This window comes from Escherichia sp. F1, from assembly GCF_046764225.1.
GTDB classification, from domain to species: Bacteria; Pseudomonadota; Gammaproteobacteria; order Enterobacterales; family Enterobacteriaceae; genus Escherichia; species Escherichia coli.
On the sequence record NZ_CP177202.1, the window covers coordinates 4,889,479 to 4,947,149 of the forward strand.

The window sequence follows — 57,671 nt, forward strand, 5'->3', positions numbered from 1 at the left end:
ACTGGCCCTTCCGCTGACGCTGGCGGGTCGTGACGTAGCCGGGCAGGCGCAAACCGGTACCGGGAAAACGATGGCGTTTCTTACGTCAACGTTTCATTATCTTCTCTCTCATCCCGCGATTGCCGATCGCAAGGTGAATCAACCGCGTGCCTTAATTATGGCACCGACGCGTGAACTTGCCGTGCAGATCCACGCCGACGCGGAACCGCTGGCGGAAGCTACCGGCCTGAAGCTGGGTCTGGCTTACGGTGGTGATGGCTACGACAAACAGCTGAAAGTGCTGGAAAGCGGCGTTGACATTCTGATTGGCACCACGGGGCGTTTAATTGACTACGCCAAGCAGAACCACATTAACCTCGGTGCCATTCAGGTAGTGGTACTGGACGAAGCCGATCGTATGTACGATCTGGGCTTTATTAAAGATATCCGCTGGCTGTTCCGCCGTATGCCGCCTGCAAACCAGCGCCTCAACATGCTGTTCTCCGCCACGCTTTCGTACCGGGTACGTGAACTGGCGTTCGAGCAGATGAACAATGCCGAATATATTGAAGTGGAACCGGAACAGAAAACGGGCCACCGTATTAAAGAAGAGCTTTTCTACCCTTCTAACGAAGAAAAAATGCGTTTGCTGCAAACGCTGATCGAAGAAGAGTGGCCAGACAGAGCGATTATTTTCGCCAACACCAAACACCGTTGTGAAGAGATCTGGGGCCACCTGGCGGCAGATGGTCATCGTGTCGGTTTGTTGACAGGCGATGTCGCGCAGAAAAAACGTCTGCGTATTCTTGATGAATTTACCCGTGGGGATCTGGATATTCTGGTTGCCACCGACGTTGCCGCGCGTGGTTTGCATATCCCGGCTGTGACACACGTCTTTAACTACGATTTACCCGATGACTGTGAAGATTACGTTCACCGTATTGGTCGTACAGGTCGCGCAGGCGCAAGCGGTCACTCTATTAGCCTGGCGTGTGAAGAGTATGCATTGAATTTGCCTGCTATTGAGACCTATATTGGTCACTCAATTCCGGTAAGCAAATACAATCCGGACGCATTGATGACCGATCTGCCAAAACCGCTGCGCCTCACGCGCCCGCGCACAGGCAATGGTCCGCGTCGTACTGGCGCTCCGCGTAATCGTCGTCGTTCAGGTTAAATAAAAAATGTCATACTCAAAATCATTCAAACTGTATCAAGATGGCCAGAGAATGAACCCCGATGAGCTTACTGTAGTAAGTGATTCAGGTGAAAGAATGCAGCCAACACAGAGACAGATTGAAGGATGAAGAGTATGGGTTCCACCTCGTCGCTGTATGCAGCCATTGATCTCGGTTCGAATAGTTTTCATATGCTGGTTGTGCGCGAGGTGGCTGGAAGCATCCAGACGCTGACGCGAATTAAACGCAAAGTGCGTCTGGCTGCTGGCCTGAATAGCGAAAATGCCCTCTCTAATGAAGCAATGGAGCGCGGTTGGCAATGTCTGCGCCTGTTTGCTGAACGTCTGCAAGATATCCCTCCCTCGCAAATTCGCGTTGTCGCTACGGCGACATTACGACTTGCCGTCAATGCGGGTGATTTTATTGCCAAAGCACAGGAAATCCTCGGCTGCCCGGTACAAGTCATCAGCGGTGAAGAGGAAGCACGTCTGATTTATCAGGGCGTTGCTCACACAACTGGCGGTGCCGATCAGCGCCTGGTGGTGGATATAGGCGGTGCCAGTACTGAACTGGTAACCGGCACGGGTGCACAAACCACCTCGTTGTTCAGCCTGTCGATGGGCTGCGTCACCTGGCTGGAACGCTATTTTGCCGATCGTAATCTGGCGCAGGAAAATTTTGATGCTGCAGAAAAAGCGGCACGCGAAGTGTTACGTCCGGTTGCCGATGAATTACGGTATCACGGCTGGAAAGTGTGCGTTGGCGCTTCCGGCACCGTGCAGGCGTTACAGGAAATCATGATGGCACAGGGGATGGATGAACGCATTACCCTGGAAAAGTTGCAGCAACTGAAACAGCGAGCCATTCATTGCGGTCGGCTGGAGGAACTGGAGATTGACGGGCTGACGCTGGAACGTGCGTTAGTGTTCCCGAGTGGTCTGGCAATCCTGATAGCCATTTTTACCGAACTGAATATTCAGTGTATGACCCTGGCAGGTGGTGCGCTGCGTGAAGGCCTGGTCTACGGCATGTTGCATCTGACCGTCGAGCAGGATATTCGCAGCCGTACGCTGCGTAATATTCAGCGCCGCTTTATGATCGATATTGATCAGGCACAGCGCGTAGCCAAAGTTGCGGCTAACTTCTTCGATCAGGTGAAAAACGAATGGCATCTTGAAGCAATAAGCCGCGATTTGCTCATCAGCGCCTGCCAGCTTCATGAAATCGGCCTGAGCGTTGACTTCAAACAAGCGCCGCAACACGCTGCTTATCTGGTACGTAATCTGGATCTTCCCGGTTTTACCCCCGCACAGAAAAAACTGCTGGCGACGCTACTGCTCAACCAGACGAATCCGGTCGATCTCTCATCGCTGCATCAGCAAAATGCCGTACCGCCGCGCGTCGCAGAACAACTCTGCCGTTTACTCCGCCTGGCCATCATTTTTGCCAGCCGTCGTCGTGACGATCTCGTGCCAGAGATGACATTACAGGCTAACCATGAACTGTTGACCTTGACGCTTCCGCAAGGTTGGCTAACCCAACATCCGCTGGGTAAAGAGATTATTGATCAGGAAAGCCAGTGGCAGAGCTATGTCCACTGGCCACTGGAAGTGCATTAATGAGTAAGTGCCGGATGCGATGCTGACGCATTTTTTCCGGCCTTGATTATTTCCCTCGTTTTGCCGCCATCATCGCTTTCAGATTCGCCAGATGGCTTTGCCCTTTCTGCATCCGTTCTTCGGCGCTGACCACTTTGCGCTCCTGTTCCCAAATCAGATCATCCTGCGGCAGCTCCAGCAGGAAGCGGCTCGGCTCCGGGCGCACCAGTTCGCCGTACTGACGGCGTTCTTTACACAGCGTAAAGGTCAATTCCTTCTGGGCGCGAGTAATGCCGACATAGGCCAGCCGCCGCTCCTCATCGATATTATCTTCATCGATGCTACTCTGGTGCGGCAAAAACCCCTCTTCCATACCGACCATGTAGACATAAGGAAACTCCAGCCCTTTCGACGCGTGCAGAGTCATCAGTTGTACCTGATCCAGCTCTTCCTCGCTCTCGCCGCGCTCCATCATGTCGCGCAAAGTAAAGCGCGTCACCACCTGGGTGAGCGTCATCGGCTCATCCAGTTCGCTGCCTTCCAGCATCTCCGTCATCCAGCTAAACAGTTGGTTGACGTTCTTCATGCGCATTTCGGCAGCTTTCGGGCTGGGCGATGTTTCGTACAGCCAGGATTCATAATCCATGCCGTGGATCAGATCGCGCACCGCGGCAATCGGCTCCCGCTCCGCCAGACGCTGGATTTCTGCCAACCAGTGAGTGAAGCGGGTCAATGCTTCATAACCACGTCCGCTCAGGGTCTGACTCAGGCCCATATCAAAGCTGGCGGTAAACATGCTTTTATTGCGCGTCATCGCCCACTCACCCAGCTTTTTCAGCGTAGCCGGGCCAATCTCTCGCTTCGGCGTGTTAACGATACGCAGGAATGCGCTGTCATCGTCCGGGTTAGTCAGCACGCGCAGATAAGCCAGCAAATCCTTGATTTCAGGACGAGAGAAAAACGACGTACCACCAGAAATTTTGTACGGGATGCGGTTTTGCATCAGGAATTTTTCAAACACCCGCGACTGATGGTTGCCGCGATAAAGAATGGCGTAATCTTTGTACTGCGTTTTATTGACGAAGTGATGGGCGATCAGCTCGCCGGTGACTCTCTCGGCTTCATGTTCTTCGTTATTCGCGCTTAAAACTTTTAGCTCCGCGCCATAGCCCAGTTCGGAGAACAGACGCTTTTCAAAGACGTGCGGGTTATTGGCGATCAGGATGTTCGCCGCTTTCAGAATACGTCCGGAAGAGCGGTAGTTCTGCTCAAGCTTAATCACCTTCAGTGCCGGGAAATCCTGACTCAACAGCACCAGGTTTTGAGGACGTGCACCGCGCCAGGAGTAGATCGACTGATCGTCATCGCCAACTACGGTAAAGCGCGCGCGGCTGCCCACCAGCAGTTTCACCAGCTCATACTGGCTGGTGTTGGTGTCCTGATATTCGTCCACCAGCAGGTAGCGAATTTTGTTCTGCCAGCGTTCACGAACTTCTTCATTGCGTTGCAACAGTAACGTCGGCAATAAAATCAGGTCATCGAAGTCGAGAACGTTACAGGCTTTCAGGTGTGCATCATACAGCCCATAACAATGGGCAAAAATACGATCCCGCTCGCCCTTTGCCTCTGCCGCCGCCTGCGCCGGAGTTTTGAGATCGTTCTTCCAGTTGGAGATGGTCGAAATCAGCTGTTGCAGGAGAACTTTGTCATCTTCAATCAGCCCCTCGGTCAGCTCTTTAAGCAACGCCAGCTGATCGGTGTCATCAAACAGCGAAAAGTTCGCTTTCATCCCCAACGCCGCGTACTCACGCTTAATGATATCCAGCCCCAGCGTGTGAAAGGTGGAGATCATCAGCCCACGCGCCTCTTTACGCCCCAGCGTCTGCCCGACACGCTCTTTCATCTCGCGCGCCGCCTTATTGGTAAAGGTCACCGCCGCGATATGTCGCGCCTGATAACCGCAACCGCGGATCAGATGGGCGATTTTATTGGTGATAACACGAGTTTTACCGGAACCCGCGCCCGCCAGCACCAGGCAGGGGCCGGTAACGAATTCGACAGCTTGTTGTTGGCCGGGGTTTAGACGCATAGGTGTATTGCTCAATCTTCGAACGGGGGGGAGGATTGTAGCAGAATCGCATTTGAATGTGACCGAGTGAAAACCGCTAACCGGATGGCTGCGGATGTTTAAATCAGAGAGGGAAGGCCGAAACCGGAGTTCATCATGAATCCATTAGACTTAGAAAATATCGGGTCGTAACGTTGTGTTATTACTTTTTCAGAGTTTACTAAGGAGAGGTTTACTCGTGGCGATTAATTTCAGCCCCAAGGTTGGTGAAATACTGGAATGCAACTTTGGTAACTATCCTGTTAGCCAGAATGGACAGATCAGTACGGCGTATTACGATGGCCGCATTCCACCTGAGATGATAAAAAATAGGTTGGTTGTCGTGCTCAACGGAAAAATTAATGGCAACGCATGTATCGTCGTTCCATTATCAACCACTCGCGACCATGACAAGTTAAATCGTGGAATGCATGTTGAAATAGCCAGTAATGTTATCAATGACCTGCAATTCTTTGATCAGCAGATACGTTGGGCTAAAGCCGACCTGGTACAACAAGTCAGTCGAAACCGATTAAACAGAGCAAGGACTTATCGGGGGTATCTTAATCAATGTTTGCCACATGAGTTGGTTGCAGACATACAGAGGGCAGTCATCAAGTCAATCAATGCCATATCGCTCATAAATTGACAATAAAATCACCATCCCCGATAATGACTCTGTAGCCCATAGAGGCCCTAAGTTTTCTCCCCTTGAGGGACCTGCGAAGCCCGGATTTTCCGGGCTTTTGCCATATATGTCCCCCCCTCCCTGACTGACAATATTTAATTCAAGGCACGATCATGGCAAAAACAGCAGCAGCACTGCATATCCTTGTAAAAGAAGAGAAACTGGCTCTGGAACTTCTCGAGCAGATTAAGAACGGTGCCGATTTCGGCAAGCTGGCGAAGAAACACTCCATTTGCCCGTCAGGTAAACGCGGTGGTGATTTAGGTGAATTCCGCCAGGGCCAGATGGTTCCGGCGTTCGATAAAGTGGTTTTCTCTTGTCCGGTACTGGAGCCAACCGGTCCGCTGCATACCCAGTTCGGGTATCACATCATTAAGGTGCTTTACCGTAACTAATAGCAAGGCCTTCTCCGGGAGAAGGCCTTGAACTCTGAATCGCACTTAACCCGCAACAGCAATGCGTTTCATATCTGTCATATAGCCGCGCAGTTTCTTACCTACCTGCTCAATCGCATGACTGCGAATCGCTTCGTTCACATCACGCAACTGCGCGTTATCTACCGCACCTTCCGGAATAGCTTTACCCAGGTCGCCCGGTTGCAGCTCTGCCATAAACGGTTTCAGCAGCGGCACACAAGCGTAAGAGAACAGATAGTTACCGTATTCAGCGGTATCAGAAATAACCACGTTCATTTCGTACAGACGCTTACGGGCGATGGTGTTGGCAATCAGCGGCAGTTCGTGCAGTGATTCATAGTAAGCAGACTCTTCGATGATGCCGGAATCAACCATGGTTTCAAACGCCAGCTCAACGCCCGCTTTTACCATCGCGATCATCAGTACGCCTTTATCGAAGTACTCCTGCTCGCCGATTTTGCCTTCATACTGCGGCGCGGTTTCGAACGCGGTTTTGCCGGTCTCTTCACGCCAGGTCAGCAGTTTCTTATCGTCGTTGGCCCAGTCTGCCATCATGCCGGAGGAGAATTCGCCGGAGATGATATCGTCCATATGTTTCTGGAACAGCGGTGCCATGATCTCTTTCAATTGCTCAGAGAGCGCGTAAGCACGCAGTTTCGCCGGGTTAGAGAGACGGTCCATCATCAGCGTGATGCCGCCCTGTTTCAGTGCTTCGGTGATGGTTTCCCAGCCGAACTGAATCAGTTTTTCTGCGTATGCCGGATCGGTGCCTTCTTCCACCAGTTTGTCGAAGCACAGCAGAGAGCCAGCCTGCAACATACCGCACAGGATGGTTTGCTCGCCCATCAGGTCAGATTTCACTTCCGCAACGAAGGACGATTCCAGCACGCCTGCACGGTGACCGCCGGTCGCTGCCGCCCAGGCTTTCGCGATCGCCATGCCTTCGCCTTTTGGATCGTTTTCCGGGTGAACGGCGATAAGCGTCGGTACGCCAAATCCACGTTTGTACTCTTCACGCACTTCGGTGCCCGGGCATTTCGGCGCAACCATTACTACAGTGATGTCTTTGCGGATCTGCTCGCCTACTTCCACGATGTTGAAACCGTGCGAGTAACCCAGCGCCGCGCCGTCTTTCATCAGTGGCTGTACGGTGCGCACTACATCAGAGTGCTGCTTGTCCGGCGTCAGGTTAACCACCAGATCCGCCTGCGGGATCAGTTCTTCGTAAGTACCCACTTTAAAACCGTTTTCGGTCGCTTTACGCCAGGATGCGCGCTTTTCGGCAATCGCTTCTTTGCGCAGAGCGTAGGAGATATCGAGACCTGAATCACGCATGTTCAGGCCCTGGTTCAGACCCTGTGCGCCACAGCCGACGATGACTACTTTTTTACCCTGAAGGTAGCTCGCGCCATCGGCGAATTCATCGCGCCCCATAAAGCGACATTTGCCCAGCTGTGCCAGCTGCTGGCGCAGATTCAGTGTATTGAAGTAGTTAGCCATGGTGATTCCTCGTGATGTTGTGCTTCTTATTGTTCGGTTCGCGTTTGCGAGATTGAATTCACTATATGACAGGAAATTTATTGCGGAAATTGATATATTCACAACGTCACATTGCAATTTTTGCAACGTCAACATTGAGGGCTGCGCCATTGGATTTACGCGATCTGAAAACCTTCCTGCATCTGGCGGAAAGCCGCCATTTTGGCCGTAGCGCGCGGGCAATGCACGTTAGCCCGTCTACGCTTTCGCGACAAATACAGCGCCTGGAAGAAGATCTCGGCCAGCCGCTGTTTGTGCGTGATAACCGCACGGTAACGCTGACGGAAGCGGGCGAAGAGCTGCGCGTTTTCGCCCAGCAAACGCTGTTGCAATATCAGCAATTGCGCCACACCATCGACCAGCAAGGACCGTCGCTCTCTGGCGAATTACATATCTTCTGCTCGGTGACCGCTGCCTACAGCCATCTGCCACCGATTCTGGATCGCTTCCGCGCGGAACACCCGTCGGTGGAGATTAAACTCACTACTGGTGATGCGGCAGATGCAATGGAAAAAGTGGTCACTGGCGAAGCGGACCTGGCGATTGCCGGGAAGCCGGAGACGCTACCCGGCGCAGTGGCGTTTTCGATGCTGGAGAATCTGGCAGTGGTGCTGATTGCCCCCGCGCTGCCCTGCCCGGTGCGTAATCAGGTGTCGGTAGAGAAGCCAGACTGGTCAACGGTGCCGTTTATCATGGCCGATCAGGGGCCGGTACGCCGCCGCATTGAACTGTGGTTTCGACGCAATAAAATCAGCAACCCGATGATTTACGCCACGGTTGGCGGGCATGAAGCGATGGTATCGATGGTGGCGCTCGGCTGTGGCGTGGCGCTGTTGCCGGAAGTGGTGCTGGATAACAGCCCGGAACCGGTGCGTAACCGCGTGATGATTTTAGAGCGCAGTGATGAAAAAACGCCGTTTGAGCTGGGCGTGTGTGCGCAAAAAAAGCGGCTTCATGAGCCGCTGATTGAGGCGTTCTGGAAGATTTTGCCGAACCACTAACCCGCCAAAAAGAACCTGAACGCCGGGTTATTGGTTTCGTCGTGGCAATCGTAGCCCAGTTCATTCAGCCGGGTTTCAAAATCCGGTTCATGATCGCCAAGCTCGAACGCCGCCAGTACGCGCCCGTAGTCGGTACCGTGGCTGCGATAATGGAACAGCGAGATGTTCCAGTGCGTACCCAGCGTGTTGAGGAAGCGCAGCAGCGCGCCCGGTGATTCCGGGAATTCGAAGCTGTAGAGGCGTTCCTGCAACGGATGCGATGGACGCCCGCCAACCATATAGCGCACATGTAGCTTCGCCATTTCGTCGTCGGAGAGATCAACCACGCTGTAGCCGCCGTCGTTGAGCATCTGCAAAATTTCTTTGCGCTCTTCGAGGCCACGGCTTAAGCGCACGCCGACAAAGATGCAGGCGTTTTTGGCATCGGCAAAACGGTAGTTGAACTCGGTGACCGAACGCCCGCCAAGCAGTTGGCAGAATTTGAGGAAGCTGCCTTTTTCTTCCGGAATGGTCACCGCCAACAACGCTTCACGCTGTTCGCCCAGTTCGCAGCGTTCCGAGACGTAGCGCAGACCGTGAAAGTTCACGTTAGCACCGGAAAGAATATGCGCCAGCCGTTCACCGCGAATGTTGTGCTGGGCGATGTATTTTTTCATCCCCGCCAGCGCCAGCGCGCCGGAGGGTTCCGCCACCGCGCGCACATCTTCGAACAGATCTTTCATCGCCGCACAGATGGCATCGCTATCGACGGTGATGATGTCGTCAAGATACTCCTGGCACAAACGGAAGGTTTCATCGCCGATGCGTTTTACCGCGACGCCTTCAGCAAACAGCCCCACGCGGGGCAGATCAACGGGATGACCCGCATCCAGCGCCGCTTTCAGGCAGGCGGAATCTTCCGCTTCCACGGCGATTACTTTGATTTGCGGCATCAGTTGTTTGATCAGCACCGCCACACCCGCTGCCAGACCGCCGCCGCCGACCGGTACAAATACGCGGTCGAGATGGGCGTCCTGCTGGAGCAGTTCCAGCGCCAGCGTGCCTTGCCCGGCGATCACCATCGGATGATCGAACGGCGGTACCCAGGTGAAACCCTGCTGCTGTGACAGTTCGATCGCTTTCGCTTTCGCTTCATCGAAATTTGCGCCGTGAAGCAGCACTTCGCCGCCAAAGCCGCGCACCGCATCAACTTTGATATCGGCGGTGGCGGTTGGCATGACGATCAGCGCCTTCACGCCTAACCGTGCGGAAGAAAACGCGACGCCCTGCGCGTGGTTACCTGCAGAAGCGGTAATCACGCCGTGCGCTTTTTGTTCTTCCGTCAGGCCCGCCATCATGGCGTATGCGCCACGAAGCTTAAAGCTGTGCACTGGCTGGCGATCTTCGCGCTTCACCAGAATCACGTTATCGAGACGCGACGACAGTTTTTCCATTTTCTGTAGCGGCGTGACCTGCGCCGCTTCGTAGACCGGCGCGCGCAGCACCGCTCTTAAATATTCAGCACCTTCCGGGGTACCGGACAGGGGTTGCGAGTCAGCCATTATTAACCCCCCAGTTTCGATTTATCGCGCACCGCACCTTTGTCGGCGCTGGTTGCCAGGCTGGCGTAGGCGCGCAACGCAAAGGAGACCTGACGTTCGCGATTTTTCGGCGTCCAGGCTTTGTCGCCACGAGCTTCCTGCGCTTCACGACGCGCCGCCAGTTCGGCATCGCTTACCTGTAACTGAATGCCACGGTTGGGAATGTCGATAGCGATAAGATCGCCGTCTTCAATCAGACCAATGCTGCCGCCGCTTGCCGCTTCCGGCGAGACGTGGCCGATGGAAAGACCAGAGGTGCCGCCGGAGAAGCGTCCGTCGGTGATCAGCGCGCAGGCTTTACCGAGCCCCATTGATTTCAGGAAGCTGGTTGGGTAGAGCATTTCCTGCATGCCGGGGCCGCCTTTCGGGCCTTCGTAACGGATCACCACCACATCGCCAGCGACAACTTTGCCGCCGAGAATCGCTTCTACCGCGTCGTCCTGGCTTTCGTACACTTTCGCCGGACCGGTGAATTTGAGGATGCTGTCATCGACGCCCGCGGTTTTAACGATGCAGCCGTTTTCTGCGAAATTACCGTACAGCACCGCAAGGCCGCCGTCTTTGCTATAGGCGTGTTCCAGCGAACGGATGCAGCCATTTGCGCGATCGTCATCGAGAGAATCCCAACGGCAATCCTGCGAGAATGCCTGGGTGGTACGAATGCCCGCCGGGCCAGCGCGGAACATATTTTTTACCGCGTCATCCTGGGTCAGCATAACGTCGTATTGTTCCAGCGTTTGCGGCAACGTCAGGCCAAGCACGTTTTTCACATCACGGTTCAGTAACCCCGCGCGATCCAGTTCGCCAAGAATACCGATAACACCACCAGCACGATGAACATCTTCCATATGGTATTTTTGGGTGCTCGGCGCAACTTTGCATAACTGCGGGACTTTACGCGAAAGTTTGTCGATATCACTCATGGTGAAGTCGATTTCCGCTTCCTGCGCCGCCGCCAGCAGGTGAAGTACCGTGTTGGTAGAGCCGCCCATCGCGATATCCAGCGTCATGGCATTTTCAAACGCCGCTTTGCTAGCAATATTGCGCGGCAGTGCACTTTCGTCGTTTTGCTCGTAGTAACGTTTGGTCAATTCAACAATGCGCTTACCGGCATTGAGGAACAGCTGCTTACGGTCCGCGTGGGTTGCCAGCAACGAGCCGTTGCCCGGCTGCGACAGGCCCAGTGCTTCGGTCAGGCAATTCATAGAGTTAGCGGTAAACATCCCGGAGCAAGATCCGCAGGTTGGACAGGCGGAACGTTCAACCTGATCGCTCTGGGAGTCAGAAACTTTCGGGTCTGCGCCCTGGATCATCGCATCAACCAGATCGAGCTTAATGATCTGATCGGACAGTTTGGTTTTCCCGGCTTCCATCGGGCCGCCGGAAACAAAGATCACCGGAATATTCAGGCGCAGGGAAGCCATCAGCATCCCCGGGGTGATTTTGTCGCAGTTAGAGATGCAGACCATGGCGTCGGCGCAGTGAGCGTTGACCATATACTCAACGGAATCAGCGATCAGTTCGCGAGATGGCAGTGAATAAAGCATCCCCCCGTGGCCCATGGCAATCCCATCATCCACCGCAATGGTGTTGAACTCTTTGGCAACGCCGCCAGCCGCTTCAATTTGCTCGGCGACCAATTTACCAAGATCGCGCAGATGGACGTGACCCGGTACAAATTGGGTGAACGAGTTCACAACCGCGATAATCGGCTTACCGAAATCGGCGTCGGTCATTCCGGTGGCGCGCCACAGCGCACGAGCACCCGCCATATTACGACCATGAGTGGTGGTGGCGGAACGGTACTTAGGCATACTTTATTTACTCCCAGTGTCTGTCTCGTAAATGGGACGGTGCGTGCCGTCCCATTTTTTGTATTTATTGATTAACTTGATCTAACCAGCCCCATTTATCTTCGGTTTCGCCAGTGAAGAGGCCGAAGAAGGCTTGCTGAATGCGTTTGGTAACCGGGCCGCAACGGCCTTCACCAACCTGAATACCATCTACGCTGCGCACTGGCGTGATTTCTGCCGCAGTACCGGACATAAACACTTCATCCGCCAGGTACAGGGATTCGCGCGACAGCACCTGCTCACGTACTTCAATTCCCAGCTCTTTTGCCAGTTTGATGATGGCATCACGGGTAATACCCGGCAGCGCGGAGGAGGTGAACGGTGGGGTGAACAGCACGCCGTCTTTCACTTCAAACAGGTTTTCGCCTGCGCCTTCAGAGATATAACCGTTCACATCCAGCGCGATACCTTCCTGATAACCGTGGCGGCGCGCTTCGCTACCCACCAGCAGGGAAGAGAGGTAGTTACCACCGGCTTTTGCCGCCGTCGGGATAGTGTTTGGTGCTGCGCGGTTCCAGGAGGAAACCATCGCATCGATCCCCTGCTCCAGCGCTTCTGCGCCCAGATACGCTCCCCACGGGAAAGCGGCGATAATTACATCGGTTGAGTATCCCGCTGGCGGGTTAACGCCCATACCAACATCACCAACGAAGATCAGCGGACGGATATAGGCGCTGGTGAGATTGTTTTTGCGGATCACGTCACGACAAGCTTCCATTAGCTCATCGATGCTCTGCGAAACCGGGAAGCGATAGATTTTGGCGGAGTCATGCAGACGCTGCATATGCTCACGATGGCGGAATACAACCGGTCCTTTGTGCGAGTCGTAGCAACGGATGCCTTCAAAAACCGAGGTGCCATAGTGCAGCGCGTGCGACATCACATGCACCTTCGCGTCTTCCCAGCGAACCATCTCCCCATTGAACCAAATGTAATCAGCTTTCTTCGTGGTCATTTTTATATTCCTTTTGCGCTCAGGCGCGGATTTGTTGTGATGTGGTTGTGCTCTGGCAGATGGCAACGTGTGCGACGTCCACCAGTTTATTTAACTGACTAAACAGTAAGTCGACCGACCGTGGGCTGGCAACGGTCAATTCGATATTTATATTTTGTGCATCGCTGGCGGCGGCCATATTCATTGAGCAGACGTGGAAACCACGATGACGCACCACGCGTAAAACACGTTCTAAGGTTTCCGGATTGAAGCGAGCCGATACATTGACCTGATGTTGCATCATGATAATTTCTCCAACATTTCTGAATTACTGGCACCTGGCGGCACCAGCGGCCAGACGTTCTCAAGTTCGTCGATTGAGACATGAAGCAGGTATGGCCCATCACTGTTCAGCATGGTGTCGAGTGCCGCTTCAACCTGGTCTTTACGGGTGATGTGTTGGCCAGGGATGCCGAAGGCGCTGGCTAACATGAGGAAATCGGGGTTATCGGTAAGGGTGGTTTCGCTGTATCGTTCCTGGAAAAACAGTTGCTGCCATTGTCGAACCATCCCTAACCGTTGGTTATCGAGTAAGACGATTTTCAACGGTAACTGCTTGCGTTTTACGGTGCCCAGCTCTTGCACATTCATCATGAAAGAGCCGTCACCGGAGATACAGACGACGGTATCGTTCGGTCGCGCTACTTGCGCGCCAACCGCCGCAGGTAAACCAAAACCCATGGTGCCTAAGCCGCTGGAGGTGATGAAATTTTCCGGGCGAGTGTGGGTGATGTGCTGGGCAGCCCACATCTGGTGCTGCCCCACATCTGTGGTCACGACGCAATCCGCAGGTTTACGATCCGACAGTTGTTTTAACAACAACGGCGCGTAGATAGCGTCACCGGGATGGTCGTAGCGCCAGGCATGTTCATCACGCAGCTGCGCGCAGTATTGCTGCCAGTCATCGATATTTAACGGCTGCTGTAATGCTGGTAACAGAGCATTTAAATCACCCTGTAATGCCACATGTGCCTGACGCAGCTTGTTCATTTCTGCCGGATCGATATCCATATGGATAACGCTGGCGTGTGGTGCGAAGGTGTTCAGTTTGCCGGTCACCCGGTCATCAAAACGTGCGCCCACGGCGATCAGTAGATCGCACTCCTGCACTGCGAAGTTCGCCGCTTTGGTGCCGTGCATTCCCAGCATGCCCAGATAGTACGGATAATCCGCTTCAACTGCGCCCAGCCCTTTCAGCGTGCAGGTGACAGGCATTTTTGTAGCAGCGAGAAATTCACGCAGAGCGGGAACTGCCTGCGCCATGCCCACGCCACCGCCAACGTACAGCATCGGTTTTTGCGCCTTTGCCAGCATCTGGCGCGCTTGCTCGACTTCGGCATGTGGGAAATTCACTTCGTTTTCAACGGTGGTGAACCATGGTTCCAGATCGCCGCTGGCTAACTGGATATCTTTTGGGATATCGACCAGAACCGGACCAGGACGACCTGAGCTGGCAACGTCGAATGCTTCAGCCATGATGCGCGGCAACTCTTCCAGCGACTGCACCAGAAAGCTGTGCTTGGTACAGGCTAATGACAATCCCAGTACATCCACTTCCTGAAATGCGTCAGTGCCGATAAACGGTGCGGATACCTGACCGGTGATGGCAACAACAGGGATGGAATCTAACAGCGCGTCCGCAAGCCCGGTTATCAGGTTGGTTGCACCTGGACCAGACGTGGCGATACATACGCCAGTTTTGCCGGTAGCACGGGCATAACCGATAGCCGCCATTGCTGCACCTTGCTCGTGTCGGCACAGCAAGTGTTCCACGCCACCGTCATACAATGCATCGTAAACCGGCATAATTGCGCCACCCGGATAACCGAAAACGGTGTTCACACCCTGTGCCCGCAACGCATGTACCACCCACTGTGCGCCATTCATAGTTAGTTCCCCGTCCTGAATCTTGAGAAACAGAATTTTGTGCTGTTATTCATTGTCTGCTCCTCGGTTATGTTTTTAAGGTCAAAAAAAACCCCCGGACCTTTCGGTGCGGGGGTCTTAGTTCGTTAAGGCTTGATCTCTAAGCCTTTCCTCGTCCAAGTGCAGCCCCGCACGGTGGGATAATAATCACCACCACGCTAATCACGACCAGGCTAATCACTCGTAGAAGGGCTGTCATTTTGTCTTTTCTTGCATCTTGTTCGAAGGAATGCCTAAAGAGTTACCATAGATTTTGCGAATAGCACAAGATATTTTTTGGCCGATTTTTATGATGCCTTTAATAATTTCAACAGAAAGCATTGTTTTTTAAAAATAAAATAGTGAGTGAAAAAAATTCAATTTCAGTATGAATGTTGTTCCCTTCCTCGTAGTTAATCCTTTGTCCACTGCATTTTTGCGAGCATCGTTCCACCGCCAGAACAACTCAACTTCACTTGCACAAATAAACAGGAATCAGCCACTAAAATTCACGAATTAGCGGGCTACAGCAGCGATATCTTATGCACATAATGGTGACTCAAGGAGGGCTTATGTCACTGTCAATTGTTCATACCCGCGCAGCCCTGGGAGTAAATGCGCCCCCAATCACTGTTGAGGTACATATCAGTAAAGGTCTACCCGGCTTAACGATGGTGGGCTTACCAGAAACAACGGTAAAAGAAGCTCGCGATCGCGTGCGCAGCGCCATTATCAATAGCGGATATGAATATCCGGCGAAAAAAATCACCATCAACCTTGCTCCAGCCGATCTGCCAAAAGAAGGGGGACGATATGATTTACCTATCGCCATTGCGTTGCTGGCAGCCTCAGAACAGCTTACAGCCAATAAGTTAGATGAATATGAATTAGTCGGAGAACTGGCGCTTACAGGCGCTCTGCGTGGCGTTCCCGGCGCAATCTCCAGTGCAACTGAAGCCATTAAGTCGGGCAGAAAAATTATCGTCGCGAAAGATAACGAGGATGAAGTGGGGCTAATTAACGGTGAAGGATGCCTGATAGCCGATCATCTGCAGGCTGTCTGTGCGTTTCTGGAGGGTAAGCACGCTCTCGAACGCCCGAAACCAACTGATGCAGTATCCCGGGCGCTACAACATGATCTCAGTGATGTTGTCGGTCAGGAGCAAGGAAAGCGAGGGCTGGAAATTACCGCCGCTGGCGGGCACAACCTTTTACTGATTGGGCCGCCGGGAACAGGTAAAACAATGCTCGCCAGCCGTATTAATGGCCTGTTGCCAGATTTAAGCAATGAAGAGGCACTGGAGAGCGCTGCGATATTAAGTCTGGTAAATGCTGAATCAGTACAAAAACAATGGCGGCAGCGCCCGTTCCGCTCACCTCATCACAGTGCGTCGTTAACTGCGATGGTGGGCGGTGGTGCAATTCCAGGGCCAGGTGAAATTTCGCTGGCGCATAACGGCGTGCTTTTTCTTGATGAGTTACCTGAATTTGAACGGCGTACACTGGATGCCTTGCGAGAGCCGATTGAATCCGGGCAGATCCATCTTTCACGCACACGAGCAAAAATAACCTATCCAGCCCGTTTCCAGCTTGTCGCGGCGATGAATCCCAGCCCTACCGGACATTATCAGGGAAACCATAACCGCTGCACACCAGAACAGACATTACGTTATCTCAACCGGCTCTCGGGGCCCTTTCTCGACCGCTTCGATCTCTCACTGGAGATCCCATTACCGCCCCCCGGCATTTTGAGTAAAACGGTAGTGCCGGGAGAAAACAGCACCACCGTTAAACAACGTGTAATGGCCGCCAGAGAGCGCCAATTTAAGCGGCAGAATAAACTGAATGCCTGGCTGGATAGTCCGGAAATACGCCAATTCTGCAAACTTGAGAGCGAAGATGCGATGTGGTTGGAAGGAACACTGATCCATCTGGGGTTATCGATTCGTGCCTGGCAGCGGTTACTGAAAGTTGCACGAACCATTGCTGATATTGATCAGTCCGACATTATCACACGTCAGCATTTGCAGGAGGCAGTTAGCTATCGTGCCATTGACCGTTTGCTCATCCATCTGCAAAAACTACTGACATAAAAAAAAGGGCATTTCGCCCTTTTTATTAATCGTCAGAATCGGTGTAGTCTTCAGCACCTTCAACCTGCGGTTTACCGCCGGAAAGGGTGTGAAAACGTTTTGGACGCTTGATACGCGTCATATACTTGGACCACACGCGTTCTGCTTCTGTCACTGGCTCACGTTCGCCACGGCATACTGCTACGAAGAGTTTCTCTTCCTCGGTAACCGGCTCGCGTTTGCCAAGATCCAACTCATTGAAGGCATAACCATGACGCTCAAGCAGTTGTGCCTCTTTGATGGTGAAATCACCATGACGAGAGAATCCACGTGGATAATGTTTATTGTCGAAATATCGATTAGTCGTCGTAAAGCTTTCCGCCATCCTGCACGCTCCTAATTCTTTGACCGAGCTAGTTATGGCGCGGAGTATTAGTTACGCTTGACAGAGTGTAAAACAAAACATTTAAATCATAACGACAAATAATTTTGCGGAGAGCACTGTGGATACGGAATTGTTAAAAACTTTCCTGGAAGTTAGCCGAACGCGTCACTTTGGTCGAGCAGCTGAATCGCTCTACCTGACCCAGTCAGCAGTGAGCTTTCGAATCAGACAACTGGAAAATCAACTGGGTGTGAACCTTTTCACCCGCCACAGAAACAATATCCGTTTAACCGCTGCCGGTGAAAAACTACTGCCTTATGCAGAAACGCTCATGAGCACCTGGCAGGCCGCCCGTAAGGAGGTGGCGCATACCTCACGACATAACGAGTTTTCTATCGGTGCCAGCGCCTCATTGTGGGAATGTATGCTTAATCAGTGGCTGGGACGTTTGTATCAAAATCAGGATGCCCATACAGGCTTACAGTTCGAAGCGCGAATTGCCCAACGGCAATCTCTGGTAAAACAGCTGCATGAACGCCAGCTTGATCTTCTTATTACTACTGAAGCGCCCAAAATGGACGAATTTAGCAGTCAGTTGCTCGGGTATTTCACTTTAGCGCTTTATACCAGTGCCCCTTCCAAACTTAAGGGAGATCTTAACTATCTGCGACTGGAATGGGGGCCAGATTTTCAACAGCATGAGGCAGGTTTGATCGGTGCTGACGAAGTTCCCATTCTGACAACCAGTTCTGCTGAACTGGCACAGCAACAGATTGCGACGCTTAATGGTTGCACCTGGCTACCCGTCAGTTGGGCGCGTAAAAAGGGCGGCCTGCATACCGTTGTCGATAGCACAACACTTTCACGGCCGCTTTATGCCATATGGCTGCAAAATAGCGATAAAAATACGCTGATTCGCGATCTATTGAAAATTAACGTGCTGGATGAAGTGTATTAATCTGAATGGCTGGCAAGGATGCCGGTAGAAGGATTTACTTCAGAGAGGGTTATTTCAGATAAAAAAAATCCTTAGCTTTCGCTAAGGATGATTTCTGGCAGGGGCGGAGAGACTCGAACTCCCAACACCCGGTTTTGGAGACCGGTGCTCTACCAATTGAACTACGCCCCTAATTAGGGTGGCGGAACGGACGGGACTCGAACCCGCGACCCCCTGCGTGACAGGCAGGTATTCTAACCGACTGAACTACCGCTCCACCGAATTCTTTTACAACCACCGGTTTTATGACCGGCTTACTGCTAAATTTGATGCCTGGCAGTTCCCTACTCTCGCATGGGGAGACCCCACACTACCATCGGCGCTACGGCGTTTCACTTCTGAGTTCGGCATGGGGTCAGGTGGGACCACCGCGCTAAGGCCGCCAGGCAAATTCTGTTTTATTAACCCGCTTGTCGCCGGTTAATTTAATCTGTATCAGGCTGAAAATCTTCTCTCAATCCGCCAAAACACCTTCGGCGTTGTAAGGTTAAGCCTCACGGTTCATTAGTACCGGTTAGCTCAACGCATCGCTGCGCTTACACACCCGGCCTATCAACGTCGTCGTCTTCAACGTTCCTTCAGGAGACTTAAAGTCTCAGGGAGAACTCATCTCGGGGCAAGTTTCGTGCTTAGATGCTTTCAGCACTTATCTCTTCCGCATTTAGCTACCGGGCAGTGCCATTGGCATGACAACCCGAACACCAGTGATGCGTCCACTCCGGTCCTCTCGTACTAGGAGCAGCCCCCCTCAGTTCTCCAGCGCCCACGGCAGATAGGGACCGAACTGTCTCACGACGTTCTAAACCCAGCTCGCGTACCACTTTAAATGGCGAACAGCCATACCCTTGGGACCTACTTCAGCCCCAGGATGTGATGAGCCGACATCGAGGTGCCAAACACCGCCGTCGATATGAACTCTTGGGCGGTATCAGCCTGTTATCCCCGGAGTACCTTTTATCCGTTGAGCGATGGCCCTTCCATTCAGAACCACCGGATCACTATGACCTGCTTTCGCACCTGCTCGCGCCGTCACGCTCGCAGTCAAGCTGGCTTATGCCATTGCACTAACCTCCTGATGTCCGACCAGGATTAGCCAACCTTCGTGCTCCTCCGTTACTCTTTAGGAGGAGACCGCCCCAGTCAAACTACCCACCAGACACTGTCCGCAACCCCGATCAGGGGCCAACGTTAGAACATCAAACATTAAAGGGTGGTATTTCAAGGTCGGCTCCATGCAGACTGGCGTCCACACTTCAAAGCCTCCCACCTATCCTACACATCAAGGCTCAATGTTCAGTGTCAAGCTATAGTAAAGGTTCACGGGGTCTTTCCGTCTTGCCGCGGGTACACTGCATCTTCACAGCGAGTTCAATTTCACTGAGTCTCGGGTGGAGACAGCCTGGCCATCATTACGCCATTCGTGCAGGTCGGAACTTACCCGACAAGGAATTTCGCTACCTTAGGACCGTTATAGTTACGGCCGCCGTTTACCGGGGCTTCGATCAAGAGCTTCGCTTGCGCTAACCCCATCAATTAACCTTCCGGCACCGGGCAGGCGTCACACCGTATACGTCCACTTTCGTGTTTGCACAGTGCTGTGTTTTTAATAAACAGTTGCAGCCAGCTGGTATCTTCGACTGATTTCAGCTCCACGAGCAAGTCGCTTCACCTACATATCAGCGTGCCTTCTCCCGAAGTTACGGCACCATTTTGCCTAGTTCCTTCACCCGAGTTCTCTCAAGCGCCTTGGTATTCTCTACCTGACCACCTGTGTCGGTTTGGGGTACGATTTGATGTTACCTGATGCTTAGAGGCTTTTCCTGGAAGCAGGGCATTTGTTGCTTCAGCACCGTAGTGCCTCGTCATCACGCCTCAGCCTTGATTTTCCGGATTTGCCTGGAAAATCAGCCTACACGCTTAAACCGGGACAACCGTCGCCCGGCCAACATAGCCTTCTCCGTCCCCCCTTCGCAGTAACACCAAGTACAGGAATATTAACCTGTTTCCCATCGACTACGCCTTTCGGCCTCGCCTTAGGGGTCGACTCACCCTGCCCCGATTAACGTTGGACAGGAACCCTTGGTCTTCCGGCGAGCGGGCTTTTCACCCGCTTTATCGTTACTTATGTCAGCATTCGCACTTCTGATACCTCCAGCAACCCTCACAGGCCACCTTCACAGGCTTACAGAACGCTCCCCTACCCAACAACACATAGTGTCGCTGCCGCAGCTTCGGTGCATGGTTTAGCCCCGTTACATCTTCCGCGCAGGCCGACTCGACCAGTGAGCTATTACGCTTTCTTTAAATGATGGCTGCTTCTAAGCCAACATCCTGGCTGTCTGGGCCTTCCCACATCGTTTCCCACTTAACCATGACTTTGGGACCTTAGCTGGCGGTCTGGGTTGTTTCCCTCTTCACGACGGACGTTAGCACCCGCCGTGTGTCTCCCGTGATAACATTCTCCGGTATTCGCAGTTTGCATCGGGTTGGTAAGTCGGGATGACCCCCTTGCCGAAACAGTGCTCTACCCCCGGAGATGAATTCACGAGGCGCTACCTAAATAGCTTTCGGGGAGAACCAGCTATCTCCCGGTTTGATTGGCCTTTCACCCCCAGCCACAAGTCATCCGCTAATTTTTCAACATTAGTCGGTTCGGTCCTCCAGTTAGTGTTACCCAACCTTCAACCTGCCCATGGCTAGATCACCGGGTTTCGGGTCTATACCCTGCAACTTAACGCCCAGTTAAGACTCGGTTTCCCTTCGGCTCCCCTATTCGGTTAACCTTGCTACAGAATATAAGTCGCTGACCCATTATACAAAAGGTACGCAGTCACCCCATAAAGAGGCTCCCACTGCTTGTACGTACACGGTTTCAGGTTCTTTTTCACTCCCCTCGCCGGGGTTCTTTTCGCCTTTCCCTCACGGTACTGGTTCACTATCGGTCAGTCAGGAGTATTTAGCCTTGGAGGATGGTCCCCCCATATTCAGACAGGATACCACGTGTCCCGCCCTACTCATCGAGCTCACAGTATGTGCATTTTTGTGTACGGGGCTGTCACCCTGTATCGCGCGCCTTTCCAGACGCTTCCACTAACACACACACTGATTCAGGCTCTGGGCTGCTCCCCGTTCGCTCGCCGCTACTGGGGGAATCTCGGTTGATTTCTTTTCCTCGGGGTACTTAGATGTTTCAGTTCCCCCGGTTCGCCTCATTAACCTATGGATTCAGTTAATGATAGTGTGACGAATCACACTGGGTTTCCCCATTCGGAAATCGCCGGTTATAACGGTTCATATCACCTTACCGACGCTTATCGCAGATTAGCACGTCCTTCATCGCCTCTGACTGCCAGGGCATCCACCGTGTACGCTTAGTCGCTTAACCTCACAACCCGAAGATGTTTCTTTCGATTCATCATCGTGTTGCGAAAATTTGAGAGACTCACGAATAATCTTTCGACTATTCAGTGTTTCAATTTTCAGCTTGATCCAGATTTTTAAAGAGCAAATATCTCAAACATCACCCGAAGATGAGTTTTGAGATATTAAGGCAGGTGACTTTCACTCACAAACCAGCAAGTGGCGTCCCCTAGGGGATTCGAACCCCTGTTACCGCCGTGAAAGGGCGGTGTCCTGGGCCTCTAGACGAAGGGGACGTATCAGTCTGCTTCGCAAGACGCCTTGCTTTTCACTTTCTATCAGACAATCTGTGTGAGCACTGCAAAGTACGCTTCTTTAATGTAAGGAGGTGATCCAACCGCAGGTTCCCCTACGGTTACCTTGTTACGACTTCACCCCAGTCATGAATCACAAAGTGGTAAGCGCCCTCCCGAAGGTTAAGCTACCTACTTCTTTTGCAACCCACTCCCATGGTGTGACGGGCGGTGTGTACAAGGCCCGGGAACGTATTCACCGTGGCATTCTGATCCACGATTACTAGCGATTCCGACTTCATGGAGTCGAGTTGCAGACTCCAATCCGGACTACGACGCACTTTATGAGGTCCGCTTGCTCTCGCGAGGTCGCTTCTCTTTGTATGCGCCATTGTAGCACGTGTGTAGCCCTGGTCGTAAGGGCCATGATGACTTGACGTCATCCCCACCTTCCTCCAGTTTATCACTGGCAGTCTCCTTTGAGTTCCCGGCCGGACCGCTGGCAACAAAGGATAAGGGTTGCGCTCGTTGCGGGACTTAACCCAACATTTCACAACACGAGCTGACGACAGCCATGCAGCACCTGTCTCACAGTTCCCGAAGGCACCAATCCATCTCTGGAAAGTTCTGTGGATGTCAAGACCAGGTAAGGTTCTTCGCGTTGCATCGAATTAAACCACATGCTCCACCGCTTGTGCGGGCCCCCGTCAATTCATTTGAGTTTTAACCTTGCGGCCGTACTCCCCAGGCGGTCGACTTAACGCGTTAGCTCCGGAAGCCACGCCTCAAGGGCACAACCTCCAAGTCGACATCGTTTACGGCGTGGACTACCAGGGTATCTAATCCTGTTTGCTCCCCACGCTTTCGCACCTGAGCGTCAGTCTTCGTCCAGGGGGCCGCCTTCGCCACCGGTATTCCTCCAGATCTCTACGCATTTCACCGCTACACCTGGAATTCTACCCCCCTCTACGAGACTCAAGCTTGCCAGTATCAGATGCAGTTCCCAGGTTGAGCCCGGGGATTTCACATCTGACTTAACAAACCGCCTGCGTGCGCTTTACGCCCAGTAATTCCGATTAACGCTTGCACCCTCCGTATTACCGCGGCTGCTGGCACGGAGTTAGCCGGTGCTTCTTCTGCGGGTAACGTCAATGAGTAAAGGTATTAACTTTACTCCCTTCCTCCCCGCTGAAAGTACTTTACAACCCGAAGGCCTTCTTCATACACGCGGCATGGCTGCATCAGGCTTGCGCCCATTGTGCAATATTCCCCACTGCTGCCTCCCGTAGGAGTCTGGACCGTGTCTCAGTTCCAGTGTGGCTGGTCATCCTCTCAGACCAGCTAGGGATCGTCGCCTAGGTGAGCCGTTACCCCACCTACTAGCTAATCCCATCTGGGCACATCCGATGGCAAGAGGCCCGAAGGTCCCCCTCTTTGGTCTTGCGACGTTATGCGGTATTAGCTACCGTTTCCAGTAGTTATCCCCCTCCATCAGGCAGTTTCCCAGACATTACTCACCCGTCCGCCACTCGTCAGCGAAACAGCAAGCTGTTTCCTGTTACCGTTCGACTTGCATGTGTTAGGCCTGCCGCCAGCGTTCAATCTGAGCCATGATCAAACTCTTCAATTTAAAAGTTTGATGCTCAAAGAATTAAACTTCGTAATGAATTACGTGTTCACTCTTGAGACTTGGTATTCATTTTTCGTCTTGCGACGTTAAGAATCCGTATCTTCGAGTGCCCACACAGATTGTCTGATAAATTGTTAAAGAGCAGTGCCGCTTCGCTTTTTCTCAGCGGCGCGGGGTGTGCATAATACGCTTTCCCGCTACAGAGTCAAGCATTTATTTTTGCTTTCTCTGCCGAAGTTCTCAGGAGAACCCCGCTGACCCGGCGGCGTGTTTGCCGTTGTTCCGTGTCAGTGGTGGCGCATTATAGGGAGTTATTCCGGCCTGACAAGAGGAAATTTAAAATAATTTTCTGACCGCGCATTTTTTCAGCAAAAGCCCCGTTAATGTGCCATAAAACAAGCAATTTGCCGTTTTTGCAACCGTAATCACACTTCCTGGTGGCATACTAAGGAGGAATAAAAAGAAAAAGGAAGATTAGTAATGCCTTTAAGCGCACAACAGTTAGCTGCACAGAAAAACCTTTCGTATGTTCTGGCTGAGAAGCTGGCGCAACGCATCTTAAAAGGTGAATATGAACCCGGCACCATTTTGCCTGGTGAGATTGAGCTGGGCGAGCAATTTGGAGTGAGTCGTACAGCGGTACGCGAAGCGGTCAAAACGTTAACGGCAAAAGGGATGGTTTTACCGCGACCGCGAATTGGTACCCGGGTCATGCCACAATCAAACTGGAATTTTCTTGATCAGGAATTGCTTACCTGGTGGATGACAGAAGAGAACTTTCATCAGGTCATCGATCACTTTCTGGTTATGCGTATCTGTCTGGAGCCGCAAGCCTGCCTACTGGCAGCAACGGTTGGCACCGCAGAACAGAAAGCGCATCTCAATACGTTAATGGCCGAAATGGCGGCATTAAAAGAGAACTTTCGCCGTGAACGCTGGATTGAGGTCGATATGGCCTGGCATGAGCATATCTATGAAATGAGCGCCAATCCGTTTTTGACCTCATTCGCCTCGCTATTCCATTCGGTTTATCACACTTACTTCACGTCAATTACCAGCGACACAGTGATAAAGCTGGATCTGCACCAGGCGATTGTTGATGCGATTATCCAAAGCGATGGCGACGCGGCATTTAAAGCTTGTCAGGCGCTGCTACGCTCACCTGATAAGTGACACCCCGATAACAGGACATTGAATGAGCGATAAAAAGAAGCGCAGTATGGCGGGTTTGCCGTGGATCGCGGCGATGGCCTTCTTCATGCAGGCACTTGATGCCACTATTCTGAATACCGCCTTACCCGCAATCGCTCATAGCCTTAATCGTTCTCCTCTCGCGATGCAATCAGCCATCATCAGTTACACGCTGACGGTGGCGATGCTTATTCCGGTAAGCGGATGGCTAGCCGATCGCTTCGGTACGCGTCGCATATTTACCCTTGCCGTGAGTCTGTTCACGTTGGGTTCTCTGGCCTGCGCACTTTCTAACTCGCTACCACAGCTGGTTGTCTTCCGGGTTATTCAGGGGATAGGTGGCGCAATGATGATGCCTGTTGCTCGGCTGGCCTTACTGCGCGCTTATCCTCGTAATGAACTTCTTCCTGTATTGAATTTTGTCGCCATGCCGGGTCTGGTGGGGCCAATTTTAGGCCCCGTTCTTGGCGGCGTGCTGGTCACCTGGGCAACCTGGCACTGGATATTTTTAATCAATATCCCCATAGGTATTGCGGGCCTTCTTTACGCGCGCAAACATATGCCCAATTTCACCACCGCACGACGCAGATTCGATATCACTGGCTTTTTGCTGTTTGGCCTTAGCCTTGTTCTCTTCTCAAGCGGAATAGAGCTATTCGGGGAAAAGATTGTCGCCAGTTGGATTGCCTTGACGGTAATTGTCACCAGCATCGGGTTACTGCTTCTCTATATTCTCCATGCACGACGCACGCCAAACCCATTAATTTCATTAGATTTATTTAAAACCCGCACTTTCTCGATCGGTATCGTAGGCAATATTGCAACCCGTCTGGGGACCGGCTGTGTACCGTTCCTTATGCCATTGATGTTACAGGTAGGATTTGGTTATCAGGCGTTTATTGCCGGCTGTATGATGGCACCGACAGCGTTAGGTTCCATTATTGCAAAATCGATGGTTACCCAAGTCTTACGTCGTCTGGGCTATCGCCATACGTTAGTGGGGATCACGGTGATTATTGGGCTAATGATCGCTCAGTTCTCTTTGCAATCACCAGCAATGGCGATATGGATGCTGATCTTGCCGTTGTTTATATTAGGGATGGCTATGTCGACGCAATTTACCGCAATGAATACCATCACACTTGCCGATCTGACCGATGACAACGCCAGCAGCGGTAACAGTGTTCTGGCGGTCACGCAGCAACTGTCTATCAGTTTAGGCGTTGCTGTAAGTGCGGCCGTCCTTCGCGTTTATGAAGGGATGGAAGGTACAACGACTGTCGAACAATTCCACTATACGTTTATCACAATGGGCATTATTACTGTTGCTTCAGCAGCAATGTTCATGCTTCTGAAAACAACCGATGGTAATAATTTGATCAAAAGACAGCGTAAATCTAAGCCGAACCGCGTTCCATCAGAATCGGAGTAAGTTGTAATCGTTGTTGCTGAAGGGTCGGCTGGGTTATCCGATGGATGAGTACATCAATCGCCAGCTCCCCCAGTTCATCTTTCGGTTGGTGGATAGTGGTTAATGGTGGCGTCATAAAGCTTGCCAGTTCGATATCGTCATAGCCAATCACCGCGATATCCTGCGGAACCTGTAACTCTGCCTGATACAGCGCCTGGTAAACGCCAACAGCCATAGCGTCATTTCCGGTAAAGACGGCCTGAGGACGCAGCGGATGTGATAACAGTTGGCGCATAGCGTCAAACCCGCCGTTAAATTCAAAATCACCAGTGACTTCATAGCCATCAGGAATGTTGAGACCCGCACGTTTCATCGCCGCCCGATAACCTTCCAACCGCAGGCGCGCCGGAGTTTTATCCAGCGGGCCGGTAATACAGGCGATACGGGTATGACCTTTATCGATCAGATATTGCGTTGCTAAGTCTCCGCCCAGCAACGAGTTATCCTGAATAAGATCGCTGTCGCCATCGAACGGAGCCCAGTCCATCATCACAGTAGGCACTGTCGGATAACGTTGCATGATTTCACGCGAAGGTTGATGCGTTTCGGTGCACAGTAACAGCAAGCCATCAACGCGTTTTTGCATCAGCGTTTCCAGATTGCGATTCATCCGTTGTTCATCGCCTTCGGTATTGCAAAGGACGAGACTATAACCGCGTTCGAAGCAGCTGCGTTCAACGCCACGCACCAGTTCTGAATAGAAAGGATTGGTACTGGCAGTAATCAACATGCCAATGGTATGTGTTTGATTGAGTTTGAGGCTACGCGCCAGGGCTGATGGCGCGTAATTGAGTTCTTTAATCGCCGCTTCAACTTTGGCGGTAATCGCTTCACTGACGAAGCGATCTTTATTGATAACGTGAGAAACTGTTGAGGTAGAAACGCCCGCCAGGCGGGCAACATCTTTCATTGTAGCCAAGCGTCACCTCTGCCTGTCTAAAAATGCGTCGATCTCTTCACGCCACGGTACGGAAGGTTGTGCGCCTTTACGTGTTACGGCAATCGCAGCGGCGGCATGGGCAAAACGAATCGCCTCTGGCAATGGTTTTTCTTCCAGCAACGCCGTGATTAACGCGCCATTAAAGGTATCTCCGGCAGCAATGGTATCGACAGCCTGCACCCGGAATCCAGGAACGCGCTGACCTTCACCATTCACGCTAGCCCATACACCACGACTTCCTAAAGTAATCAGTACAGTACGGATACCTTTTTCATGCAGTACCTGCGCCGCCTTCGCTGCATCTTCATCATTTTCAACACGAATACCGGTGAGCTTTTCTGCTTCCGTTTCGTTTGGCGTAATAATGTCCACCAGCGCCAGCAGTTCGTCAGGAAGTTCGCGAGCCGGAGCCGGGTTAAGCGCAACGATAGTCTTATTTTGATGGGCGATTTTCGCCGCTGCCATCACACTTTCGAGTGGTGATTCCAGCTGCATTAATAATGCTGACGCGTTGGCAATACGCTCACGTTGCGCTTCCACCAGCGCCGGGGAAAGGGCAGCATTAGCGCCGGCATGAATACCGATGACATTCTCACCTTCGCCATTAACAAAAATCAGCGCCACACCTGTTGATTCGCCTTTGATCACGCTGACCGGAGAAATATCGATGTTATCAGTGGCGAGCTGCTGGCGAACGCTCTCACCAATACTGTCATCACCCGTACAGGCAATAAACGCGATATTCGCACCGCTACGCCCAGCAGCCACAGCCTGATTAGCGCCTTTGCCGCCAAATGCAACCTGATAGTGGTTACCGGTTACGGTTTCGCCTGGAGTAGGAAAAGATTGAAGATTAAGAATGTGGTCAGCATTAATGCTGCCAAGAACAACGAGGCTGCCTGCGTTTTGCATATTCGGGATGTCCATAAAATGCGCCACCGTGTTAGGGTGGCGCGTGCCCTGCTTTTCTTTATATTACACGTTCATCTGTCGATGCCGTATTTATGTCACCATCAGGTCATACAACCTGATTAAAACTACTGCTTAACAACCAGTTTCAGATCAACCGGATACTTAGCCTGAACTTTCTCGCCTTTCAGCACTTTATCTGCGGTTTCGACGCCTTTCGCGCCAATCTGATCGGGTAGCTGAGCGATAGTCGCTGCTAGTTTGCCATCATTCACCGCTTTTTCGCCATCCGGTGTACCGTCAAATCCGACGACCATCACATCCGATTTACCGGCAGTTTGCAGTGCGCGCAGCGCGCCCAGCGCCATTTCATCATTCTGCGCGAATACAGCCTGAACATCCGGATGTGCGGTCAACAGGTTCTGCATTACGTTCAAACCTTTGGTGCGATCAAAATCTGCTGGCTGGCTGGCAAGAACATTAAACTTGTGAGCAGCAACGGCCTGCTGGAAGCCTTCGCCACGTTCACGGGCTGCGGATGTACCAGCAATGCCTTGCAGCTCGATAACTTTGGCACCTTCGCCCGCTTTCTTCGCGATGTAATCACCGGCGATTTTGCCGCCCAGTACGTTATCAGAAGCAATGTGGCTCACCACTTCACCTTTCGTTGCCTGGCGGTCAAGAGTGATAACCGGGATGTTCGCCTGGTTAGCCATCTTCACAGCATTACCCACTGCGTCGGAGTCGGTCGGGTTAATCAGCAGAATTTTGGTGCCGCGAACGGTTAAGTCCTGCACGTTCGCCAGCTCTTTCGCCGGGTTGTTCTGGGAGTCCAGCACCACCAGGTTATAGCCAAGTTTATCCGCCTCTTTCTGCGCGCCATCTTTCAGCGATACAAAGAACGGGTTGTTAAGCGTGGAGACCACCAGCGCGATGGTGTCTTTTGCCATCGCATTCGCACTGACGGTGGCGCTTAGCGCAACTGCGGAAACCAGGGTAGCCAGTTTTTTCATGTTCATATTCAAGATGTCCTGTAGTCGTTATTACTGCTTTTTGTTGTCTACCAGCACCGCCAGCAAAATCACCACCGCTTTGACGATCATCTGGTAATAGGAGGAAACACCTAACAAATTCAATCCATTATTAAGGAAGCCAAGAATTAATGCGCCGATCAACGTCCCAACAATGCGACCTTTTCCGCCCGCCAGACTCGTACCGCCCAGAACCACCGCAGCAATAGCATCCAGCTCATAGCCAGTCCCCGCCGTAGGTTGTGCGGAGGAGAGACGCGCCACTTCAATGATCCCAGCCAGCGATGCCAGCAGACCACAAAGAGAATAGACGATGATTTTGATTTTATTGACGTTGATACCAGAAAGGCGCGTTGCCGCTTCGTTGCCGCCCAGCGCGTAGATGTAACGCCCCAGACGCGTGTGATGCAGCATGTACCAGGCCGCGAGGAACACAATCCCCATGATCCAGACTGGCGTCGGTACGCCCAGCGGACGACCGATCCCAAACCAGCCAAACAGATCGGCGTTCTCAGTAAAGCCGGTATTCACTGGGCTACCGTTGGTATAAACCATGGTCACGCCGCGCAGTAAAAGCATCATAACCAGCGTAGCGATAAACGCCTGGACGCGACCTTTCGCTACAATCACCCCGGTTACCGCACCAATTGCGGCACCTAACGCGAGAGCAGCAGCGACAGCCACCAGTGCATTGACTTCAATGCCGACGATAGATGCAGCAACTGCGCCGGTCAGCGCCAACAGAGAACCTACCGACAAGTCGATGCCCGACGTCAGGATCACCAGCGTCATCCCGACCGCCATAATGGCGTTCACCGAGGTTTGCTGGAGAATATTGAATAAGTTATTGATGGTGAAAAAGTTTGGACTTAACGTCGAGACAATCGCGATCAGCACCAGCAGAGCGATAAGCGATTTCTGCTCCATCAGCCACGCTTTCGTGAAATAACGGCGACCAGAGACAGTCTGGGTTGTCATTTTTTTACTCCTGATTCACGCGATTAAGCTTGCCCACAGCGGCAGCCATTAACACTTCCTGGGTGGCCTGCTCACGAGTAAATTCCCCGCTGAGATGCCCTTCATGCATGACGATAATGCGATCGCTCATGCCTAATACTTCTGGCATCTCCGATGACACCAGAATGATGCTCAAGCCATCGGCTTTGAACTGGTTAATCAGTTGATAGATCTCTTTTTTCGCGCCGACATCTACGCCACGGGTAGGCTCATCGAGGATCAACACTTTGGGGCGTGTCATCAGACCACGGGCAATCGCCACTTTTTGCTGATTGCCACCGGAAAGCAGACCAATTGCCTGTTCCATCGACGGCGTTTTCACATTAAACAGACGAATGAAATCACTTACTGCCTGCTGTTCATCGGCATGCTTCAAACTGCCACCAGTACGGCTGAAGTAGCGCAGCGCGGTCAGCGACATATTCTCTTTTACTGACATGCCCAGCACCAAACCGTCGCGTTTACGGTCTTCAGAGATATACACAATGCCGTTTGCCAGGCCATCCTGCGGTGAACGGGTAACGACTTCATGCCCATCCAGGGTGACGTAACCGCTGGTGCGCGGCAGTGCGCCGTAGAGCACTTTCATCAGTTCGGTACGACCTGCGCCCATCAAACCAGAGACGCCAAGGATTTCGCCTTTGCGTAAAGTAAAAGAGACATCGTTAACGCCAGGTCCGCAGAGATTATCGACTTTCAGGCGAATATCTCCCGGCGCTTTGTCCAGGTGCGGATATTGATCTTCCAACTTGCGCCCCACCATCATCTCAATCAGCGAATCTTCGGTCAGTGATGCTACTTCACGCTCAGCAATAAATTGCCCATCACGAAAAACGGTAACGTCATCGCAAATCTCGAAGATTTCTTTCATGCGGTGGGAAATATAGACAATACCGCGGCCTTGCGATTTCAGCTCGCGGATGACGCGGAATAAGGATTCGGTTTCGGTATCGGTCAGCGCATCGGTCGGTTCATCCATAATGATGACTTTCGACTCAAAGCTCAGCACTTTGGCGATTTCAACCATTTGCTGGTCACCGATGGAAAGATCGCCCACCAGCTTGTCGCTTTTAAAGCGCAGGTTAAGTTTAGCCAGCAATTTATCCGCTTCGGCATACATGGTTTTCCAGTCAATTTTGCCAAAGCGATTAACAAACTCACGACCGAGGAAAATGTTTTCGGCAATGGTCAACTGCGGGATCAGGTTCAGTTCCTGATGGATAATCCCAATCCCGGCTTCCTGGGAAGATTTCGGCCCGGTAAACGTCGTTTCTTTCCCCAGCCATAAAAGCGTACCGGCATCGCGAGTATAGATACCCGTAAGCACTTTCATCATGGTGGATTTACCCGCACCGTTTTCGCCCACCAGCGCCATCACGCGGCCAGGATAGACATTTAACGCGGCACCCGAAAGGGCTTTTACGCCCGGGAAGGCTTTATCGATGCCTTTAAGCTGAAGTAATGCTTCCATGACGGCCTCAGAACGTCACGCCAGCACAGAGAATGATATTCGCATACGGAGAACATTCTCCGCTGCGAATTACCGCCTGACTTTCTGCGGTTTGTTGTTTGAATTGTTCATGCGTGGTGTAACGAATTTCAATGGTATTTCCCTGGTGTTTTTGCAGCTGCTCAAGGTGAGTGAGCAACGTTTCGTGGAGTTGCGGATTATGTTGTTTGATCTCTTCCGCGATAATGGCTGCCTCGACCTGCATTTCATTTGTGACGACGCCCAGCACCTGCATAAAAGAAGGTACACCCTGGGTTAATGCCATATCGATACGCGTTGTACTTTTGGGGATGGGTAAACCTACATCACACACCACCAGCGTATCGGTATGTCCCAGTCGGGAGATCACCGATGAAATATCAGAATTAAGAACGGTGCCTTTTTTCATTTTTTTCTCCATCAGCGAAACGTTTCGCTGACCCGCAGTTTAATCCTGACTGAGTTGGGAAAACCATCGTGACGTTACGGAAATGTGATCAACCTCGAAACGTTTTACATGGTGATTAACCATGGAAACAAAAACGCCCCCTTATGGAGAAAGGAGGCGTCTGGCGTTAGATTTCGACCTGAGTACCCAGTTCGATAACCCTGTTTGGCGGGATTTCAAATTGATCCGGCGCACGCAGCGCATTACGTTGCAACAGCAAGTACAGCTTACCGCGCAGACGCAAATACCACGGGCGTTTGCCGAGGATCAACGACTCATGCGACATAAAGAAGGAGGTTTCCATCATCCGGCAACTTAATCCTTCCAGACCGCAGCGGTGGAATACTTCTTCCACGTTTGGCGTTTCTCGCCAACCATAACTTGCCACCACGCGCCAGAACGTGGGCGACAGTTGTTCAATCTGTACCCGACGGACGTTATGGACATATGGCGCATCTTCGGTGCGCAGAGTTAACAGAATCACCCGCTCATGCAATACCTTGTTATGTTTAAGGTTATGCATCAGCGCAAAGGGAATGACGTTGATTGCACGTGACATATACACCGCGGTCCCGGGCACGCGAACGGGCGGTGATTTCTCCAGCGAAGCAATCATCGCCTCCAGAGAGTTGCCATGTTCATGCATCCGCCGCAGCAAGCGGAAACGCTCGCTCTTCCAGGTGGTCATCACGATAAACATCACCGTACCGAGGCTCAATGGCAACCAGCCGCCGGAGAGCAGTTTATCGAGGTTAGCGGTGAACAATGGAATATCGACACAAAGGAAAGCAATCAGGATCAGCGCAACAAAATACTTATTCCAGTGCCAGTTCTGACGTGCCACGGTAGTCGAGAGAATAGACGTCAGCACCATGGTTCCGGTCACCGCAATCCCGTACGCCGCCGCCAGGTTGCTGGAGTGCTCAAAGCTGACAATCACAATCACGACCGCGACATAGAGCATCCAGTTCACAAACGGAATATAGATTTGCCCTGACTCCATTTCGGAGGTGTGAATAATGCGCATCGGCGACAAATATCCCAGACGTACCGCCTGACGCGTCAATGAGAAGACGCCAGAAATAACCGCCTGCGAGGCAATTACCGTCGCCAGTGCGGCGATGATCAGCAGTGGGATCAGCGCCCAGTCCGGTGCCAACAGGAAGAACGGGTTCTTAATCGCTTCCGGGTTCTTTAACAACAACGCTCCCTGACCGAAGTAATTAAGGGTCAAGGAAGGTAATACGACGGTGAACCACGCCAGGCGAATAGGGAACTTACCAAAGTGCCCCATATCGGCATACAGCGCCTCGACCCCCGTAATCGACAGCACCACTGCCCCTAATGCAATAAAAGAAACCGTTTTGTATTCAAGGAAGAAATGCACCGCCCACATCGGATTCAGTGCATGCAGCACTTCCGGGTTAGCAATAATGCTACGTAACCCCAGCCCTGCCAGAATCAAAAACCAGGTCAGCATGATCGGCGCAAACAGCTTACCGACCATAGCCGTGCCATGTTTTTGAATCATAAATAGTAAAGTGAGAACGATGATTGAGAGGGGAACTATCCAGGTATCCAGCTGCGGGGCGACGATTTCCAGACCTTCAATGGCAGACATCACCGAAATAGCGGGTGTTATGACGACTTCACCATAGAAAAAACTGCCGCCGATTAGCCCCATAATCACCAGCATTGATGTCGTTCGCGCCGACGTATTACGCCCGGCAAGCGACATCAACGTCAGGATCCCCCCTTCACCGGCGTTATCTGCCCGCATTACGAAAGTGAGATATTTAATGGAAACCACAAAGATTAGCAGCCAGAAGATCAGCGATAAAAAGCCAAACACGGCATCGCGTTCAACGCCAAAACCAAACTGGCCGGACAAACATTCACGAAGTGTATATAACGGGCTGGTACCAATATCGCCGTAGACAACTCCAATCGCCGCGAGGGTAATCGCGGGCAATGATTGCTTATTATCAGTGCTCATAGACTAGTCTTTCGTTGAAATATGAAATGTGTGCTTAGTCCCTTGGCCCACAAAAAAGCGCACAGTATGCACGATTAACGGCAAAATCGTACTCCTAAATGCGGCCACATTAACCTGGCTCAAAGAAAAATACCCCCCCTTTGAGACTATTTTAGCCACCAGCAAGAAACGTCTATACTCGCAATTTACGCAGAACTTTTGACGAAAGGACGCCACTTCATTATGGCTCACCCTCATTTATTAGCGGAAAGAATTTCCCGCCTGAGCAGTTCGTTGGAAAAGGGGCTTTATGAACGTAGCCACGCCATCCGCTTGTGTTTATTAGCGGCATTAAGTGGTGAAAGTGTGTTCCTCCTTGGCCCGCCAGGTATTGCCAAAAGTTTGATCGCCCGGCGCTTAAAATTCGCCTTTCAGAATGCCCGCGCGTTTGAATATCTGATGACTCGCTTCTCCACGCCGGAAGAAGTTTTTGGTCCCCTTTCTATTCAGGCGCTAAAAGATGAAGGGCGCTATGAACGTTTAACCAGCGGTTACCTGCCGGAAGCAGAAATCGTCTTTCTGGATGAGATCTGGAAAGCGGGCCCGGCAATTCTTAATACCCTGCTCACCGCCATTAACGAGCGCCAGTTCCGCAACGGTGCACACGTAGAAAAAATCCCGATGCGCCTGCTGGTGGCGGCCTCCAACGAGCTGCCGGAAGCAGACAGCAGTCTGGAAGCGTTATATGACCGCATGCTGATTCGTCTGTGGTTAGATAAAGTGCAGGATAAAGCGAATTTCCGCTCCATGCTGACCAGTCAACAGGATGAAAACGATAATCCGGTTCCTGCCTCCTTGCAGGTCACAGATGAAGAATATGAACGCTGGCAGAAAGAGATTGGTGAAATTACGCTGCCCGATCATGTATTTGAGCTGATTTTTATGCTGCGCCAGCAACTGGATAAATTACCGGATGCGCCTTATGTCTCGGATCGTCGCTGGAAAAAAGCGATCCGCTTATTGCAGGCCAGCGCCTTTTTTAGCGGTCGCAGTGCTGTTGCCCCGGTTGATCTCATTTTGCTGAAAGATTGCCTGTGGTATGACGCGCAAAGCCTGAATTTGATACAACAACAAATTGATGTATTGATGACTGGTCATGCCTGGCAACAGCAAGGGATGTTGACCCGCCTGGGCGCGATTGTGCAACGTCACCTGCAACTCCAGCAGCAACAAAGCGATAAAACAGCCTTAACGGTAATTCGTCTGGGCGGCATTTTCAGCCGTCGTCAGCAGTATCAACTTCCTGTTAACGTTACTGCTTCCACTCTGACTCTGCTGCTGCAAAAACCGTTAAAATTGCATGATATGGAAGTGGTTCATATCTCCTTTGAGCGTAACGCGCTGGAACAGTGGCTGAGTAAAGGTGGTGAAATTCGCGGCAAACTAAACGGTATCGGCTTTGCCCAGAAACTGAATCTGGAAGTTGATAGCGCCCAACATCTTGTTGTACGCGATGTAAGTTTACAAGGCAGTACGCTGGCACTTCCCGGTTCATCGGCTGAAGGTCTGCCAGGTGAAATAAAACAACAACTGGAAGAGCTTGAAAGCGACTGGCGCAAGCAACACGCTTTATTCAGCGAACAGCAAAAATGTCTGTTTATCCCTGGCGACTGGTTAGGTCGCATTGAAGCCAGCCTACAGGATGTCGGCGCACAGATTCGCCAGGCACAACAATGCTAACGCTGGATACGCTTAATGTGATGCTGGCCGTCAGCGAAGAGGGATTGATCGAAGAGATGATCATCGCGCTGCTGGCCTCACCGCAGCTGGCAGTCTTCTTTGAAAAATTCCCACGACTGAAGGCGGCAATCACTGATGATGTTCCCCGCTGGCGTGAGGCGCTGCGCAGTCGGCTGAAAGATGCCCGAGTCCCGCCGGAACTCACCGAAGAGGTGATGTGCTATCAGCAAAGCCAGCTCCTCTCCACGCCGCAGTTTATTGTGCAGCTACCACAGATCCTGGACTTACTGCATCGTCTGAATTCCCCATGGGCAGAACAAGCCCGACAGTTGGTTGATGCTAACAGCACGATCACTTCAGCGTTACACACGCTTTTTCTCCAGCGTTGGCGTTTAAGTCTGATCGTGCAAGCAACGACGTTAAATCAACAGCTATTAGAAGAAGAACGCGAACAACTGTTGAGTGAAGTTCAGGAACGCATGACGCTGAGCGGACAACTTGAACCGATTCTCGCAGATAACAATACCGCAGCTGGTCGTCTGTGGGATATGAGCGCCGGTCAGCTTAAACGTGGCGACTATCAGTTGATTGTGAAATACGGTGAATTTCTTAACGAACAGCCGGAACTGAAACGCCTGGCAGAACAGCTGGGGCGTTCCCGGGAAGCCAAATCAATACCGCGCAACGATGCGCAGATGGAAACCTTCCGCACCCTGGTGCGCGAACCGGCGACGGTTCCTGAGCAGGTTGATGGTCTGCAACAAAGCGATGATATTTTACGTCTCCTGCCGCCAGAACTGGCGACACTGGGGATAACGGAACTGGAGTATGAGTTTTACCGTCGGCTGGTGGAAAAACAGTTGCTCACCTATCGCCTGCACGGTGAGTCGTGGCGTGAAAAAGTGATCGAACGCCCGGTGGTGCATAAAGATTACGACGAACAGCCGCGCGGACCGTTTATTGTCTGCGTGGATACTTCCGGCTCAATGGGTGGCTTTAATGAACAATGTGCGAAAGCGTTCTGCCTGGCCTTGATGCGCATTGCTCTCGCTGAAAACCGGCGCTGCTATATTATGCTATTTTCCACCGAGATCGTCCGTTATGAGCTTTCAGGCCCACAAGGCATCGAACAAGCAATCCGTTTTTTAAGCCAGCAGTTTCGTGGCGGCACCGATCTTGCCAGTTGTTTTCGCGCCATTATGGAACGCTTGCAAAGCAGGGAATGGTTTGATGCCGATGCGGTGGTGATTTCTGATTTTATCGCCCAGCGGTTGCCTGACGACGTGACGAGTAAAGTGAAAGAGCTACAGCGGGTACATCAGCATCGCTTTCATGCCGTGGCGATGTCGGCACATGGCAAACCCGGCATCATGCGCATTTTCGATCATATCTGGCGCTTTGATACCGGGATGCGAAGCCGCCTGCTCAGACGCTGGCGGCGATAAATTATTACAGCAGAGAAGGGACGCTCTCGCGAACAGCTGCCGGCCATACACCACACTGAACCTGGCCGATATGTGGCAGTTGCAGCAGCAGCATGGTCAAACGAGACTGCCCGATACCGCCGCCGATGGTCTGCGGCATTTCACCGCGCAGCAGCGCCTGATGCCACTCCAGCTCCAGGCGATCTTCGTCACCGGTCAGCGCCAGCTGATGCTTCAGCGTGTCGGCATCCACGCGGATCCCCATGGAAGAAAGCTCAAACGCATCTTCCAGTACCGGGTTCCACACCAGAATATCTCCGTTCAGACCCGCATGGCCCAGCTCTGACGGGGTGCTCCAGTCATCATAATCCGGTGCGCGCACGTCGTGACGATGACCATCACTCAACTTGCCGCCAATCCCGACGAGGAATACCGCGCCAAGATCTTTCGCAATCGCCCGCTCACGCCCTTTGGCATCGAGATCCGGATAACGAGACAGTAACTCCTGGCTGTGTACGAAGTGGATCTGATCCGGCAGGAACGGTGCCAGGCCAAACTCTTCGCTAACCGCAGCTTCGGTTGCTTTAATTCCCGCCCAGATCGCCTCTACCGTGCTTTTCAGAGTCGAGAATTGACGCTCGCCGTCGCCCATTACGCGTTCCCAGTCCCACTGGTCTACATAGACCGAGTGCAACGGAGAAAGACGGTCTTCATCGGGGCGAAGGGCTTTCATGTGCGTGTACAGCCCTTCGCCCGCGCTGAAGTCGTGTTGCCCTAAGGTCTGACGTTTCCACTTCGCCAGTGAATGAACCACTTCGAACTGGGCATCAGGCAGAGCTTTCACTTTTACCTGCACCGCTTTTTCACAGCCCGACAAGTTATCCTGCGTGCCATCCCCCACACGGCTAAGAATCGGCGCCTGGACTTCGATCAGCCCCAGACGTTCTTCCAGTTGACGAGAAAAGTGAGATTTCACGAAGCTAATTTGGCGTTGTTTGGCAATGTAAGCGGTTTTCATTTTTTATACTCCTGCGTCCTGTTGCTTATGATTAAGCAACAAAAACCGACACACATGCAATAATCATTCAATAAAAAGCCTAACTCACTTTTGATTCATTAAAAAAGAAGGCTAAAATAGAATGAATCATCAATCCGCATAAGAAAATCCTATGGAAAATTATCTAATCGACAATCTGGACCGTGGCATCCTGGAAGCATTAATGGGTAATGCGCGCACCGCTTACGCCGAACTGGCGAAACAATTTGGCGTCAGTCCGGGGACGATTCACGTTCGAGTAGAGAAAATGAAGCAGGCGGGGATCATTACCGGGGCGCGTATTGATGTCAGCCCGAAGCAGCTCGGTTATGACGTAGGCTGCTTTATCGGCATTATATTAAAGAGCGCCAAAGACTATCCTTCCGCGCTGGCAAAGCTGGAAAGCCTCGATGAAGTCACTGAAGCCTATTACACAACCGGCCACTACAGCATCTTTATAAAAGTGATGTGCCGTTCGATCGATGCTCTCCAGCATGTACTTATCAACAAGATCCAAACAATTGATGAAATTCAGTCCACCGAGACACTGATCGTCCTGCAGAACCCGATCATGCGTACCATAAAGCCCTGATCGGCTTTTTTAATCCCATACTTTTCCACAGGTAGATCCCAACGCGTTCACAGCGTACAATACGCCACTCTTAATAAAGGTGGCGGTTTATGGCAGATATCACTCTTATCAGCGGCAGCACCCTCGGCGGTGCCGAATATGTGGCAGAACACCTGGCTGAAAAGCTGGAAGAGGCGGGTTTTACCACCGAAACGCTGCACGGTCCGCTGTTGGAAGATTTATCTGCCTCGGGGATCTGGCTGGTTATCAGCTCAACCCACGGTGCCGGAGATATTCCGGATAACCTTTCTCCTTTCTATGAAGCATTGCAGGAACAGAAGCCCGATCTTTCTGCGGTCCGCTTTGGCGCTATCGGTATTGGCAGTCGTGAATATGACACCTTTTGTGGGGCTATCGATAAACTCGAGGCTGAACTCAAAAATTCCGGTGCAAAACAGACAGGCGAAACACTGAAGATCAACATTCTTGATCACGACATTCCGGAAGATCCGGCAGAAGAATGGCTGGGATCGTGGATTAATTTACTCAAATAAGTATACAGATCGTGCGATCTACTGTGGATAACTCTGTCAGGAAGCTTGGATCAACCGGTAGTTATCCAAAGAACAACCGTTGTTCAGTTTTTGAGTTGTGTATAACCCCTCATTCTGATCCCAGCTTATACGGTCCAGGATCACCGATCATTCACAGTTAATGATCCTTTCCAGGTTGTTGATCTTAAAAGCCGGATCCTTGTTATCCACAGGGTAGTGCGATCCTAATAAGAGATCACAATAGAACAGATCTCTAAATAAATAGATCTTCTTTTTAATACCCAGGATCCCAGGTCTTTCTCAAGCCGACAAAGTTGAGTAGAATCCACGGCCCGGGCTTCAATCCATTTTCATACCGCGTTATGCGAGGCAATCACCATGTTTTATCCGGATCCTTTTGACGTCATCATCATTGGCGGGGGTCATGCAGGCACCGAGGCCGCGATGGCTGCGGCGCGTATGGGTCAACAGACTCTGCTTTTGACACACAATATCGACACTCTGGGGCAGATGAGCTGCAACCCGGCGATCGGCGGTATTGGGAAGGGACATCTGGTAAAAGAAGTGGATGCACTCGGCGGTCTGATGGCGAAAGCGATCGATCAGGCGGGTATCCAGTTTAGGATACTAAACGCAAGCAAGGGACCGGCGGTTCGCGCTACCCGAGCTCAGGCGGATCGTGTGCTCTACCGTCAGGCGGTACGTACGGCGCTGGAGAACCAACCGAACCTGATGATCTTCCAGCAGGCGGTTGAAGATCTTATTGTCGAAAACGATCGCGTGGTCGGTGCTGTTACCCAAATGGGACTGAAATTCCGTGCTAAAGCCGTCGTGCTCACCGTTGGGACGTTCCTCGACGGTAAAATTCATATCGGTCTGGATAACTACAGCGGTGGCCGTGCTGGTGATCCGCCGTCCATTCCGCTTTCTCGCCGTTTGCGTGAACTGCCGCTGCGCGTTGGTCGTCTGAAAACCGGGACTCCGCCGCGTATTGATGCTCGAACCATCGACTTTAGCGTGCTGGCGCAACAGCATGGCGATAACCCGATGCCGGTATTCTCGTTTATGGGTAATGCGTCCCAGCATCCACAGCAGGTGCCGTGTTATATCACCCATACCAACGAGAAAACCCATGATGTGATCCGCAGTAACCTCGATCGTAGCCCAATGTACGCAGGGGTGATCGAAGGTGTCGGCCCACGCTACTGCCCGTCGATCGAAGACAAAGTCATGCGCTTCGCCGACAGAAATCAGCATCAGATCTTCCTTGAACCGGAAGGGCTGACCTCAAACGAAATTTATCCGAACGGTATCTCCACCAGCCTGCCGTTCGATGTGCAGATGCAAATCGTCCGCTCCATGCAGGGGATGGAAAACGCGAAGATCGTGCGTCCGGGTTATGCCATTGAGTATGACTTCTTCGATCCACGCGACCTGAAACCGACGCTGGAGAGCAAGTTTATCCAGGGGCTGTTCTTTGCTGGTCAGATTAACGGCACTACCGGTTACGAAGAAGCCGCTGCGCAAGGTTTGCTGGCTGGTCTTAACGCTGCCCGTCTGTCTGCTGACAAAGAAGGTTGGGCTCCGGCGCGTTCTCAGGCGTATCTCGGCGTACTGGTTGATGACCTGTGCACTTTAGGAACCAAAGAACCGTATCGTATGTTTACTTCGCGCGCAGAATATCGTCTGATGCTGCGCGAAGATAATGCGGATCTGCGTTTGACTGAAATCGGTCGTGAACTGGGCCTGGTGGATGACGAACGTTGGGCGCGCTTTAACGAGAAACTTGAGAATATCGAGCGTGAGCGTCAGCGTCTGAAATCGACCTGGGTAACCCCGTCGGCGGAAGCTGCAGCCGAAGTGAATGCTCACCTGACTGCGCCGCTTTCCCGTGAAGCCAGTGGTGAAGATCTGCTGCGTCGTCCGGAAATGACTTATGAAAAATTAACCACGCTGACGCCGTTTGCCCCTGCGTTGACAGACGAACAGGCGGCGGAACAGGTTGAGATTCAGGTTAAATACGAAGGTTATATCGCGCGCCAGCAAGATGAGATCGAAAAGCAGCTGCGTAACGAGAACACCCTGCTACCAGCGACGCTGGATTACCGCCAGGTATCCGGTCTTTCTAACGAAGTGATCGCCAAACTTAACGATCACAAACCGGCCTCTATCGGCCAAGCTTCGCGTATTTCTGGCGTCACGCCTGCGGCCATCTCCATTCTGCTGGTATGGCTGAAAAAACAGGGTATGCTGCGTCGTAGCGCATAACGCATTAAAAATGCCTGGTAAGCACCCGCTTACCGGGCAACGCATCAAGAACAGGTAATCACCGTGCTCAACAAACTCACCTCTCTGCTGAAAGACGCAGGAATTTCGCTTACCGATCACCAGAAAAACCAGCTAATTGCTTACGTGAATATGCTGCATAAATGGAATAAAGCGTACAACCTGACTTCGGTCCGCGATCCTAATGAGATGCTGGTACGCCATATTCTCGATAGCATTGTGGTGGCACCGTATCTGCAAGGTGAACGGTTTATCGATGTCGGCACCGGACCAGGACTGCCTGGCATTCCACTCTCTATCGTGCGTCCTGAAGCCCACTTCACGTTGTTGGATAGCCTTGGTAAACGCGTGCGTTTCCTTCGTCAGGTGCAACATGAGCTTAAACTGGAGAATATTGAGCCAGTACAGAGCAGGGTAGAAGAGTTTCCTTCTGAGCCGCCATTTGATGGCGTAATTAGCCGCGCTTTTGCCTCTCTGAACGATATGGTGAGCTGGTGTCACCATCTTCCTGGTGAGCAAGGCCGTTTCTACGCGCTGAAAGGCCAAATGCCGGAAGATGAAATCGCTTTGTTGCCTGAAGAATATCAGGTCGAATCAGTGGTTAAACTTCACGTTCCGGCCCTGGATGGCGAACGTCATCTGGTGGTGATTAAAGCAAATAAAATTTAATTTTTATCAAAAAAATCATAAAAAATTGACCGGTTAGACTGTTAACAACAACCAGGTTTTCTACTGATATAACTGGTTACATTTAACGCCACGTTCACTCTTTTGCATCAACAAAGTAACGTGGCTTTTTTTGGTAAGCAGAAAATAAGTCATAAGTGAAAATATCAGTCTGCTAAAAATCGGCGCTAAGAATCATCATTGGCTGTTAAAACATTATTAAAAATGTCAATGGGTGGTTTTTGTTGTGTAAGTGTCATTTATTAAAACAGTATCTGTTTTTAGACTGAAATATCATAAACTTGCAAAAGCATCATTTGCCAAGTAAATAAATATGCTGTGCGCGAACATGCTCAATATGTGATCTGAAGCACGCTTTATCACCAGTGTTTACGCGTTATTTACAGTTTTTCATGATCGAACAGGGTTTGCAGAAAAGTCGCAATTGTATGCACTGGAAAAATATTTAAACATTTATTCACCTTTTGGCTACTTATTGTTTGAAATCACGGGGGCGCACCGTATAATTTGACCGCTTTTTGATGCTTGACTCTAAGCCTTAAAGAAAGTTTTATACGACACGCGGCATACCTCGAAGGGAGCAGGAGTGAAAAACGTGATGTCTGTGTCGCTCGTGAGTCGAAACGTTGCTCGGAAGCTTCTGCTCGTTCAGTTACTGGTGGTGATAGCAAGTGGATTGCTGTTCAGCCTCAAAGACCCCTTCTGGGGCGTCTCTGCAATAAGCGGGGGCCTGGCAGTCTTTCTGCCTAACGTTTTGTTTATGATATTTGCCTGGCGTCACCAGGCGCATACACCAGCGAAAGGCCGTGTGGCCTGGACATTCGCATTTGGCGAAGCTTTCAAAGTTCTGGCGATGTTGGTGTTACTTGTGGTGGCGTTGGCGGTTTTAAAGGCGGTATTCTTGCCGCTGATCGTTACGTGGGTTTTGGTGCTGGTGGTTCAGATACTGGCACCGGCTGTAATTAACAACAAAGGGTAAAAGGCATCATGGCTTCAGAAAATATGACGCCGCAGGATTACATAGGACACCACCTGAACAACCTTCAGCTGGACCTGCGTACATTCTCGCTGGTGGATCCACATAACCCCCCAGCCACCTTCTGGACAATCAATATTGACTCCATGTTCTTCTCGGTGGTGCTGGGTCTGTTGTTCCTGGTTTTATTCCGTAGCGTAGCCAAAAAGGCGACCAGCGGTGTGCCAGGTAAGTTTCAGACCGCGATTGAGCTGGTGATCGGCTTTGTTAATGGTAGCGTGAAAGACATGTACCATGGCAAAAGCAAGCTGATTGCTCCGCTGGCCCTGACGATCTTCGTCTGGGTATTCCTGATGAACCTGATGGATTTACTGCCTATCGACCTGCTGCCGTACATTGCTGAACATGTACTGGGTCTGCCTGCACTGCGTGTGGTTCCGTCTGCGGACGTGAACGTAACGCTGTCTATGGCACTGGGTGTATTTATCCTGATTCTGTTCTACAGCATCAAAATGAAAGGCATCGGCGGCTTCACGAAAGAGTTGACGCTGCAGCCGTTCAATCACTGGGCGTTCATTCCTGTCAACTTAATCCTTGAAGGGGTAAGCCTGCTGTCCAAACCAGTTTCACTCGGTTTGCGACTGTTCGGTAACATGTATGCCGGTGAGCTGATTTTCATTCTGATTGCTGGTCTGTTGCCGTGGTGGTCACAGTGGATTCTGAATGTGCCGTGGGCCATTTTCCACATCCTGATCATTACGCTGCAAGCCTTCATCTTCATGGTTCTGACGATCGTCTATCTGTCGATGGCGTCTGAAGAACATTAATTTACCAACACTACTACGTTTTAACTGAAACAAACTGGAGACTGTCATGGAAAACCTGAATATGGATCTGCTGTACATGGCTGCCGCTGTGATGATGGGTCTGGCGGCAATCGGTGCTGCGATCGGTATCGGCATCCTCGGGGGTAAATTCCTGGAAGGCGCAGCGCGTCAACCTGATCTGATTCCTCTGCTGCGTACTCAGTTCTTTATCGTTATGGGTCTGGTGGATGCTATCCCGATGATCGCTGTAGGTCTGGGTCTGTACGTGATGTTCGCTGTCGCGTAGTAAGCGTTGCTTTTATTTAAAGAGCAATATCAGAACGTTAACTAAATAGAGGCATTGTGCTGTGAATCTTAACGCAACAATCCTCGGCCAGGCCATCGCGTTTGTCCTGTTCGTTCTGTTCTGCATGAAGTACGTATGGCCGCCATTAATGGCAGCCATCGAAAAACGTCAAAAAGAAATTGCTGACGGTCTTGCTTCCGCAGAACGAGCACATAAGGACCTTGACCTTGCAAAGGCCAGCGCGACCGACCAGCTGAAAAAAGCGAAAGCGGAAGCCCAGGTAATCATCGAGCAGGCTAACAAACGCCGCTCGCAGATTCTGGACGAAGCGAAAGCTGAGGCAGAACAGGAACGTACTAAAATCGTGGCCCAGGCGCAGGCGGAAATTGAAGCCGAGCGTAAACGTGCCCGTGAAGAGCTGCGTAAGCAAGTTGCTATCCTGGCTGTTGCTGGCGCCGAGAAGATCATCGAACGTTCCGTGGATGAAGCTGCTAACAGCGACATCGTGGATAAACTTGTCGCTGAACTGTAAGGAGGGAGGGGCTGATGTCTGAATTTATTACGGTAGCTCGCCCCTACGCCAAAGCAGCTTTTGACTTTGCCGTCGAACACCAAAGTGTAGAACGCTGGCAGGACATGCTGGCGTTTGCCGCCGAGGTAACCAAAAACGAACAAATGGCAGAGCTTCTCTCTGGCGCGCTTGCGCCAGAAACGCTCGCCGAGTCGTTTATCGCAGTTTGTGGTGAGCAACTGGACGAAAACGGTCAGAACCTGATTCGGGTAATGGCTGAAAATGGTCGTCTTAACGCGCTCCCGGATGTTCTGGAGCAGTTTATTCACCTGCGTGCCGTGAGTGAGGCTACCGCTGAGGTAGACGTCATTTCCGCTGCCGCACTGAGTGAACAACAGCTCGCGAAAATTTCTGCTGCGATGGAAAAACGTCTGTCACGCAAAGTTAAGCTGAATTGCAAAATCGATAAGTCTGTAATGGCAGGCGTTATCATCCGAGCGGGTGATATGGTCATTGATGGCAGCGTACGCGGTCGTCTTGAGCGCCTTGCAGACGTCTTGCAGTCTTAAGGGGACTGGAGCATGCAACTGAATTCCACCGAAATCAGCGAACTGATCAAGCAGCGCATTGCTCAGTTCAATGTTGTGAGTGAAGCTCACAACGAAGGTACTATTGTTTCTGTAAGTGACGGTGTTATCCGCATTCACGGCCTGGCCGATTGTATGCAGGGTGAAATGATCTCCCTGCCGGGTAACCGTTACGCTATCGCACTGAACCTCGAGCGCGACTCTGTAGGTGCGGTTGTTATGGGTCCGTACGCTGACCTTGCCGAAGGCATGAAAGTTAAGTGTACTGGCCGTATCCTGGAAGTTCCGGTTGGCCGTGGCCTGCTGGGCCGTGTGGTTAACACTCTGGGTGCACCAATCGATGGTAAAGGTCCGCTGGATCACGACGGCTTCTCTGCTGTAGAAGCAATCGCTCCGGGCGTTATCGAACGTCAGTCCGTAGATCAGCCGGTACAGACCGGTTATAAAGCCGTTGACTCCATGATCCCAATCGGTCGTGGTCAGCGTGAATTGATCATCGGTGACCGTCAGACCGGTAAAACCGCACTGGCTATCGATGCCATCATCAACCAGCGCGATTCCGGTATCAAATGTATCTATGTCGCTATCGGCCAGAAAGCGTCCACCATTTCTAACGTGGTACGTAAACTGGAAGAGCACGGCGCACTGGCTAACACCATCGTTGTGGTAGCAACCGCGTCTGAATCCGCTGCACTGCAATACCTGGCACCGTACGCTGGTTGCGCAATGGGCGAATACTTCCGTGACCGCGGTGAAGATGCGCTGATCATTTACGATGACCTGTCTAAACAGGCTGTTGCTTACCGTCAGATCTCCCTGCTGCTCCGTCGTCCGCCAGGACGTGAAGCATTCCCGGGCGACGTATTCTACCTCCACTCTCGTCTGCTGGAGCGTGCTGCGCGTGTTAACGCCGAATACGTTGAAGCCTTCACCAAAGGTGAAGTGAAAGGGAAAACCGGTTCTCTGACTGCGCTGCCGATTATCGAAACTCAGGCGGGTGACGTTTCTGCGTTCGTTCCGACCAACGTAATCTCCATTACCGATGGTCAGATCTTCCTGGAAACCAACCTGTTCAACGCCGGTATTCGTCCTGCGGTAAACCCGGGTATTTCCGTATCCCGTGTTGGTGGTGCAGCACAGACTAAGATCATGAAAAAACTGTCCGGTGGTATCCGTACCGCTCTGGCACAGTATCGTGAACTGGCAGCGTTCTCTCAGTTTGCATCCGACCTTGACGATGCAACACGTAAACAGCTTGACCACGGTCAGAAAGTGACCGAACTGCTGAAACAGAAACAGTATGCGCCGATGTCCGTAGCGCAACAGTCTCTGGTTCTGTTCGCAGCAGAACGTGGTTACCTGGCGGATGTTGAACTGTCGAAAATCGGCAGCTTCGAAGCCGCTCTGCTGGCTTACGTCGACCGTGATCACGCTCCGTTGATGCAAGAGATCAACCAGACCGGTGGCTACAACGACGAAATCGAAGGCAAGCTGAAAGGCATCCTCGATTCCTTCAAAGCAACCCAATCCTGGTAACGTCTGGCGGCTTGCCTTAGGGCAGGCCGCAAGGCATTGAGGAGAAGCTCATGGCCGGCGCAAAAGAGATACGTAGTAAGATCGCAAGCGTCCAGAACACGCAAAAGATCACTAAAGCGATGGAGATGGTCGCCGCTTCCAAAATGCGTAAATCGCAGGATCGCATGGCGGCCAGCCGTCCTTATGCAGAAACCATGCGCAAAGTGATTGGTCACCTTGCACACGGTAATCTGGAATATAAGCACCCTTACCTGGAAGACCGCGACGTTAAACGCGTGGGCTACCTGGTGGTGTCGACCGACCGTGGTTTGTGTGGTGGTTTGAACATTAACCTGTTCAAAAAACTGCTGGCGGAAATGAAGACCTGGACCGACAAAGGCGTTCAATGCGACCTCGCAATGATCGGCTCGAAAGGCGTGTCGTTCTTCAACTCCGTGGGCGGCAATGTTGTTGCCCAGGTCACCGGCATGGGGGATAACCCTTCCCTGTCCGAACTGATCGGTCCGGTAAAAGTGATGTTGCAGGCCTACGACGAAGGCCGTCTGGACAAGCTTTACATTGTCAGCAACAAATTTATTAACACCATGTCTCAGGTTCCGACCATCAGCCAGCTGCTGCCGTTACCGGCATCAGATGATGATGATCTGAAACATAAATCCTGGGATTACCTGTACGAACCCGATCCGAAGGCGTTGCTGGATACCCTGCTGCGTCGTTATGTCGAATCTCAGGTTTATCAGGGCGTGGTTGAAAACCTGGCCAGCGAGCAGGCCGCCCGTATGGTGGCGATGAAAGCCGCGACCGACAATGGCGGCAGCCTGATTAAAGAGCTGCAGTTGGTATACAACAAAGCTCGTCAGGCCAGCATTACTCAGGAACTCACCGAGATCGTCTCGGGGGCCGCCGCGGTTTAAACAGGTTATTTCGTAGAGGATTTAAGATGGCTACTGGAAAGATTGTCCAGGTAATCGGCGCCGTAGTTGACGTCGAATTCCCTCAGGATGCCGTACCGCGCGTGTACGATGCTCTTGAGGTGCAAAATGGTAATGAGCGTCTGGTGCTGGAAGTTCAGCAGCAGCTCGGCGGCGGTATCGTGCGTACCATCGCAATGGGTTCCTCCGACGGTCTGCGTCGCGGTCTGGATGTAAAAGACCTCGAACACCCGATCGAAGTCCCGGTAGGTAAAGCGACTCTGGGCCGTATCATGAACGTACTGGGTGAACCGGTCGACATGAAAGGCGAGATCGGTGAAGAAGAGCGTTGGGCAATTCACCGCGCAGCACCTTCCTACGAAGAGCTGTCAAACTCTCAGGAACTGCTGGAAACCGGTATCAAAGTTATCGACCTGATGTGTCCGTTCGCTAAGGGCGGTAAAGTTGGTCTGTTCGGTGGTGCGGGTGTAGGTAAAACCGTAAACATGATGGAGCTCATTCGTAACATCGCGATCGAGCACTCCGGTTACTCTGTGTTTGCGGGCGTAGGTGAACGTACTCGTGAGGGTAACGACTTCTACCACGAAATGACCGACTCCAACGTTATCGACAAAGTATCCCTGGTGTATGGCCAGATGAACGAGCCGCCGGGAAACCGTCTGCGCGTTGCTCTGACCGGTCTGACCATGGCTGAGAAATTCCGTGACGAAGGTCGTGACGTTCTGCTGTTCGTTGACAACATCTATCGTTACACCCTGGCCGGTACGGAAGTATCCGCACTGCTGGGCCGTATGCCTTCAGCGGTAGGTTATCAGCCGACCCTGGCGGAAGAGATGGGCGTTCTGCAGGAACGTATCACCTCCACCAAAACTGGTTCTATCACCTCCGTACAGGCGGTATACGTACCTGCGGATGACTTGACTGACCCGTCTCCGGCAACCACTTTTGCGCACCTTGACGCAACCGTGGTACTGAGCCGTCAGATCGCGTCTCTGGGTATCTACCCGGCCGTTGACCCGCTGGACTCCACCAGCCGTCAGCTGGACCCGCTGGTGGTTGGTCAGGAACACTACGACACCGCGCGTGGCGTTCAGTCCATCCTGCAACGTTATCAGGAACTGAAAGACATCATCGCCATCCTGGGTATGGATGAACTGTCTGAAGAAGACAAACTGGTGGTAGCGCGTGCTCGTAAGATCCAGCGCTTCCTGTCCCAGCCGTTCTTCGTGGCAGAAGTATTCACCGGTTCTCCGGGTAAATACGTCTCCCTGAAAGACACCATCCGTGGCTTTAAAGGCATCATGGAAGGCGAATACGATCACCTGCCGGAGCAGGCGTTCTACATGGTCGGTTCCATCGAAGAAGCTGTGGAAAAAGCCAAAAAACTTTAACGCCTTAATCGGAGGGTGATATGGCAATGACTTACCACCTGGACGTCGTCAGCGCAGAGCAACAAATGTTCTCTGGTCTGGTCGAGAAAATCCAGGTAACGGGTAGCGAAGGTGAACTGGGGATCTACCCTGGCCACGCACCGCTGCTCACCGCCATTAAGCCTGGTATGATTCGCATCGTGAAACAGCACGGTCACGAAGAGTTTATCTATCTGTCTGGCGGCATTCTTGAAGTGCAGCCTGGCAACGTGACCGTTCTGGCCGACACCGCAATTCGCGGCCAGGATCTCGACGAAGCGCGAGCCATGGAAGCGAAACGTAAGGCTGAAGAGCACATTAGCAGCTCTCACGGCGACGTAGATTACGCTCAGGCGTCTGCGGAACTGGCCAAAGCGATCGCGCAGCTGCGCGTTATCGAGTTGACCAAAAAAGCGATGTAACACCGGCTTGAAAAGCACAAAAGCCAGTCTGGAAACAGGCTGGCTTTTTTTACGCGTTGCCCCGTCCTGAATAGCGTTCACATAGATCCTGCTGATATAAAACACCCTGTTTTCCCGTTTATTCATTGATCGAAATAAGAGCAAAAACATCCACCTGACGCTTAAATGAAGGTATTGCCTTAATTTTCTGCAGACAAAAGGCGTGACGATGGTCGAAAATGGCGCTTTCGTCAGCGGGGATAATCCGTTATTGAACAATTTATCCTCTGTCCATTTCACGATGAAAAAAATGTAGTTTTTTCAAGGTGAAGCGGTTTAAATTCGTTCTCAAATTACAGTCAGGACGCGTATGTTGAATAATGCTATGAGCGTAGTGATCCTTGCCGCAGGCAAAGGCACGCGCATGTATTCCGATCTTCCGAAAGTGCTGCATACCCTTGCCGGGAAAGCGATGGTTCAGCATGTCATTGATGCTGCGAATGAATTAGGCGCGGCGCACGTTCACCTGGTGTACGGTCACGGCGGCGATCTGCTTAAACAGGCGCTGAAAGATGACAACCTGAACTGGGTGCTTCAGGCAGAACAGCTGGGTACAGGTCATGCGATGCAGCAGGCCGCACCTTTCTTTGCCGATGATGAAGACATTTTAATGCTCTACGGCGACGTGCCGCTGATCTCTGTCGAAACACTCCAGCGCCTGCGTGATGCTAAACCGCAGGGTGGCATTGGTCTGCTGACGGTAAAACTGGATGATCCGACCGGTTATGGACGTATCACCCGTGAAAACGGCAAAGTTACCGGCATTGTTGAGCACAAAGACGCCACCGACGAGCAGCGTCAGATTCAGGAGATCAACACCGGCATTCTGATTGCCAACGGCGCAGATATGAAACGCTGGCTGGCGAAGCTGACCAACAATAACGCGCAGGGTGAATACTACATCACCGACATTATTGCGCTGGCGTATCAGGAAGGGCGTGAAATCGTCGCCGTTCATCCGCAACGTTTAAGCGAAGTAGAAGGCGTGAATAACCGCCTGCAACTCTCCCGACTGGAGCGCGTTTACCAGTCCGAACAGGCTGAAAAACTGCTGTTAGCAGGCGTTATGCTGCGCGATCCGGCGCGTTTTGATCTGCGCGGTACGCTTACTCACGGGCGCGATGTTGAAATTGATACTAACGTTATCATCGAGGGCAACGTGACTCTCGGTCATCGCGTGAAAATCGGCACCGGTTGTGTGATTAAAAACAGCGTGATTGGCGATGATTGCGAAATCAGTCCGTATACCGTTGTGGAAGACGCGAATCTGGCAGCGGCCTGTACTATTGGCCCGTTTGCCCGTCTGCGTCCTGGTGCTGAGTTGCTGGAAGGTGCACACGTCGGTAACTTCGTTGAGATGAAAAAAGCGCGTCTGGGTAAAGGCTCGAAAGCCGGGCATCTGACTTACCTGGGCGATGCGGAAATTGGCGATAACGTTAACATCGGCGCGGGAACCATTACCTGCAACTACGACGGTGCGAATAAATTTAAGACCATTATCGGCGACGATGTGTTTGTCGGTTCCGACACTCAACTGGTGGCCCCGGTAACAGTAGGCAAAGGCGCGACCATTGCTGCGGGTACAACTGTGACGCGTAATGTCGGCGAAAACGCCCTGGCGATCAGCCGTGTGCCGCAGACTCAAAAAGAAGGCTGGCGTCGTCCGGTAAAGAAAAAGTAATTCTGGCCGGGTAATCCGGTCATATGGGATGAGGAGATAACATAATCTCCCGCCCACAAGCAGTAACTATAAAAATAACCCCACTCTCTACAAGGCTCGGGGCGCCCGAAAAAACGGGCATACAGGTTGACCGACAACGATATAAATCGGAATCAAAAACTATGTGTGGAATTGTTGGCGCGATCGCGCAACGTGATGTAGCAGAAATCCTTCTTGAAGGTTTACGTCGTCTTGAATACCGCGGATATGACTCTGCCGGTCTGGCCGTTGTTGATGCAGAAGGTCATATGACCCGCCTGCGTCGCCTCGGTAAAGTCCAGATGCTGGCTCAGGCAGCGGAAGAACATCCTCTGCATGGCGGCACCGGTATTGCTCATACTCGCTGGGCGACCCACGGTGAACCTTCAGAAGCTAACGCGCATCCGCATGTTTCTGAACACATTGTGGTGGTGCATAACGGCATCATCGAAAACCATGAACCGCTGCGTGAAGAGTTAAAAGCGCGTGGCTATACCTTCGTTTCTGAAACCGACACCGAAGTGATTGCCCATCTGGTGAACTGGGAGCTGAAACAAGGCGGTACTCTGCGTGAGGCTGTTCTGCGTGCTATCCCGCAACTGCGTGGTGCGTACGGTACAGTGATCATGGACTCCCGTCACCCGGATACCCTGCTGGCGGCACGTTCTGGTAGCCCGCTGGTGATTGGTCTGGGCATGGGCGAAAACTTTATCGCTTCTGACCAGCTGGCGCTGTTGCCAGTGACCCGTCGCTTTATCTTCCTTGAAGAGGGCGATATTGCGGAAATCACTCGCCGTTCGGTAAACATCTTCGATAAAACTGGCGCGGAAGTAAAACGTCAGGATATCGAATCCAATCTGCAATATGACGCGGGCGATAAAGGTATTTACCGACACTACATGCAGAAAGAGATCTACGAACAACCGAACGCGATCAAAAACACCCTTACCGGGCGCATCAGCCACGGTCAGGTTGATTTAAGCGAGCTGGGACCGAACGCCGACGAACTGCTGTCGAAGGTTGAGCATATTCAGATCCTCGCCTGTGGTACTTCTTATAACTCCGGTATGGTTTCCCGCTACTGGTTTGAATCGCTGGCAGGTATTCCGTGCGACGTCGAAATCGCCTCTGAATTCCGCTATCGCAAATCTGCCGTGCGCCGTAACAGCCTGATGATCACCTTGTCACAGTCTGGCGAAACCGCGGATACCCTGGCTGGCCTGCGTCTGTCAAAAGAGCTGGGTTACCTTGGTTCACTGGCAATCTGTAACGTTCCGGGTTCTTCTCTGGTGCGCGAATCCGATCTGGCGCTGATGACCAATGCCGGTACGGAAATTGGCGTGGCGTCCACTAAAGCATTCACCACTCAGTTAACTGTGCTGTTGATGCTGGTGGCGAAGCTGTCTCGTCTGAAAGGTCTGGATGCCTCCATTGAACATGACATCGTGCATGGTCTGCAGGCGCTGCCGAGCCGTATTGAGCAGATGCTGTCTCAGGACAAACGCATTGAAGCGCTGGCAGAAGATTTCTCTGACAAACATCACGCACTGTTCCTGGGCCGTGGCGATCAGTACCCAATCGCGCTGGAAGGCGCATTGAAGCTGAAAGAGATCTCTTACATTCACGCTGAAGCCTACGCTGCAGGCGAACTGAAACACGGTCCGCTGGCGCTGATTGATGCCGATATGCCGGTTATCGTCGTTGCACCGAACAACGAATTGCTGGAAAAACTGAAATCCAACATTGAAGAAGTTCGCGCGCGTGGCGGTCAGTTGTATGTCTTCGCCGATCAGGATGCGGGTTTTGTAAGTAGCGATAACATGCACATCATCGAGATGCCGCATGTGGAAGAGGTGATTGCACCGATCTTCTACACTGTTCCGCTGCAACTACTGGCTTACCACGTTGCGCTGATCAAAGGCACCGACGTTGACCAGCCGCGTAACCTGGCGAAATCGGTTACGGTTGAGTAATAAATGGATGCCCTGCGTAAGCGGGGCATTTTTCTTCCTGTTATGTTTTTAATCAAAAATCCTGCCAACTCCATGTGACAATCCGTCATCTTCGGCTACTTTTTCTCTGTCACAGAATGAAAATTTTTCTGTCATCTCTTCGTTATTAATATTTGTAATTAACTGAATATCAACGCTTATTTAAATCAGACTGAAGACATTATCTCTCTGTCATAAAACTGTCATAAACCTTACATATAACTGTCACCTGTTTGTCCTATTTTGCTTCTCGTAGCCAACAAACAATGCTTTATGAATCCTCCCAGGAGACATTATGAAAGTTATGCGTACCACCGTCGCAACTGTTGTCGCCGCGACCTTATCGATGAGTGCTTTCTCTGTGTTTGCAGAAGCAAGCCTGACAGGTGCAGGTGCAACCTTCCCTGCGCCGGTGTATGCCAAATGGGCTGACACTTACCAGAAAGAAACCGGTAATAAAGTTAACTACCAGGGTATCGGTTCTTCCGGTGGCGTAAAACAGATTATCGCTAATACCGTTGATTTTGGTGCCTCTGACGCGCCGCTGTCTGACGAAAAACTGGCTCAGGAAGGCCTGTTCCAGTTCCCGACCGTGATTGGCGGCGTGGTACTGGCGGTTAACCTGCCGGGTCTGAAATCAGGCGAGCTGGTGCTGGATGGTAAAACCCTTGGTGACATCTACCTCGGCAAAATCAAGAAGTGGGATGATGAAGCCATCACCAAACTGAATCCAGGCTTAAAACTGCCGTCACAGAACATTGCTGTAGTACGCCGCGCAGATGGCTCCGGGACGTCCTTCGTCTTCACCAGCTACCTGGCGAAAGTGAACGAAGAGTGGAAAAACAACGTTGGTACGGGCTCTACCGTAAAATGGCCGATTGGTCTGGGCGGTAAAGGTAACGACGGTATCGCCGCGTTCGTTCAGCGTCTGCCGGGTGCAATTGGTTACGTTGAATATGCTTACGCGAAGCAGAACAACCTGGCGTATACCAAACTGATCTCCGCTGATGGTAAACCGGTTAGTCCGACCGAAGAAAACTTCGCTAATGCAGCAAAAGGCGCAGACTGGAGCAAAACATTCGCTCAGGATCTGACTAACCAGAAAGGCGAAGATGCATGGCCTATTACCTCAACCACGTTCATTCTGATCCACAAAGATCAGAAGAAACCAGAACAAGGCACCGAAGTGCTGAAGTTCTTCGACTGGGCATACAAAACCGGGGCTAAACAGGCGAACGACCTGGATTACGCCAGCCTGCCGGATAGCGTAGTTGAACAGGTTCGTGCTGCGTGGAAGACCAATATTAAAGACAGTAGCGGTAAGCCGCTGTACTAATAAAACTCCAGGCCGGGTACGGTGTTTTACGCCGCATCCGGCATTACAAAATGACTTTGTAAACGCGTTTAACTGAAGAGTAACTTATGGCTGCAACCAAGCCTGCTTTTAACCCACCGGGTAAAAAGGGCGACATAATTTTCAGCGTGCTGGTAAAACTGGCGGCGCTGATTGTGCTATTGATGTTGGGTGGCATTATTGTCTCTCTGATCATCTCCTCCTGGCCGAGCATTCAGAAATTTGGTCTGGCTTTCCTGTGGACCAAAGAGTGGGATGCGCCGAACGATATCTACGGGGCGCTCGTGCCGATCTACGGTACGCTGGTGACCTCGTTTATCGCGCTGCTGATCGCCGTCCCGGTGAGTTTCGGTATCGCCCTGTTCCTGACCGAGCTTGCGCCTGGCTGGCTGAAGCGCCCGCTGGGTATCGCCATTGAGCTGCTGGCAGCCATTCCAAGTATCGTTTACGGCATGTGGGGCCTGTTTATCTTTGCGCCGCTGTTCGCCGTTTACTTCCAGGAGCCGGTTGGCAATATCATGTCGAATATCCCGATTGTTGGCGCGCTGTTCTCCGGCCCGGCCTTTGGTATCGGTATCCTCGCGGCAGGCGTGATCCTCGCCATCATGATTATTCCGTACATTGCGGCGGTAATGCGCGATGTGTTCGAGCAAACCCCGGTAATGATGAAAGAGTCGGCCTACGGTATCGGTTGCACCACCTGGGAAGTTATCTGGCGTATCGTTCTTCCGTTCACCAAAAATGGTGTTATCGGCGGCATTATGCTGGGTCTGGGGCGCGCGCTCGGTGAAACCATGGCGGTGACCTTTATCATCGGTAACACCTACCAGCTCGACAGCGCCTCGCTGTACATGCCGGGCAACAGTATCACCTCTGCGCTGGCCAACGAATTTGCGGAAGCGGAATCCGGTCTGCACGTTGCCGCACTGATGGAACTGGGCCTGATCCTGTTTGTGATTACCTTCATCGTCCTCGCCGCATCGAAGTTTATGATTATGCGCCTGGCTAAGAATGAGGGGGCACGCTAATGGCTATGGTTGAAATGCAAACCACTGCGGCGCTGGCAGAATCCCGCCGCAAAATGCAGGCGCGTCGTCGCCTCAAAAACCGTATTGCACTGACGCTCTCAATGGCGACGATGGCCTTCGGCCTGTTCTGGCTGATCTGGATTTTAATGTCCACCATCACTCGCGGTATCGATGGTATGTCGCTGGCGCTGTTCACCGAAATGACGCCGCCGCCAAATACGGAAGGCGGTGGTCTGGCGAACGCCCTGGCGGGTAGCGGCCTGTTAATTTTGTGGGCCACGGTATTCGGTACGCCGCTGGGCATTATGGCGGGGATTTATCTGGCGGAATATGGTCGTAAATCCTGGCTGGCAGAAGTGATTCGCTTCATTAACGACATTCTGCTCTCCGCACCGTCGATTGTGGTTGGTCTGTTTGTTTACACCATCGTGGTGGCGCAGATGGAGCACTTCTCCGGCTGGGCGGGCGTGATTGCGCTGGCGCTGTTGCAGGTGCCGATTGTTATCCGCACCACCGAGAACATGCTGAAACTGGTGCCAGACAGCCTGCGTGAAGCGGCTTATGCGCTGGGTACGCCGAAGTGGAAGATGATCTCCGCGATCACGCTGAAAGCGTCGGTGTCCGGGATCATGACCGGTATTCTGCTGGCGATTGCCCGTATTGCCGGTGAAACCGCGCCGCTGCTGTTTACCGCGCTCTCCAACCAGTTCTGGAGCACGGACATGATGCAGCCGATCGCCAACCTGCCGGTGACGATCTTTAAGTTTGCGATGAGCCCGTTTGCGGAATGGCAACAACTGGCCTGGGCCGGGGTGTTGATCATTACCCTGTGCGTCCTGCTGCTGAACATTCTGGCGCGCGTTGTTTTTGCGAAGAATAAACACGGTTAACACTTTGCTGGATGCGGCGTAAACGCCTGATCCGGCCTACGGTAAGCCTGATTAGCGAAGAGCATCAGGCACGATGAGGAAAAGATTGCAATGAGTATGGTTGAAACTGCCCCGAGTAAAATTCAGGTTCGTAATTTGAACTTCTACTACGGCAAATTCCATGCCCTGAAAAACATCAACCTGGATATCGCCAAAAACCAGGTTACGGCGTTTATCGGGCCGTCCGGCTGCGGTAAATCGACGCTGCTGCGTACCTTCAATAAAATGTTTGAACTGTACCCGGAACAGCGTGCGGAAGGTGAAATTCTGCTCGATGGCGACAACATCCTGACCAACTCTCAGGATATCGCCCTGCTGCGTGCGAAAGTGGGCATGGTGTTCCAGAAACCGACGCCGTTCCCGATGTCCATCTATGACAACATCGCCTTTGGTGTGCGTCTGTTTGAGAAGCTCTCCCGTGCCGACATGGACGAGCGCGTGCAGTGGGCATTGACCAAAGCCGCATTGTGGAACGAAACCAAAGATAAATTGCACCAGAGCGGTTACTCTCTCTCTGGTGGTCAGCAACAGCGTCTGTGTATTGCGCGTGGTATCGCCATTCGCCCGGAAGTGCTACTGCTCGACGAACCATGTTCGGCGCTCGACCCTATCTCTACCGGGCGTATTGAAGAGCTGATCACCGAACTGAAGCAGGATTACACCGTGGTGATCGTCACCCACAACATGCAGCAGGCTGCGCGTTGTTCCGACCACACGGCGTTTATGTACCTGGGCGAATTGATTGAGTTCAGCAACACGGACGATCTGTTCACCAAGCCAGCGAAGAAACAAACAGAAGAC

At 52.0% G+C, this 57,671-nt stretch carries 48 protein-coding genes, 3 tRNA genes and 3 rRNA genes (2 of these 54 only partly in view); 30 read left to right on the plus strand and 24 right to left on the minus strand.

Translation table 11 applies throughout. From position 1 onward, the window contains the following. Window positions 1-1,156 carry the 3' portion of an ATP-dependent RNA helicase RhlB gene (gene rhlB, locus ACK8NJ_RS23400; RefSeq protein ID WP_000047499.1) on the plus strand. The gene continues 110 nt to the left of window position 1, outside the view, so 1,156 of the gene's 1,266 nt are visible here — the last part of the coding sequence; its start codon lies off the left edge, out of view; the stop codon is at window positions 1,154-1,156. A 135-nt stretch (window positions 1,157-1,291) separates the two neighbouring features. Continuing rightward, on the plus strand, window positions 1,292-2,776 hold the full coding sequence (gene gppA / locus ACK8NJ_RS23405) for a guanosine-5'-triphosphate,3'-diphosphate diphosphatase (protein ID WP_096990195.1): 1,485 nt from the start codon (window positions 1,292-1,294) through the stop codon (window positions 2,774-2,776). Window positions 2,777-2,822: 46 nt separating this feature from the next. Here gppA and rep read toward each other — a convergent pair whose 3' ends face one another. Continuing rightward, window positions 2,823-4,844: a DNA helicase Rep gene (gene rep, locus ACK8NJ_RS23410; protein ID WP_001238867.1), complete on the minus strand. Its 2,022-nt coding sequence runs from the start codon at window positions 4,842-4,844 to the stop codon at window positions 2,823-2,825. A 217-nt stretch (window positions 4,845-5,061) separates the two neighbouring features. On the opposite strand from rep, the gene ACK8NJ_RS23415 reads away from it, so the two are divergent. Then, the gene (locus tag ACK8NJ_RS23415; protein WP_000996704.1) at window positions 5,062-5,511 is read left to right on the plus strand and encodes a type II toxin-antitoxin system PemK/MazF family toxin; all 450 of its coding nucleotides are present in this window, start codon (window positions 5,062-5,064) and stop codon (window positions 5,509-5,511) included. A gap of 152 nt (window positions 5,512-5,663) precedes the next feature. After that, window positions 5,664-5,945 carry a peptidylprolyl isomerase PpiC gene (ppiC, locus tag ACK8NJ_RS23420; RefSeq protein ID WP_001140258.1) on the plus strand — a complete coding sequence of 94 codons (282 nt, stop codon included), beginning with the start codon at window positions 5,664-5,666 and terminating at the stop codon, window positions 5,943-5,945. Window positions 5,946-5,990: 45 nt separating this feature from the next. Here the strand turns inward: ppiC and ilvC are convergent, their stop codons facing one another. Next, window positions 5,991-7,466 carry a ketol-acid reductoisomerase gene (gene ilvC / locus ACK8NJ_RS23425; RefSeq protein ID WP_000024951.1) on the minus strand — a complete coding sequence of 492 codons (1,476 nt, stop codon included), beginning with the start codon at window positions 7,464-7,466 and terminating at the stop codon, window positions 5,991-5,993. Window positions 7,467-7,615: 149 nt separating this feature from the next. On the opposite strand from ilvC, the gene ilvY reads away from it, so the two are divergent. Then, window positions 7,616-8,506: an HTH-type transcriptional activator IlvY gene (gene ilvY, locus ACK8NJ_RS23430; RefSeq protein WP_000365783.1), complete on the plus strand. Its 891-nt coding sequence runs from the start codon at window positions 7,616-7,618 to the stop codon at window positions 8,504-8,506. Here ilvY and ilvA read toward each other — a convergent pair. The 7 genes from ilvA to ilvL form a co-directional block, all read right to left on the minus strand. Further along, on the minus strand, window positions 8,503-10,047 hold the full coding sequence (gene ilvA / locus ACK8NJ_RS23435) for a threonine ammonia-lyase, biosynthetic (RefSeq protein WP_000785613.1): 1,545 nt from the start codon (window positions 10,045-10,047) through the stop codon (window positions 8,503-8,505). The two genes, ilvY and ilvA, sit on opposite strands and share 4 nt — an antisense overlap. Before the next feature lie 2 nt (window positions 10,048-10,049). Further along, a complete protein-coding gene (gene ilvD / locus ACK8NJ_RS23440) occupies window positions 10,050-11,900 on the minus strand; it encodes a dihydroxy-acid dehydratase (protein ID WP_001127394.1) in 1,851 nt (616 codons plus the stop codon). A 64-nt stretch (window positions 11,901-11,964) separates the two neighbouring features. Next, window positions 11,965-12,894 carry a branched-chain-amino-acid transaminase gene (gene ilvE, locus ACK8NJ_RS23445; protein WP_000208520.1) on the minus strand — a complete coding sequence of 310 codons (930 nt, stop codon included), beginning with the start codon at window positions 12,892-12,894 and terminating at the stop codon, window positions 11,965-11,967. A gap of 19 nt (window positions 12,895-12,913) precedes the next feature. Beyond that, a complete protein-coding gene (gene ilvM / locus ACK8NJ_RS23450) occupies window positions 12,914-13,177 on the minus strand; it encodes an acetolactate synthase 2 small subunit (protein ID WP_000983255.1) in 264 nt (87 codons plus the stop codon). Then, the gene (ilvG, locus tag ACK8NJ_RS23455; RefSeq protein ID WP_077519738.1) at window positions 13,174-14,820 is read right to left on the minus strand and encodes an acetolactate synthase 2 catalytic subunit; all 1,647 of its coding nucleotides are present in this window, start codon (window positions 14,818-14,820) and stop codon (window positions 13,174-13,176) included. Before ilvG ends, ilvM begins: the two co-directional genes overlap by 4 nt. A 2-nt stretch (window positions 14,821-14,822) precedes the next feature. Next, complete coding sequence (gene ilvX, locus ACK8NJ_RS23460; protein ID WP_001387183.1) at window positions 14,823-14,873, minus strand: peptide IlvX; 51 nt, start codon at window positions 14,871-14,873, stop codon at window positions 14,823-14,825. Window positions 14,874-14,959: 86 nt separating this feature from the next. Continuing rightward, window positions 14,960-15,058, minus strand: coding sequence for an ilv operon leader peptide (ilvL, locus tag ACK8NJ_RS23465; protein WP_001311244.1), 99 nt, complete (start codon window positions 15,056-15,058; stop codon window positions 14,960-14,962). Window positions 15,059-15,410: 352 nt separating this feature from the next. On the opposite strand from ilvL, the gene ACK8NJ_RS23470 reads away from it, so the two are divergent. Next, window positions 15,411-16,931 carry a YifB family Mg chelatase-like AAA ATPase gene (locus ACK8NJ_RS23470; RefSeq protein WP_411962004.1) on the plus strand — a complete coding sequence of 507 codons (1,521 nt, stop codon included), beginning with the start codon at window positions 15,411-15,413 and terminating at the stop codon, window positions 16,929-16,931. Between the two features lie 25 nt (window positions 16,932-16,956). On the opposite strand, the gene maoP is transcribed toward ACK8NJ_RS23470, so the two are convergent. Further along, window positions 16,957-17,295 carry a macrodomain Ori organization protein MaoP gene (maoP, locus tag ACK8NJ_RS23475; RefSeq protein WP_000841001.1) on the minus strand — a complete coding sequence of 113 codons (339 nt, stop codon included), beginning with the start codon at window positions 17,293-17,295 and terminating at the stop codon, window positions 16,957-16,959. Window positions 17,296-17,413: 118 nt separating this feature from the next. On the opposite strand from maoP, the gene hdfR reads away from it, so the two are divergent. Further along, on the plus strand, window positions 17,414-18,253 hold the full coding sequence (gene hdfR, locus ACK8NJ_RS23480) for an HTH-type transcriptional regulator HdfR (RefSeq protein ID WP_001560180.1): 840 nt from the start codon (window positions 17,414-17,416) through the stop codon (window positions 18,251-18,253). A 95-nt stretch (window positions 18,254-18,348) separates the two neighbouring features. Here hdfR and ACK8NJ_RS23485 read toward each other — a convergent pair. The 6 genes from ACK8NJ_RS23485 to ACK8NJ_RS23510 all read right to left on the minus strand — a co-directional run bounded on the left by ACK8NJ_RS23485 (window position 18,349) and on the right by ACK8NJ_RS23510 (window position 23,575). Beyond that, window positions 18,349-18,424, minus strand: a tRNA-Trp gene (locus ACK8NJ_RS23485). Window positions 18,425-18,432: 8 nt separating this feature from the next. Further along, window positions 18,433-18,509, minus strand: a tRNA-Asp gene (locus ACK8NJ_RS23490). Window positions 18,510-18,563: 54 nt separating this feature from the next. Then, window positions 18,564-18,679: ribosomal RNA gene (gene rrf / locus ACK8NJ_RS23495) — 5S ribosomal RNA — on the minus strand. Between the two features lie 96 nt (window positions 18,680-18,775). Further along, window positions 18,776-21,677: ribosomal RNA gene (locus ACK8NJ_RS23500) — 23S ribosomal RNA — on the minus strand. A 195-nt stretch (window positions 21,678-21,872) separates the two neighbouring features. Beyond that, window positions 21,873-21,948 (minus strand) — tRNA-Glu (locus tag ACK8NJ_RS23505). Between the two features lie 85 nt (window positions 21,949-22,033). Further along, a 16S ribosomal RNA gene (locus ACK8NJ_RS23510) occupies window positions 22,034-23,575 on the minus strand. Together the 16S, 23S and 5S rRNA genes with 3 tRNA genes alongside form the textbook arrangement of a ribosomal RNA operon. Window positions 23,576-24,055: 480 nt before the next feature. Here ACK8NJ_RS23510 and ACK8NJ_RS23515 point away from each other — a divergent pair. Both ACK8NJ_RS23515 and mdtD read left to right on the plus strand, forming a co-directional pair. Next, complete coding sequence (locus tag ACK8NJ_RS23515) at window positions 24,056-24,748, plus strand: FadR/GntR family transcriptional regulator (protein ID WP_001131164.1); 693 nt, start codon at window positions 24,056-24,058, stop codon at window positions 24,746-24,748. A gap of 22 nt (window positions 24,749-24,770) precedes the next feature. Next, window positions 24,771-26,198, plus strand: coding sequence for a multidrug transporter subunit MdtD (gene mdtD, locus ACK8NJ_RS23520; protein ID WP_001280852.1), 1,428 nt, complete (start codon window positions 24,771-24,773; stop codon window positions 26,196-26,198). On the opposite strand, the gene rbsR is transcribed toward mdtD, so the two are convergent. The 7 genes from rbsR to kup all read right to left on the minus strand — a co-directional run bounded on the left by rbsR (window position 26,164) and on the right by kup (window position 34,067). Beyond that, window positions 26,164-27,156, minus strand: coding sequence for a ribose operon transcriptional repressor RbsR (gene rbsR, locus ACK8NJ_RS23525; RefSeq protein ID WP_000224470.1), 993 nt, complete (start codon window positions 27,154-27,156; stop codon window positions 26,164-26,166). The genes mdtD and rbsR overlap by 35 nt on opposite strands. Window positions 27,157-27,159: 3 nt before the next feature. After that, window positions 27,160-28,089 (minus strand): ribokinase, encoded by a 930-nt coding sequence (rbsK, locus tag ACK8NJ_RS23530; RefSeq protein WP_001361088.1) that lies wholly within the window; start codon window positions 28,087-28,089, stop codon window positions 27,160-27,162. Between the two features lie 125 nt (window positions 28,090-28,214). Further along, entirely contained in the window at window positions 28,215-29,105 is an 891-nt protein-coding gene (gene rbsB / locus ACK8NJ_RS23535) for a ribose ABC transporter substrate-binding protein RbsB (RefSeq protein ID WP_001056273.1), read from the minus strand. A 24-nt stretch (window positions 29,106-29,129) separates the two neighbouring features. After that, on the minus strand, window positions 29,130-30,095 hold the full coding sequence (rbsC, locus tag ACK8NJ_RS23540) for a ribose ABC transporter permease (protein ID WP_000211858.1): 966 nt from the start codon (window positions 30,093-30,095) through the stop codon (window positions 29,130-29,132). Between the two features lie 4 nt (window positions 30,096-30,099). Beyond that, window positions 30,100-31,605 (minus strand): ribose ABC transporter ATP-binding protein RbsA, encoded by a 1,506-nt coding sequence (rbsA, locus tag ACK8NJ_RS23545; protein WP_000387771.1) that lies wholly within the window; start codon window positions 31,603-31,605, stop codon window positions 30,100-30,102. A gap of 7 nt (window positions 31,606-31,612) precedes the next feature. Then, window positions 31,613-32,032: a D-ribose pyranase gene (gene rbsD, locus ACK8NJ_RS23550; protein ID WP_334773014.1), complete on the minus strand. Its 420-nt coding sequence runs from the start codon at window positions 32,030-32,032 to the stop codon at window positions 31,613-31,615. A 166-nt stretch (window positions 32,033-32,198) separates the two neighbouring features. After that, window positions 32,199-34,067, minus strand: a complete 1,869-nt coding sequence (gene kup, locus ACK8NJ_RS23555) for a low affinity potassium transporter Kup (RefSeq protein WP_000102319.1) — start codon at window positions 34,065-34,067, stop codon at window positions 32,199-32,201. Window positions 34,068-34,289: 222 nt separating this feature from the next. Here kup and ravA point away from each other — a divergent pair, with 222 nt between their 5' ends. Together ravA and viaA are read left to right on the plus strand one after the other, a co-directional pair. Next, window positions 34,290-35,786 (plus strand): ATPase RavA, encoded by a 1,497-nt coding sequence (gene ravA, locus ACK8NJ_RS23560; protein WP_001316743.1) that lies wholly within the window; start codon window positions 34,290-34,292, stop codon window positions 35,784-35,786. Further along, window positions 35,780-37,231, plus strand: a complete 1,452-nt coding sequence (viaA, locus tag ACK8NJ_RS23565) for an ATPase RavA stimulator ViaA (RefSeq protein ID WP_000956632.1) — start codon at window positions 35,780-35,782, stop codon at window positions 37,229-37,231. The genes ravA and viaA overlap by 7 nt, the downstream gene beginning before the upstream one ends. A 4-nt stretch (window positions 37,232-37,235) precedes the next feature. Here viaA and asnA read toward each other — a convergent pair whose 3' ends face one another. Beyond that, window positions 37,236-38,228, minus strand: a complete 993-nt coding sequence (asnA, locus tag ACK8NJ_RS23570) for an aspartate--ammonia ligase (protein WP_000845104.1) — start codon at window positions 38,226-38,228, stop codon at window positions 37,236-37,238. 151 nt (window positions 38,229-38,379) lie between these two features. On the opposite strand from asnA, the gene asnC reads away from it, so the two are divergent. From asnC to pstB, 19 genes are all read left to right on the plus strand, one after another. Beyond that, window positions 38,380-38,838 (plus strand): transcriptional regulator AsnC, encoded by a 459-nt coding sequence (asnC, locus tag ACK8NJ_RS23575; RefSeq protein WP_000432970.1) that lies wholly within the window; start codon window positions 38,380-38,382, stop codon window positions 38,836-38,838. Window positions 38,839-38,927: 89 nt separating this feature from the next. Beyond that, window positions 38,928-39,371 carry an FMN-binding protein MioC gene (gene mioC / locus ACK8NJ_RS23580; RefSeq protein ID WP_000763742.1) on the plus strand — a complete coding sequence of 148 codons (444 nt, stop codon included), beginning with the start codon at window positions 38,928-38,930 and terminating at the stop codon, window positions 39,369-39,371. 378 nt (window positions 39,372-39,749) lie between these two features. Beyond that, window positions 39,750-41,639, plus strand: coding sequence for a tRNA uridine-5-carboxymethylaminomethyl(34) synthesis enzyme MnmG (gene mnmG / locus ACK8NJ_RS23585; RefSeq protein WP_000499788.1), 1,890 nt, complete (start codon window positions 39,750-39,752; stop codon window positions 41,637-41,639). Window positions 41,640-41,702: 63 nt separating this feature from the next. After that, entirely contained in the window at window positions 41,703-42,326 is a 624-nt protein-coding gene (gene rsmG / locus ACK8NJ_RS23590) for a 16S rRNA (guanine(527)-N(7))-methyltransferase RsmG (RefSeq protein WP_000932863.1), read from the plus strand. 616 nt (window positions 42,327-42,942) lie between these two features. After that, entirely contained in the window at window positions 42,943-43,323 is a 381-nt protein-coding gene (gene atpI, locus ACK8NJ_RS23595; RefSeq protein ID WP_000116695.1) for a F0F1 ATP synthase subunit I, read from the plus strand. A gap of 8 nt (window positions 43,324-43,331) precedes the next feature. Next, window positions 43,332-44,147, plus strand: a complete 816-nt coding sequence (gene atpB / locus ACK8NJ_RS23600) for a F0F1 ATP synthase subunit A (RefSeq protein ID WP_000135618.1) — start codon at window positions 43,332-43,334, stop codon at window positions 44,145-44,147. A 46-nt stretch (window positions 44,148-44,193) separates the two neighbouring features. Then, the gene (atpE, locus tag ACK8NJ_RS23605) at window positions 44,194-44,433 is read left to right on the plus strand and encodes a F0F1 ATP synthase subunit C (protein WP_000429386.1); all 240 of its coding nucleotides are present in this window, start codon (window positions 44,194-44,196) and stop codon (window positions 44,431-44,433) included. Window positions 44,434-44,494: 61 nt separating this feature from the next. Then, the gene (gene atpF, locus ACK8NJ_RS23610) at window positions 44,495-44,965 is read left to right on the plus strand and encodes a F0F1 ATP synthase subunit B (RefSeq protein WP_001052219.1); all 471 of its coding nucleotides are present in this window, start codon (window positions 44,495-44,497) and stop codon (window positions 44,963-44,965) included. 14 nt (window positions 44,966-44,979) lie between these two features. After that, entirely contained in the window at window positions 44,980-45,513 is a 534-nt protein-coding gene (gene atpH / locus ACK8NJ_RS23615; protein ID WP_001288587.1) for a F0F1 ATP synthase subunit delta, read from the plus strand. A 12-nt stretch (window positions 45,514-45,525) separates the two neighbouring features. After that, window positions 45,526-47,067, plus strand: coding sequence for a F0F1 ATP synthase subunit alpha (gene atpA / locus ACK8NJ_RS23620; RefSeq protein WP_001176745.1), 1,542 nt, complete (start codon window positions 45,526-45,528; stop codon window positions 47,065-47,067). A 50-nt stretch (window positions 47,068-47,117) separates the two neighbouring features. Further along, a complete protein-coding gene (gene atpG / locus ACK8NJ_RS23625; RefSeq protein WP_000896498.1) occupies window positions 47,118-47,981 on the plus strand; it encodes a F0F1 ATP synthase subunit gamma in 864 nt (287 codons plus the stop codon). A 26-nt stretch (window positions 47,982-48,007) separates the two neighbouring features. Continuing rightward, window positions 48,008-49,390, plus strand: coding sequence for a F0F1 ATP synthase subunit beta (gene atpD, locus ACK8NJ_RS23630; RefSeq protein WP_000190506.1), 1,383 nt, complete (start codon window positions 48,008-48,010; stop codon window positions 49,388-49,390). A 20-nt stretch (window positions 49,391-49,410) separates the two neighbouring features. Further along, window positions 49,411-49,830, plus strand: coding sequence for a F0F1 ATP synthase subunit epsilon (locus tag ACK8NJ_RS23635; RefSeq protein WP_001251965.1), 420 nt, complete (start codon window positions 49,411-49,413; stop codon window positions 49,828-49,830). 349 nt (window positions 49,831-50,179) lie between these two features. Further along, entirely contained in the window at window positions 50,180-51,550 is a 1,371-nt protein-coding gene (glmU, locus tag ACK8NJ_RS23640; RefSeq protein ID WP_000933736.1) for a bifunctional UDP-N-acetylglucosamine diphosphorylase/glucosamine-1-phosphate N-acetyltransferase GlmU, read from the plus strand. A 161-nt stretch (window positions 51,551-51,711) separates the two neighbouring features. Further along, complete coding sequence (gene glmS, locus ACK8NJ_RS23645) at window positions 51,712-53,541, plus strand: glutamine--fructose-6-phosphate transaminase (isomerizing) (RefSeq protein WP_000334086.1); 1,830 nt, start codon at window positions 51,712-51,714, stop codon at window positions 53,539-53,541. 313 nt (window positions 53,542-53,854) lie between these two features. Beyond that, entirely contained in the window at window positions 53,855-54,895 is a 1,041-nt protein-coding gene (pstS, locus tag ACK8NJ_RS23650) for a phosphate ABC transporter substrate-binding protein PstS (RefSeq protein WP_000867167.1), read from the plus strand. 86 nt (window positions 54,896-54,981) lie between these two features. After that, window positions 54,982-55,941, plus strand: coding sequence for a phosphate ABC transporter permease PstC (gene pstC, locus ACK8NJ_RS23655; protein WP_000741620.1), 960 nt, complete (start codon window positions 54,982-54,984; stop codon window positions 55,939-55,941). Continuing rightward, window positions 55,941-56,831, plus strand: coding sequence for a phosphate ABC transporter permease PstA (gene pstA, locus ACK8NJ_RS23660; RefSeq protein WP_001251991.1), 891 nt, complete (start codon window positions 55,941-55,943; stop codon window positions 56,829-56,831). Before pstC ends, pstA begins: the two co-directional genes overlap by 1 nt. Before the next feature lie 90 nt (window positions 56,832-56,921). Further along, window positions 56,922-57,671 carry the 5' portion of a phosphate ABC transporter ATP-binding protein PstB gene (gene pstB, locus ACK8NJ_RS23665; RefSeq protein WP_000063125.1) on the plus strand. 24 nt of this gene lie beyond the right edge of the window, so only the first 750 of its 774 coding nucleotides appear in the window; its start codon is at window positions 56,922-56,924; the stop codon falls past the right edge of the window.

Bases quoted from the DNA above. Each gene is read 5' to 3' on its own strand.
- gppA (WP_096990195.1), top strand. From the start codon at position 1,292: ATGGGTTCCACCTCGTCGCTGTATGCAGCCATTGATCTCGGTTCGAAT.
- rep (WP_001238867.1), bottom strand. From the start codon at position 4,844: ATGCGTCTAAACCCCGGCCAACAACAAGCTGTCGAATTCGTTACCGGC.
- ppiC (WP_001140258.1), top strand. From the start codon at position 5,664: ATGGCAAAAACAGCAGCAGCACTGCATATCCTTGTAAAAGAAGAGAAA.
- ilvC (WP_000024951.1), bottom strand. From the start codon at position 7,466: ATGGCTAACTACTTCAATACACTGAATCTGCGCCAGCAGCTGGCACAG.
- ilvA (WP_000785613.1), bottom strand. From the start codon at position 10,047: ATGGCTGACTCGCAACCCCTGTCCGGTACCCCGGAAGGTGCTGAATAT.
- ilvD (WP_001127394.1), bottom strand. From the start codon at position 11,900: ATGCCTAAGTACCGTTCCGCCACCACCACTCATGGTCGTAATATGGCG.
- ilvE (WP_000208520.1), bottom strand. From the start codon at position 12,894: ATGACCACGAAGAAAGCTGATTACATTTGGTTCAATGGGGAGATGGTT.
- ilvM (WP_000983255.1), bottom strand. From the start codon at position 13,177: ATGATGCAACATCAGGTCAATGTATCGGCTCGCTTCAATCCGGAAACC.
- ilvG (WP_077519738.1), bottom strand. From the start codon at position 14,820: ATGAATGGCGCACAGTGGGTGGTACATGCGTTGCGGGCACAGGGTGTG.
- ilvL (WP_001311244.1), bottom strand. From the start codon at position 15,058: ATGACAGCCCTTCTACGAGTGATTAGCCTGGTCGTGATTAGCGTGGTG.
- ACK8NJ_RS23470 (WP_411962004.1), top strand. From the start codon at position 15,411: ATGTCACTGTCAATTGTTCATACCCGCGCAGCCCTGGGAGTAAATGCG.
- maoP (WP_000841001.1), bottom strand. From the start codon at position 17,295: ATGGCGGAAAGCTTTACGACGACTAATCGATATTTCGACAATAAACAT.
- ACK8NJ_RS23515 (WP_001131164.1), top strand. From the start codon at position 24,056: ATGCCTTTAAGCGCACAACAGTTAGCTGCACAGAAAAACCTTTCGTAT.
- mdtD (WP_001280852.1), top strand. From the start codon at position 24,771: ATGAGCGATAAAAAGAAGCGCAGTATGGCGGGTTTGCCGTGGATCGCG.
- rbsK (WP_001361088.1), bottom strand. From the start codon at position 28,089: ATGCAAAACGCAGGCAGCCTCGTTGTTCTTGGCAGCATTAATGCTGAC.
- rbsB (WP_001056273.1), bottom strand. From the start codon at position 29,105: ATGAACATGAAAAAACTGGCTACCCTGGTTTCCGCAGTTGCGCTAAGC.
- rbsC (WP_000211858.1), bottom strand. From the start codon at position 30,095: ATGACAACCCAGACTGTCTCTGGTCGCCGTTATTTCACGAAAGCGTGG.
- rbsA (WP_000387771.1), bottom strand. From the start codon at position 31,605: ATGGAAGCATTACTTCAGCTTAAAGGCATCGATAAAGCCTTCCCGGGC.
- rbsD (WP_334773014.1), bottom strand. From the start codon at position 32,032: ATGAAAAAAGGCACCGTTCTTAATTCTGATATTTCATCGGTGATCTCC.
- kup (WP_000102319.1), bottom strand. From the start codon at position 34,067: ATGAGCACTGATAATAAGCAATCATTGCCCGCGATTACCCTCGCGGCG.
- ravA (WP_001316743.1), top strand. From the start codon at position 34,290: ATGGCTCACCCTCATTTATTAGCGGAAAGAATTTCCCGCCTGAGCAGT.
- viaA (WP_000956632.1), top strand. From the start codon at position 35,780: ATGCTAACGCTGGATACGCTTAATGTGATGCTGGCCGTCAGCGAAGAG.
- asnA (WP_000845104.1), bottom strand. From the start codon at position 38,228: ATGAAAACCGCTTACATTGCCAAACAACGCCAAATTAGCTTCGTGAAA.
- asnC (WP_000432970.1), top strand. From the start codon at position 38,380: ATGGAAAATTATCTAATCGACAATCTGGACCGTGGCATCCTGGAAGCA.
- mioC (WP_000763742.1), top strand. From the start codon at position 38,928: ATGGCAGATATCACTCTTATCAGCGGCAGCACCCTCGGCGGTGCCGAA.
- mnmG (WP_000499788.1), top strand. From the start codon at position 39,750: ATGTTTTATCCGGATCCTTTTGACGTCATCATCATTGGCGGGGGTCAT.
- atpI (WP_000116695.1), top strand. From the start codon at position 42,943: ATGTCTGTGTCGCTCGTGAGTCGAAACGTTGCTCGGAAGCTTCTGCTC.
- atpB (WP_000135618.1), top strand. From the start codon at position 43,332: ATGGCTTCAGAAAATATGACGCCGCAGGATTACATAGGACACCACCTG.
- atpE (WP_000429386.1), top strand. From the start codon at position 44,194: ATGGAAAACCTGAATATGGATCTGCTGTACATGGCTGCCGCTGTGATG.
- atpH (WP_001288587.1), top strand. From the start codon at position 44,980: ATGTCTGAATTTATTACGGTAGCTCGCCCCTACGCCAAAGCAGCTTTT.
- atpA (WP_001176745.1), top strand. From the start codon at position 45,526: ATGCAACTGAATTCCACCGAAATCAGCGAACTGATCAAGCAGCGCATT.
- atpG (WP_000896498.1), top strand. From the start codon at position 47,118: ATGGCCGGCGCAAAAGAGATACGTAGTAAGATCGCAAGCGTCCAGAAC.
- atpD (WP_000190506.1), top strand. From the start codon at position 48,008: ATGGCTACTGGAAAGATTGTCCAGGTAATCGGCGCCGTAGTTGACGTC.
- ACK8NJ_RS23635 (WP_001251965.1), top strand. From the start codon at position 49,411: ATGGCAATGACTTACCACCTGGACGTCGTCAGCGCAGAGCAACAAATG.
- glmU (WP_000933736.1), top strand. From the start codon at position 50,180: ATGTTGAATAATGCTATGAGCGTAGTGATCCTTGCCGCAGGCAAAGGC.
- glmS (WP_000334086.1), top strand. From the start codon at position 51,712: ATGTGTGGAATTGTTGGCGCGATCGCGCAACGTGATGTAGCAGAAATC.
- pstS (WP_000867167.1), top strand. From the start codon at position 53,855: ATGAAAGTTATGCGTACCACCGTCGCAACTGTTGTCGCCGCGACCTTA.
- pstC (WP_000741620.1), top strand. From the start codon at position 54,982: ATGGCTGCAACCAAGCCTGCTTTTAACCCACCGGGTAAAAAGGGCGAC.
- pstA (WP_001251991.1), top strand. From the start codon at position 55,941: ATGGCTATGGTTGAAATGCAAACCACTGCGGCGCTGGCAGAATCCCGC.